The organism is Mobilicoccus caccae, assembly GCF_030161635.1.
In the GTDB taxonomy this organism is placed as follows: Bacteria; Actinomycetota; Actinomycetes; order Actinomycetales; family Dermatophilaceae; genus Mobilicoccus; species Mobilicoccus caccae.
Window position 1 is genome coordinate 1,885,202 of sequence record NZ_BSUO01000001.1, and the last position, 55,982, is coordinate 1,941,183.

General features: G+C 71.9%; 53 protein-coding genes, 8 pseudogenes and 3 riboswitches (2 of these 64 running past the window's edge). Of the genes and pseudogenes, 20 read left to right on the plus strand and 41 right to left on the minus strand.

Annotated features, from left to right (window positions below):
• From qcrA to QQK49_RS09135, 3 genes are all read left to right on the plus strand, one after another.
• Window positions 1-612, plus strand: partial view of a cytochrome bc1 complex Rieske iron-sulfur subunit gene (qcrA, locus tag QQK49_RS09125; RefSeq protein ID WP_284303637.1) — the 3' portion only. It extends 522 nt beyond the left edge of the window; only the last 612 of its 1,134 coding nucleotides appear in the window; its start codon lies off the left edge, out of view; the stop codon is at window positions 610-612.
• Complete coding sequence (qcrB, locus tag QQK49_RS09130; protein ID WP_284303638.1) at window positions 609-2,357, plus strand: cytochrome bc1 complex cytochrome b subunit; 1,749 nt, start codon at window positions 609-611, stop codon at window positions 2,355-2,357. The genes qcrA and qcrB overlap by 4 nt, the downstream gene beginning before the upstream one ends.
• An 89-nt stretch (window positions 2,358-2,446) precedes the next feature.
• Window positions 2,447-2,788 (plus strand): metallopeptidase family protein, encoded by a 342-nt coding sequence (locus QQK49_RS09135; protein WP_284303639.1) that lies wholly within the window; start codon window positions 2,447-2,449, stop codon window positions 2,786-2,788.
• Between the two features lie 4 nt (window positions 2,789-2,792).
• Here QQK49_RS09135 and QQK49_RS09140 read toward each other — a convergent pair whose 3' ends face one another.
• The 9 genes and pseudogenes from QQK49_RS09140 to QQK49_RS09180 form a co-directional block, all read right to left on the minus strand.
• Window positions 2,793-4,019, minus strand: coding sequence for a L,D-transpeptidase (locus tag QQK49_RS09140; RefSeq protein WP_284303640.1), 1,227 nt, complete (start codon window positions 4,017-4,019; stop codon window positions 2,793-2,795).
• Window positions 4,020-4,220: 201 nt separating this feature from the next.
• Window positions 4,221-4,664, minus strand: a complete 444-nt coding sequence (locus QQK49_RS09145) for a cytochrome c oxidase subunit 4 (protein ID WP_284303641.1) — start codon at window positions 4,662-4,664, stop codon at window positions 4,221-4,223.
• On the minus strand, window positions 4,633-6,399 hold the full coding sequence (ctaD, locus tag QQK49_RS09150; RefSeq protein ID WP_284303642.1) for an aa3-type cytochrome oxidase subunit I: 1,767 nt from the start codon (window positions 6,397-6,399) through the stop codon (window positions 4,633-4,635). Before ctaD ends, QQK49_RS09145 begins: the two co-directional genes overlap by 32 nt.
• Window positions 6,399-7,289, minus strand: a complete 891-nt coding sequence (gene ctaC, locus QQK49_RS09155) for an aa3-type cytochrome oxidase subunit II (protein ID WP_284303643.1) — start codon at window positions 7,287-7,289, stop codon at window positions 6,399-6,401. Before ctaC ends, ctaD begins: the two co-directional genes overlap by 1 nt.
• Window positions 7,290-7,488: 199 nt before the next feature.
• Window positions 7,489-8,217 carry a leucyl/phenylalanyl-tRNA--protein transferase gene (gene aat, locus QQK49_RS09160; protein ID WP_284303644.1) on the minus strand — a complete coding sequence of 243 codons (729 nt, stop codon included), beginning with the start codon at window positions 8,215-8,217 and terminating at the stop codon, window positions 7,489-7,491.
• Window positions 8,210-9,199, minus strand: coding sequence for a carbohydrate kinase family protein (locus QQK49_RS09165; protein ID WP_284303645.1), 990 nt, complete (start codon window positions 9,197-9,199; stop codon window positions 8,210-8,212). Before QQK49_RS09165 ends, aat begins: the two co-directional genes overlap by 8 nt.
• Window positions 9,200-9,337: 138 nt before the next feature.
• The gene (locus tag QQK49_RS09170; RefSeq protein ID WP_284303646.1) at window positions 9,338-9,697 is read right to left on the minus strand and encodes a HesB/IscA family protein; all 360 of its coding nucleotides are present in this window, start codon (window positions 9,695-9,697) and stop codon (window positions 9,338-9,340) included.
• 148 nt (window positions 9,698-9,845) lie between these two features.
• Window positions 9,846-11,015: a glycerate kinase family protein gene (locus tag QQK49_RS09175; RefSeq protein ID WP_284303647.1), complete on the minus strand. Its 1,170-nt coding sequence runs from the start codon at window positions 11,013-11,015 to the stop codon at window positions 9,846-9,848.
• A gap of 16 nt (window positions 11,016-11,031) precedes the next feature.
• A pseudogene (locus QQK49_RS09180) lies at window positions 11,032-12,419 on the minus strand (dipeptidase).
• A 220-nt stretch (window positions 12,420-12,639) separates the two neighbouring features.
• Between QQK49_RS09180 and QQK49_RS09185 the strand changes: the two are divergent.
• On the plus strand, window positions 12,640-13,104 hold the full coding sequence (locus QQK49_RS09185) for a DUF3043 domain-containing protein (RefSeq protein WP_284303648.1): 465 nt from the start codon (window positions 12,640-12,642) through the stop codon (window positions 13,102-13,104).
• A gap of 4 nt (window positions 13,105-13,108) precedes the next feature.
• On the opposite strand, the gene QQK49_RS09190 is transcribed toward QQK49_RS09185, so the two are convergent.
• The 8 genes and pseudogenes from QQK49_RS09190 to QQK49_RS09225 form a co-directional block, all read right to left on the minus strand.
• The gene (locus QQK49_RS09190; RefSeq protein ID WP_284303649.1) at window positions 13,109-13,327 is read right to left on the minus strand and encodes a hypothetical protein; all 219 of its coding nucleotides are present in this window, start codon (window positions 13,325-13,327) and stop codon (window positions 13,109-13,111) included.
• 40 nt (window positions 13,328-13,367) lie between these two features.
• Window positions 13,368-14,507: a uroporphyrinogen-III C-methyltransferase gene (cobA, locus tag QQK49_RS09195; RefSeq protein ID WP_284303650.1), complete on the minus strand. Its 1,140-nt coding sequence runs from the start codon at window positions 14,505-14,507 to the stop codon at window positions 13,368-13,370.
• Window positions 14,497-16,233 carry a nicotinate-nucleotide--dimethylbenzimidazole phosphoribosyltransferase gene (gene cobT, locus QQK49_RS09200; RefSeq protein ID WP_284303651.1) on the minus strand — a complete coding sequence of 579 codons (1,737 nt, stop codon included), beginning with the start codon at window positions 16,231-16,233 and terminating at the stop codon, window positions 14,497-14,499. The genes cobA and cobT overlap by 11 nt, the downstream gene beginning before the upstream one ends.
• Window positions 16,199-17,311, minus strand: coding sequence for an aminotransferase class I/II-fold pyridoxal phosphate-dependent enzyme (locus tag QQK49_RS09205; protein ID WP_284303652.1), 1,113 nt, complete (start codon window positions 17,309-17,311; stop codon window positions 16,199-16,201). The genes cobT and QQK49_RS09205 overlap by 35 nt, the downstream gene beginning before the upstream one ends.
• Entirely contained in the window at window positions 17,308-18,021 is a 714-nt protein-coding gene (locus QQK49_RS09210; protein WP_284303653.1) for a hypothetical protein, read from the minus strand. Before QQK49_RS09210 ends, QQK49_RS09205 begins: the two co-directional genes overlap by 4 nt.
• Window positions 17,997-18,686: pseudogene (locus QQK49_RS09215) on the minus strand (cobyrinic acid a,c-diamide synthase CobB); the annotation flags it as partial. The pseudogene QQK49_RS09215 and the gene QQK49_RS09210, both read right to left, overlap by 25 nt.
• A gap of 116 nt (window positions 18,687-18,802) precedes the next feature.
• A riboswitch (cobalamin riboswitch) is annotated at window positions 18,803-18,916 on the minus strand.
• Between the two features lie 33 nt (window positions 18,917-18,949).
• Window positions 18,950-19,744 (minus strand): YihY/virulence factor BrkB family protein, encoded by a 795-nt coding sequence (locus QQK49_RS09220; RefSeq protein WP_284303654.1) that lies wholly within the window; start codon window positions 19,742-19,744, stop codon window positions 18,950-18,952.
• 8 nt (window positions 19,745-19,752) lie between these two features.
• Window positions 19,753-20,163 (minus strand): YhjD/YihY/BrkB family envelope integrity protein, encoded by a 411-nt coding sequence (locus QQK49_RS09225; protein WP_284303655.1) that lies wholly within the window; start codon window positions 20,161-20,163, stop codon window positions 19,753-19,755.
• Between the two features lie 260 nt (window positions 20,164-20,423).
• On the opposite strand from QQK49_RS09225, the gene QQK49_RS09230 reads away from it, so the two are divergent.
• Complete coding sequence (locus tag QQK49_RS09230) at window positions 20,424-21,179, plus strand: thermonuclease family protein (RefSeq protein ID WP_284303656.1); 756 nt, start codon at window positions 20,424-20,426, stop codon at window positions 21,177-21,179.
• A gap of 13 nt (window positions 21,180-21,192) precedes the next feature.
• Here the strand turns inward: QQK49_RS09230 and cobO are convergent, their stop codons facing one another.
• Window positions 21,193-21,816 (minus strand): cob(I)yrinic acid a,c-diamide adenosyltransferase, encoded by a 624-nt coding sequence (gene cobO, locus QQK49_RS09235; protein ID WP_284303657.1) that lies wholly within the window; start codon window positions 21,814-21,816, stop codon window positions 21,193-21,195.
• A gap of 117 nt (window positions 21,817-21,933) precedes the next feature.
• On the opposite strand from cobO, the gene QQK49_RS09240 reads away from it, so the two are divergent.
• Entirely contained in the window at window positions 21,934-22,383 is a 450-nt protein-coding gene (locus QQK49_RS09240) for a hypothetical protein (RefSeq protein ID WP_284303658.1), read from the plus strand.
• 28 nt (window positions 22,384-22,411) lie between these two features.
• Here QQK49_RS09240 and QQK49_RS09245 read toward each other — a convergent pair whose 3' ends face one another.
• The 6 genes and pseudogenes from QQK49_RS09245 to cobN form a co-directional block, all read right to left on the minus strand.
• Window positions 22,412-22,774, minus strand: a complete 363-nt coding sequence (locus QQK49_RS09245) for a VOC family protein (RefSeq protein ID WP_284303659.1) — start codon at window positions 22,772-22,774, stop codon at window positions 22,412-22,414.
• 70 nt (window positions 22,775-22,844) lie between these two features.
• Complete coding sequence (mmuM, locus tag QQK49_RS09250) at window positions 22,845-23,744, minus strand: homocysteine S-methyltransferase (RefSeq protein WP_284303660.1); 900 nt, start codon at window positions 23,742-23,744, stop codon at window positions 22,845-22,847.
• A 50-nt stretch (window positions 23,745-23,794) separates the two neighbouring features.
• Window positions 23,795-24,646 carry a VWA domain-containing protein gene (locus QQK49_RS09255; RefSeq protein WP_284303661.1) on the minus strand — a complete coding sequence of 284 codons (852 nt, stop codon included), beginning with the start codon at window positions 24,644-24,646 and terminating at the stop codon, window positions 23,795-23,797.
• Window positions 24,647-25,037: 391 nt separating this feature from the next.
• Window positions 25,038-25,310: pseudogene (locus QQK49_RS22735) on the minus strand (magnesium chelatase); the annotation flags it as partial.
• A 137-nt stretch (window positions 25,311-25,447) separates the two neighbouring features.
• Window positions 25,448-25,984 (minus strand): annotated as a pseudogene (locus tag QQK49_RS09265) (magnesium chelatase ATPase subunit I); the annotation flags it as partial.
• Window positions 25,981-29,829, minus strand: a complete 3,849-nt coding sequence (gene cobN, locus QQK49_RS09270; protein ID WP_284303662.1) for a cobaltochelatase subunit CobN — start codon at window positions 29,827-29,829, stop codon at window positions 25,981-25,983. The pseudogene QQK49_RS09265 and the gene cobN, both read right to left, overlap by 4 nt.
• Window positions 29,830-29,860: 31 nt before the next feature.
• Window positions 29,861-29,984, minus strand: a riboswitch (cobalamin riboswitch).
• A gap of 147 nt (window positions 29,985-30,131) precedes the next feature.
• On the opposite strand from cobN, the gene QQK49_RS09275 reads away from it, so the two are divergent.
• A complete protein-coding gene (locus QQK49_RS09275; RefSeq protein ID WP_284303663.1) occupies window positions 30,132-30,521 on the plus strand; it encodes a VOC family protein in 390 nt (129 codons plus the stop codon).
• Between the two features lie 38 nt (window positions 30,522-30,559).
• Here QQK49_RS09275 and QQK49_RS09280 read toward each other — a convergent pair whose 3' ends face one another.
• A complete protein-coding gene (locus QQK49_RS09280; RefSeq protein WP_284303664.1) occupies window positions 30,560-31,069 on the minus strand; it encodes a TetR/AcrR family transcriptional regulator in 510 nt (169 codons plus the stop codon).
• 120 nt (window positions 31,070-31,189) lie between these two features.
• On the opposite strand from QQK49_RS09280, the gene QQK49_RS09285 reads away from it, so the two are divergent.
• The 7 genes from QQK49_RS09285 to QQK49_RS09315 are packed head-to-tail and all read left to right on the plus strand — an operon-like array spanning window position 31,190 to window position 36,800.
• Window positions 31,190-31,519, plus strand: coding sequence for a hypothetical protein (locus tag QQK49_RS09285; RefSeq protein WP_284303665.1), 330 nt, complete (start codon window positions 31,190-31,192; stop codon window positions 31,517-31,519).
• Window positions 31,516-32,220 carry an alpha/beta fold hydrolase gene (locus QQK49_RS09290; protein WP_284303666.1) on the plus strand — a complete coding sequence of 235 codons (705 nt, stop codon included), beginning with the start codon at window positions 31,516-31,518 and terminating at the stop codon, window positions 32,218-32,220. Before QQK49_RS09285 ends, QQK49_RS09290 begins: the two co-directional genes overlap by 4 nt.
• Window positions 32,221-32,277: 57 nt before the next feature.
• The gene (locus tag QQK49_RS09295) at window positions 32,278-33,660 is read left to right on the plus strand and encodes a hypothetical protein (protein ID WP_284303667.1); all 1,383 of its coding nucleotides are present in this window, start codon (window positions 32,278-32,280) and stop codon (window positions 33,658-33,660) included.
• The gene (locus tag QQK49_RS09300) at window positions 33,657-34,286 is read left to right on the plus strand and encodes a precorrin-8X methylmutase (RefSeq protein ID WP_284303668.1); all 630 of its coding nucleotides are present in this window, start codon (window positions 33,657-33,659) and stop codon (window positions 34,284-34,286) included. The genes QQK49_RS09295 and QQK49_RS09300 overlap by 4 nt, the downstream gene beginning before the upstream one ends.
• 8 nt (window positions 34,287-34,294) lie before the next feature.
• Window positions 34,295-35,884: a precorrin-2 C(20)-methyltransferase gene (locus tag QQK49_RS09305; RefSeq protein ID WP_284303669.1), complete on the plus strand. Its 1,590-nt coding sequence runs from the start codon at window positions 34,295-34,297 to the stop codon at window positions 35,882-35,884.
• 9 nt (window positions 35,885-35,893) lie between these two features.
• Complete coding sequence (locus tag QQK49_RS09310) at window positions 35,894-36,304, plus strand: RbsD/FucU family protein (RefSeq protein ID WP_284303670.1); 411 nt, start codon at window positions 35,894-35,896, stop codon at window positions 36,302-36,304.
• 13 nt (window positions 36,305-36,317) lie between these two features.
• The gene (locus tag QQK49_RS09315; RefSeq protein WP_284303671.1) at window positions 36,318-36,800 is read left to right on the plus strand and encodes a glutathione peroxidase; all 483 of its coding nucleotides are present in this window, start codon (window positions 36,318-36,320) and stop codon (window positions 36,798-36,800) included.
• Window positions 36,801-36,831: 31 nt separating this feature from the next.
• Here the strand turns inward: QQK49_RS09315 and cobM are convergent, their stop codons facing one another.
• The 4 genes and pseudogenes from cobM to cobI all read right to left on the minus strand — a co-directional run bounded on the left by cobM (window position 36,832) and on the right by cobI (window position 40,059).
• A complete protein-coding gene (gene cobM / locus QQK49_RS09320; RefSeq protein ID WP_284303672.1) occupies window positions 36,832-37,617 on the minus strand; it encodes a precorrin-4 C(11)-methyltransferase in 786 nt (261 codons plus the stop codon).
• A gap of 51 nt (window positions 37,618-37,668) precedes the next feature.
• Window positions 37,669-38,060 (minus strand): annotated as a pseudogene (locus QQK49_RS23240) (cobalamin biosynthesis protein).
• 29 nt (window positions 38,061-38,089) lie between these two features.
• Window positions 38,090-39,334, minus strand: coding sequence for a precorrin-6y C5,15-methyltransferase (decarboxylating) subunit CbiE (gene cbiE, locus QQK49_RS09335; protein WP_284303675.1), 1,245 nt, complete (start codon window positions 39,332-39,334; stop codon window positions 38,090-38,092).
• Window positions 39,331-40,059 carry a precorrin-2 C(20)-methyltransferase gene (gene cobI, locus QQK49_RS09340; RefSeq protein ID WP_284303676.1) on the minus strand — a complete coding sequence of 243 codons (729 nt, stop codon included), beginning with the start codon at window positions 40,057-40,059 and terminating at the stop codon, window positions 39,331-39,333. The genes cbiE and cobI overlap by 4 nt, the downstream gene beginning before the upstream one ends.
• Window positions 40,060-40,243: 184 nt before the next feature.
• On the opposite strand from cobI, the gene QQK49_RS09345 reads away from it, so the two are divergent.
• Window positions 40,244-40,972 (plus strand): PIG-L deacetylase family protein, encoded by a 729-nt coding sequence (locus QQK49_RS09345; RefSeq protein WP_284303677.1) that lies wholly within the window; start codon window positions 40,244-40,246, stop codon window positions 40,970-40,972.
• A 153-nt stretch (window positions 40,973-41,125) separates the two neighbouring features.
• On the opposite strand, the pseudogene QQK49_RS09350 reads toward QQK49_RS09345, so the two are convergent.
• Window positions 41,126-41,752, minus strand: a pseudogene (locus QQK49_RS09350) (cobalt-precorrin-6A reductase); the annotation flags it as partial.
• Between the two features lie 730 nt (window positions 41,753-42,482).
• Here QQK49_RS09350 and QQK49_RS09355 point away from each other — a divergent pair.
• Genes QQK49_RS09355 through QQK49_RS09370 form a run of 4 tightly spaced genes read left to right on the plus strand, consistent with a single transcriptional unit; the run spans window position 42,483 to window position 45,352 of the window.
• Window positions 42,483-43,589 carry a cobalt-precorrin-5B (C(1))-methyltransferase gene (locus QQK49_RS09355; RefSeq protein WP_284303678.1) on the plus strand — a complete coding sequence of 369 codons (1,107 nt, stop codon included), beginning with the start codon at window positions 42,483-42,485 and terminating at the stop codon, window positions 43,587-43,589.
• Window positions 43,590-43,591: 2 nt separating this feature from the next.
• The gene (locus tag QQK49_RS09360) at window positions 43,592-44,062 is read left to right on the plus strand and encodes a hypothetical protein (protein ID WP_284303679.1); all 471 of its coding nucleotides are present in this window, start codon (window positions 43,592-43,594) and stop codon (window positions 44,060-44,062) included.
• Between the two features lie 10 nt (window positions 44,063-44,072).
• Entirely contained in the window at window positions 44,073-44,714 is a 642-nt protein-coding gene (gene cbiT / locus QQK49_RS09365; RefSeq protein ID WP_284303680.1) for a precorrin-6Y C5,15-methyltransferase (decarboxylating) subunit CbiT, read from the plus strand.
• A complete protein-coding gene (locus QQK49_RS09370; protein ID WP_284303681.1) occupies window positions 44,711-45,352 on the plus strand; it encodes a GOLPH3/VPS74 family protein in 642 nt (213 codons plus the stop codon). The genes cbiT and QQK49_RS09370 overlap by 4 nt, the downstream gene beginning before the upstream one ends.
• A gap of 207 nt (window positions 45,353-45,559) precedes the next feature.
• On the opposite strand, the gene hisF is transcribed toward QQK49_RS09370, so the two are convergent.
• Entirely contained in the window at window positions 45,560-46,345 is a 786-nt protein-coding gene (gene hisF / locus QQK49_RS09375; RefSeq protein ID WP_284303682.1) for an imidazole glycerol phosphate synthase subunit HisF, read from the minus strand.
• A 128-nt stretch (window positions 46,346-46,473) separates the two neighbouring features.
• Here hisF and QQK49_RS09380 point away from each other — a divergent pair, with 128 nt between their 5' ends.
• Window positions 46,474-47,799, plus strand: coding sequence for an FUSC family protein (locus QQK49_RS09380; RefSeq protein WP_284303683.1), 1,326 nt, complete (start codon window positions 46,474-46,476; stop codon window positions 47,797-47,799).
• Here QQK49_RS09380 and QQK49_RS09385 read toward each other — a convergent pair.
• The 10 genes and pseudogenes from QQK49_RS09385 to QQK49_RS09430 all read right to left on the minus strand — a co-directional run.
• A complete protein-coding gene (locus QQK49_RS09385; protein ID WP_284303684.1) occupies window positions 47,796-48,386 on the minus strand; it encodes a PH domain-containing protein in 591 nt (196 codons plus the stop codon). The genes QQK49_RS09380 and QQK49_RS09385 overlap by 4 nt on opposite strands.
• Window positions 48,387-48,437: 51 nt before the next feature.
• Window positions 48,438-49,283, minus strand: coding sequence for an ATP phosphoribosyltransferase (hisG, locus tag QQK49_RS09390; protein ID WP_284303685.1), 846 nt, complete (start codon window positions 49,281-49,283; stop codon window positions 48,438-48,440).
• Between the two features lie 108 nt (window positions 49,284-49,391).
• Window positions 49,392-49,655 (minus strand): phosphoribosyl-ATP diphosphatase, encoded by a 264-nt coding sequence (locus QQK49_RS09395; RefSeq protein ID WP_284303686.1) that lies wholly within the window; start codon window positions 49,653-49,655, stop codon window positions 49,392-49,394.
• Between the two features lie 65 nt (window positions 49,656-49,720).
• The gene (gene ribH / locus QQK49_RS09400) at window positions 49,721-50,188 is read right to left on the minus strand and encodes a 6,7-dimethyl-8-ribityllumazine synthase (protein ID WP_284303687.1); all 468 of its coding nucleotides are present in this window, start codon (window positions 50,186-50,188) and stop codon (window positions 49,721-49,723) included.
• Window positions 50,185-51,522, minus strand: coding sequence for a 3,4-dihydroxy-2-butanone-4-phosphate synthase (gene ribB / locus QQK49_RS09405; RefSeq protein ID WP_284303688.1), 1,338 nt, complete (start codon window positions 51,520-51,522; stop codon window positions 50,185-50,187). The genes ribH and ribB overlap by 4 nt, the downstream gene beginning before the upstream one ends.
• Window positions 51,519-52,202: a nicotinamide riboside transporter PnuC gene (pnuC, locus tag QQK49_RS09410; RefSeq protein ID WP_284305864.1), complete on the minus strand. Its 684-nt coding sequence runs from the start codon at window positions 52,200-52,202 to the stop codon at window positions 51,519-51,521. The genes ribB and pnuC overlap by 4 nt, the downstream gene beginning before the upstream one ends.
• Window positions 52,199-52,855 carry a riboflavin synthase gene (locus QQK49_RS09415; RefSeq protein WP_284305865.1) on the minus strand — a complete coding sequence of 219 codons (657 nt, stop codon included), beginning with the start codon at window positions 52,853-52,855 and terminating at the stop codon, window positions 52,199-52,201. The genes pnuC and QQK49_RS09415 overlap by 4 nt, the downstream gene beginning before the upstream one ends.
• Window positions 52,856-52,967: 112 nt before the next feature.
• A pseudogene (ribD, locus tag QQK49_RS09420) lies at window positions 52,968-53,960 on the minus strand (bifunctional diaminohydroxyphosphoribosylaminopyrimidine deaminase/5-amino-6-(5-phosphoribosylamino)uracil reductase RibD); the annotation flags it as partial.
• 99 nt (window positions 53,961-54,059) lie between these two features.
• Window positions 54,060-54,202, minus strand: a riboswitch (FMN riboswitch).
• Between the two features lie 44 nt (window positions 54,203-54,246).
• Window positions 54,247-54,905: pseudogene (gene rpe / locus QQK49_RS09425) on the minus strand (ribulose-phosphate 3-epimerase).
• A 135-nt stretch (window positions 54,906-55,040) separates the two neighbouring features.
• Window positions 55,041-55,982, minus strand: the 3' portion of a protein-coding gene (locus tag QQK49_RS09430; protein WP_284303689.1) for a methyl-accepting chemotaxis protein. The gene runs 621 nt beyond the window's last position; 942 of the gene's 1,563 nt are visible here — the last part of the coding sequence; the start codon falls outside the window, past its right edge; the stop codon is at window positions 55,041-55,043.

The following is a 55,982-nucleotide window of genomic DNA, read 5'->3' on the forward strand; positions in this document are numbered from 1 at the left end:
GTCCTCGGCGCCACCGCGCTCGGCATCTTCGCGCTCCCGCCGCTCCTGCCGGTCATCGGTGGCCTCGGCCCCCTTCCCGGTCGCGAGATGCACCACACCTTCTGGCAAACCGGCATGCGCCTCATGCGCGACCCGCAGATGACACCAATCCGCGCGGACGAGGTCAAGCTCGGATCGGTGTTCCACATCCTCCCCGAGGGCATCGACTCCCCGCCGCAGCACGCACAGGAGGGCCAGGAGTTCCAGCACGACGAGGACCTCAACTTCATCCAGCGCAAGGCCAAGGCCGCCGTGCTGCTCATGCGTCTGGACCCGGCCTCCTTCAAGAGCCAGAAGGCCCGCGACTGGGGGTATGAGGGCATCGTCGCCTACAACAAGATCTGCACCCACGCCGGATGCCCGGTCGGCCTGTACGAGCAGCAGACGCACCACCTGCTGTGCCCGTGCCACCAGTCGACCTTCGACGTGACGCAGGACTGCAAGGTGATCTTCGGCCCGGCCAAGCGGCCGCTGCCGCAGCTGAAGATCGCCGTCGATGACGAGGGGTACCTCGTGGCGGCTCAGCCGTTCATGGAGCCCGTCGGACCGAGCTTCTGGAGCCGTGAGCGATGAGCACTCAAGCAACTGGCCGCGCCGCCGACCGCCTGCGCGCACAGGATCAGCCCACCACCGACGCTCCGAGAGGTGGTCGTGGCGGCCGCGGGGGTGCGCTGGCCTCCTGGTTCGACGACCGCACCGGGCTGGCCAAGCCGATGCGCTACCTGATGAACAAGGTCTTCCCGGACCACTGGTCGTTCATGCTGGGCGAAGTCGCGATGTACTCGATGATCGTCGCCCTGCTCACGGGTGTCGCCCTCACCCTGTGGTTCGTCCCCTCGCTGCAGCACGTCACCTACGACGGGCCGTACGCGCCCCTCAACGGCGTCGGCATGAGCGAGGCCTACGCGACCGCTCTGCGGATCTCCTTCGAGATCCCCGGCGGTCTGCTCATCCGCCAGGTCCACCACTGGGCCGCGCTGTTCTTCGTCGCGGCCGTCGGCCTGCACATGGCCCGCGTGTTCTTCACCGGCGCCTTCCGCAAGCCGCGTGAGATCAACTGGGTCATCGGCACGGTCCTGCTGCTGCTGGCCATGATCGAGGGCTTCGCCGGCTACTCCCTCCCCGACGACCTGCTCTCGGGCACGGGCCTGCGGGTGATGGAGGGCTTCGTCCAGTCGACGCCGGTGCTCGGCTCGATCATCAGCTACTTCATGTTCGACGGCGCGTTCCCGGGCGAGGTCATCATCGCCCGCCTCTACATGGCGCACATCCTGCTCGTCCCGGCGCTGCTCATCGGCCTGTTCACGGCGCACCTGGTGTTCGTCGTCGTGCACAAGCACACGCAGTTCCCCGGGCCGGGCCGCACCAACGAGAACGTCGTCGGCTACCGCGTGATGCCGGTGTACGCCGCCAAGGCCGGCGGGTTCTTCTTCATCGTCTTCGGCATCATCACGCTCATCTCGGCGCTGGTGACGATCAACCCGATCTGGGCCTACGGTCCGTACGACCCCTCCCCGGTCACCGCCGGCGTGCAGCCCGACTGGTACATGGGCTTCGCCGACGGCGCGCTGCGTCTGCTTCCGGGGTGGATGGAGTTCGTCCTGTTCGGCTGGACGTTCAGTCTCAACGTGGCGCTGGGATCGATCGTCCTGCTGCCCTTGGTGTTCACTCTCGTGGGCGCCTACCCGTTCCTCGAGGCCTGGGTGACCGGCGACAAGCGCGAGCACCACCTGCTCGACCGTCCGCGCAACCGCCCGACCCGGACCGGAATCGGCGTGGCCGCTCTCATCGCCTACCTGGTGATGTTCTTCGCCGCCGGCAATGACATCATGGCGATCAAGATCGGGCTGTCGATCAACGACATCACCTACCTGCTGCGGTTCCTGTTCTTCGCCGGCCCGATCCTCGGGTTCTTCATCACCAAGCGCATCTGCCTGTCGCTGCAGCGTGCCGACCGCGACCTGGTGTTGCACGGCAAGGAGACCGGACGCATCGTCCGTACCGCCGACGGTGAGTTCCGTGAGGTCCACGAGCCGCTCGACGACTACGCCCGCTGGTCGCTGGTGCAGCACGAGTCGCCGGAGCCGCTGCAGCTCACCTCGGGCTCTGACGAGCGTGGGGTGGCCTCCCCCACCGCGCGCAACGAGAAGCGTCGCGCGGCGTGGTCGCGGTTCTACTTCAAGGACAGGATCGCTCCGCCCACCCCCGCAGAACTGGCCGAGGCGCACGCGCACCACGACCACGCCGCGGACCAGGCGCTGCTCGCCAAGGAAGATATCGACCACAAGGAGATCGAGAGCGGCAGCGATCGCCACTGATCCTCCTGCACCCCATGAGTCGGGGCCGACCGCTTCTGCGGTCGGCCCCGACTCATGTCCTGGCTCCCCCGTGCGTCACCATGGGCCCCATGCAGATGTCGCCCGACCGATTCGACGAGCTCGTCGCGGACGCTCTCGACCAGGTACCGCAGGAGCTGCTCGACATGCTCGACAACGTCGTCTTCCTCGTCGAGGACGAGGCGCCGGACGGGCAGGACCTGTTGGGGCTCTACGAAGGCGTGCCGAGGACAGAACGGACGTGGGGCGACATGGGCCTGCCCGACCGGATCTTCATCTACCGCGGGCCGACGCTACGAATGTGCCACACGCCCGAGGAGGTCGCGGACGAGGTGGCGATCACCGTCGTGCACGAGATCGCCCATCACTTCGGCATCGACGACGAGCGCCTCCACGCACTCGGGTGGGGCTGAGGGGTCAGCTCGAGGCGACCGCGCTGCGCTCGCGCCATTCCTTGGCGTCGAAGAGCCAGACCGACATCCCGTCACCGGGCTTCATCTTGCGGGCCGATCCGGTGAACTCGATGACGTCCCCGATGATGCTCGCCCGGAACATCTCCCCGGCGGCGGCCGTGCTCATGTTGACGCAGCCGTGACTGACGTTGCGGCGCCCCTGGGCCCACACCGACCACGGGGCCGCATGGAGGAACTCACCGGTGTTCGTCACCCGCATCGCGTACTTGACCTCGGTGCGGTAGTAGTTGGGGTCGTCCTCACCGACACCGAGCGTGCCGGCGTCCATGACGTAGTCGGCGTGCTTCTCGGTGATGATCTTGGTGCCGGAGCGGGTCTCCCACTCGTCGGTGGCCTTACCGGCACTGATGGGGTAGCTCGCGACCTTCTTGCCGTTCTCACGCACCGTCATCACGTGGTTGGCCAGGTCGACCGTGCTGACGCGGGAACGCTTGGCGATGTCGAACGTGGCGCCCTTGTTCTCGGCGATCCACTTGCCGTCGCCGGTCTGGACGCCTGTGAGCGGCGCGTTGACGTTGATCTTGGTGCCGGGCTTCCAGTAGCTGTCGGGCCGCCACATGAGCTGACGCTCGTCGAGCCACCCCCACGAGCCCTTCTGGGCCGGGGTGACCTTGATGGACAACCGCTTCTCGACGTCGGCGCGCATCTGCGGCGTCTTGACAGCGCTGTCGAAGGTGACCATGACCGGCATCCCGACACCGACCGTCGCCCCGTCGGGGGTGACCCGGTAGGTGGCGGTGACCTTGGGCTTGATGGTCGTGAAGGACCGCTCCTCCTGCGTCACCTTGCCCGCGGAGTTCTTGGCACTCGCCCGCCACGTGTACGAGGCATCCGGTACCAGACGCGTGTCGGGGGCCACCTGCCACATGCCGTCGACGATCTTGCCGCCAAGAGGCTTCTTGTCAGGACCGATCAGGCGCACGGAGACCAGCTCGCCACCCTGGACGGCGACCTTGAGAGCCTCGTCGGGCTTGACGGGCGTCTGCGCGTCCTTGAGGGAGAACTGCAGGGCCGCATCCGGCACGGTCGGCGAAGGACTCTGCGCCGTATCGCCGGCCTCGCCGGAGACCACGGGCAGACTCGTGTTGCATCCCGCCGTCGCCACCAGCGCACCCAGCGCCAGCGGCACGCCCACATGGCGCACACGAACCCTCACACCGCGAACCAGCACCCTACTCGTCCTCCCACTGAGCCGACCGGCTCGTGACCCCTGCTCGACCATCCCTCGCACCCGTCGCGGGCGCTGCCCCCTCGAACCATGGTGGCCGATTTTTCGCATACTGGCCAGCTAGCACGTGTTTTCGAGGCGACATAGTTACGCGAACCCCGGTCTGCGTGACCGGAGTTCGCGTAACGAGATGGGGGCGGGAGCTCAGAGTGTCATGTCCTGACGGAAGTACTCGAAGGTCCACCCGATGATGGCGAGGACGCCGACGATGACACCGACGAGGAACACCCACAGGCCCAGGCGCAGACCCAGGAAGACCAGGATCGCCGCGACCGCGAGGGGCAGGGGCCACCAGGAGTGCGGGCTGAAGAATCCGTACTCGCCCTCCTGCTGGTACTGCTCACCACGCGGGTCGTCGGCCGGATCGGCGTCCAGCCGGCGCATCGTGGCCCTCAGGTACATCCCCACCATGGCGCTCATGAGGCCCAGGAGCGTCATGGCGACGACACCGACCGGCTCCACGCCACCGGGAGTGGCGAAGTGCGTCCACAGCCCGTAGACGATCGCTACAGGGACGAAGAAGAAGAAGCCTGCGTTGAAGAGGCCGGAGGCTTCCTCATCGAACGTTCCCCTCCCGCACGTCGTCACCGTGCTTCTTGTCGTCGAGATCCGGTTCGCCGTACAGCTCGTCGAGCACACCCTTGTCGGGAGTCGGGCTGTCGAACGCCGCCACCTCGGGGTGGTTGAGGTCGAACACCGGGCGCTCGGAGCGGATACGGGGCAGCGAGTTGAAGTTGTGCCGCGGCGGCGGGCAGGACGTCGCCCACTCCAGCGAGGAGCCGTAACCCCACGGGTCGTCGACCGTGACCTTGGGCGCGTGGCGGTGGGTCTTCCACACGTTCCAGAAGAACGGGAGCATCGAGACGGCCAATAGCACCGAACCGACCGTCGAGATGACGTTGAACAGGACGACGCCGTCCTCGACCAGGTAGTCGCCGTAACGACGCGGCATGTTCTGCATACCGAGGACGTGCTGGATGAGGAACGTGGTGTGGAAGCCGATGAACAGCAGCCAGAAGTGCCACTTGCCGAGCCGCTCGTCGAGCATCTTGCCGGTGAGCTTGGGCCACCAGAAGTAGTACCCGGCGAACATCGCGAACACGACCGTGCCGAAGACCGTGTAGTGGAAGTGCGCGACGACGAAGTAGGTGTCGGAGAGGTGGAAGTCCAGCGCGGGGCTCGCGAGGACGACACCGGTGAGGCCACCGAAGAGGAAGGTGACCAGGAAGCCCAGCGCCCAGATCATCGGCGTCTCGAAGGTGAGCGATCCGCCCCACATCGTGCCGATCCAGTTGAAGAACTTCACACCCGTCGGGACGGCGATGAGCATCGTCATGATCGAGAAGAACGGGAGCAGCACCTGTCCGGTGACGTACATGTGGTGCGCCCACACCGTCACCGAGAGGGCGGCGATCGCGATGGTCGCGAAGATGATGCCCTTGTAGCCGAAGATCGGCTTGCGGGAGAAGACCGGGAAGATCTCGCTGACGATGCCGAAGAACGGCAGCGCGATGATGTAGACCTCCGGGTGCCCGAAGAACCAGAACAGGTGCTGGTAGAGGATCGGACCGCCGTTGGCCGGGTCGTAGATGTGCATCCCGAAGAGTCGGTCACCGGCGAGGGCGAACCACGCCGAGGTGAGGACCGGGAACGCCATGAGGACCAGGATCGAGGTCACCAGGACCGTCCACGTGAACACCGGCATGCGGAACATCGTCATACCCGGCGCGCGCATGCACACGATCGTGGTGATGAAGTTGACCGCACCCATGATCGTGCCGAAGCCGGTGGCCGCGAAGCCGAGGATCCAGAGGTCGGCACCCAGGCTCGGGGTGAACGTGGAGTTGGCCAGCGGGACGTAGGCGAACCATCCGAAGGAGGCCGCGCCACCCGGCACGAGGAAGCCGGCGACGGCGACGATGCCACCGAAGAGGTAGAGCCAGTACGCCAGCATGTTCAGGCGAGGGAAGGCGACGTCGGGCGCGCCGATCTGCAACGGCAGCAAGGCGTTCGCGAAGCCCGAGAACAGCGGGGTCGCGAACAGCAGCAGCATGATCGAGCCGTGCATGGTGAACATCGCGTTGAACTGCTCGAGGTTCTGCAGCACCTGCAGACCGGGCGCGGTGAGCTCGGCGCGGATGATCAGGGCCAGGACTCCACCGATGGCGAAGAACACCATCGAGGTGATGAAGTACAGGTTTCCGATCACCTTGTGGTCGGTGGTGGTGATCACCTTGACGAACTGGCGCCCCAGCGAGGTCTGTCCGTCACTCGGCGGTTCGTGGTGTGCGGCGTCCTGAGGACGCGAGACGACCGAAGCCATCAGTTGCCACCTCCTTGAGGCTGGTACTGCTGCTCCCCTGGCTCACCGGGAACCAGGTGCTGGCGGCTGAGGGAGTTGTCGAGCATGCCCGTCTGTCCCCGGGCCTTGAGGGCAGCCATCTGCTGGTCGAACTCCTGCTGGGAGACGACCTTGACGTTGAACAACATCGTGGCGTGGTAGGCGCCGCACAGTTCGGCGCACTTGCCCTGGAAGGTGCCCTGCTGCTTGGTGTGGATCTGCAGCTTGTTGACCTTGCCCGGGACCATGTCGAGCTTCTGCTGGAAGGCCGGCACCCAGAAGGAGTGGATGACGTCGCGTGCCGTGAGCTGGAACTCGACGCGCGAGTTCTCGGGCAGGTACAGGGTCGGCAGCGTCTCCTCGACCCCGGGCTTGCCGGTGAGCTCGGCCTGCACGCCGGACTCCCACACCTGGGCGTCGACGTAGTTGAAGTCCCAGCTCCACTGCTTGCCGACGACGTTGACCGTGACGTCGGGCTGCTGCGAGGTGTCGAGCAGGATGGCCTCGTCACGGGCCGTGAAGAAGAAGATGACGCCCACCATCATCACGGGGATGATCGTGTAGAGGATCTCGATGGGGACGTTGTACCGCAGCTGCGGGGGCAGTCCCACGTCGTCCTTGCGGCGCCGGTAGCGCACCATGCACCAGATCGTCAGGCCCCAGACGAGGAACCCGACGCCGAGCGCCGCGATCCACATCCCGACCCACAGGGCGGTCACACGGTCGGCACCGGTCGAGGCGCCCTCGGGCAACCAGCCCCGCCGGGCCGCGTCGGAGCATCCGCTGAGGGCAAGGGTCGCGAGTGCCGCCAAACCGCCGAGCGCGAGGCGTGATCGCCGTGCGCGCCGTGGTGAGTCATCGTGCCGAGGCAAGGTGCACCTTCCGATTCGGTTCTGACGCCCCGCCGAGATGACGGGCGCAGGGCCCCTCCCGATATTTCCCGAGGGTATCGAGCGGGGTCGTGGACGTCGCCAGCATAGACCAGCCAGGTAGCCGATCGGCGTGCGGCAGGCCCGCTGTCTGACTGTCGTCGAATCGAATCAGACCAGGCGCCCGCCTGCCGGGAGGCGCTCAGGGCGTGTCGGTCCGGGCGCCCGACCGCTGCCACGCCTCGAGCAGCGCGGTCGGCATCGGCGCCTCCAACGCCCGCGAGAGCCGCCGCAGGTAGTCGGCCTGCGGGATGTCGACGATGCCCAGGGAGGCCAGGTGGGGCGTCGACCACTGGGTGTCGACGAACCGGCGCCGGTCGCGGTCGGCGAACATCACGTCCGCCAGCCTCACGAGCGCCACCTTGGAGGCGTCGGGGACGCGGTGGAACATCGACTCACCGGCGAAGAACCCGCCGATGGCCACGCCGTACAGGCCGCCGACGAGCTCACCGTCGCGCCACACCTCGACCGAGTGGGCCCACCCCAGCTCGTGCAGGCGGTGGTAGGCGGCGGCCACGCCGGAGGTGATCCATCGCCCGTCCCGCGCGGGGTCGGCGCAACCCGCGACGACGCCCGCGAAGTCGACGTCCAGCGTCACCTCGAAGTGTCGGACCGCCTTGCGCAGCGAGCGTGAGACGTGCAGACCGTCGGGCAGGAGCACCCCGCGCGGGTCGGGAGACCACCACACCAGCGGCCCGCTGCCGTGCCGGCCGACACCCATGGGGAAGACGCCGGCGCGATAGGCGGCCAGCAGAGTGCCCGGTTCGAGATCCGCGCCGACCCCGACCACGTCCTCGCCCCAGGCGCGTCGGGCGTCGAAGGTGTGCCGGCTGGGCGGCGGCTCGACGGGCCGGGAGCGGTCCTCAGACACGGCCTTCGGGCAGATGCGCCGCGATGACCTCGGCGTCCACCTCGCCGTAGGCGTCCGCCAGGCGGTCGCGCAGTCCGTGCAGGTCGTCCGCGTACTCCTGGGGACCGACGGGGCTCTCGACGACGTGCGTGGCCATGACGGCTCCGAGCTGCGCGCAGTGCTTCATGCCCATTCCTCGCACGATGCCCACGAGGAACCCGGCCCGGAAGGCGTCGCCGACACCGGTCGGGTCGGCCACGCGCCGTGCGGCGACGACATCGACCGAGATCGGTTCCTCGCCCTGGGTGACGACGGTACATCCGTCCCCACCGCGGGTGATGACCCGCGTCGTGACGCGGGAGGCGATCTCCTCGGCGCTCCAGCCGGTCTTCTGGATGGCCAGGTGCGACTCGTACTCGTTGGTGAACAGGTAGGTGGCGCCGTCGATGAGCCGGCGGATGGACTGACCGTCCATGAACGCCATCTGCTGGCTGGGGTCGGCCGCGAAGGGGATGCCCCGGTCACGGCACTCGTCGGTGTGGCGCAGCATCGCCTCCGGGTCGTCCGGGCCGATGAGCACCAGGTCGAGGTCGCCGACCCGCTCGATGACCGGACCGAACTCCATGTCACGCGCCTCAGACATCGCGCCGGGGTAGAACGTGGCGATCTGGGCCTGGTCGTCGTCGGTGGTGCACACGAAGCGCGCGGTGTGCGCGGTCTCGGAGATGTGGACCGAGGCGCAGTCCACGCCGTGACGCTCAAGCCAGGAGCGGTAATCCGCGAAGTCGGCGCCGGCCGACCCGACCAGGACGGGACGCTCCCCGAGCAGGGACATCCCGAAGCAGATGTTGGCCCCCACTCCCCCTCGACGGATCTCGAGATCGGAGGCGAGGAAGGAGAGGGACACCTTCTCCAACTGCTCGGCGAGGAGGGAGTCGGCGAACCGCCCCCGGAAGGTCATGAGGTGGTCGGTCGCGATAGACCCGGCAACAGCGATAGGCACGGACCGAATCTACCGGCCGGGCCCGATGATCTCCGCGTCGGCACCCCGGGTCGGGACCGTCGTTCGGGGTGGGGCATGCGAACAGGGCCGCCCCGACCTCGTCGGGACGACCCTGCCTCGCGTGTACGTGGTCGCGGCTCAGCTGAAGGAGTCGCCGCAGGCGCAAGAGCTACCGGCGTTCGGGTTGTCGATCGTGAAGCCCTGCTTCTCGATGGTGTCCGCGAAGTCGATGGTGGCGCCCTCGAGGTACGGCGCGCTCATGCGGTCGACGACCACTCCGACCCCGTCGAAGTCACGCACGGCGTCGCCGTCGAGCGTGCGCTCGTCGAAGTACAGCTGGTAGATGAGTCCGGAGCAGCCACCGGGCTGCACACCGACCCGCAGTCGCAGGTCGTCACGGCCCTCCTGCTGCAGCAGGCTCTTGACCTTGGACGCGGCCACGTCGGTCAGCAGGACACCGTGCGCCGCCTCGGTGATCTGGTCGTTCTGCACAGTCATGATGCTCCCTTGTCTTCGATGGGGGGCCGCCGCTTGGGTGAGCGGATCGACGACCCACGGTGAGGCCACCCTTCACAACACCGTAGCGCCCGTGGATCTTCCCGTCGACGCCCCCGCCCCCCGCGATCGGCGTGTCAGGGGGCAGGTGTCAGGGGGACCAGGTCCCGGCCACCCGGGCGGCGCGTTCGGTGAGCGAGCCGACCGGGTCGGCCATCATCGCCTCGGTCTGCCCGGGGCGTTCGGCCACCGCGTAGACGCCGGTCACGCCGAGCGCCATGGTCTCGCGACGTCCGACGGTGACCTCACCGGCGAGGACGACCGTCGGCAGCCCCCGCGCGGAGGCGAGCCGCGCCACTCCGGCGACCACGCCGCCCCGCAGCGAGGTCCAGTCGAAGCAGCCCTCCCCGGTGAGGACGAGGTCGTGGCGATCCAGTAGGGCCTCCATGTCCCAGGCCTCCTCGACGATCTCGACGGCACTGCGGATGTGACCGCCAAGCGCGAGCAGCGCGTAGCCGAGGCCACCACCGGCTCCGGCGCCCGGCTCGCGGTCGAGGCGGCGGGGCAGTCCGGTGAACAGGTCCTGGGTCGGTGGGCTGGTGCGGGAAACGACCTCGTGGAACCGCCCCAGCGCCCGCTCGAGCGCCTGGGACTGTTCGACGGAGGCGCCCCGCTCGGGTGAATCGAGGGCCGAGGTGCCGTCGAAGCCGAGCAGGGGACATGTCTCGTCGGTGGCGACGATCACCTCGACGCCGGCGAGCAGGTCCTGGGCCTCGGCGAGTCCGGTGAGCGCGTCCTCGGCCATCTCGTGCAGGGCTCCCCCGCCGCGGGCGAGGCGGGCCGGGTCGCCGACCCCGAGCGCGCACAGGAGTCCGGCTCCCCCGTCGTTGGCGGCCGAGTCGCCGACGGCCAGGACGACGCGGTGCGCCCCTTCCTCCAGCGCGGCGCGGATGAGCTGCCCCACGCCGAACGAGCTGGTCATGAGGGGGTTGCGCTCGTCGGCACCCAGCAGGTGCAGACCGCACGCCTGCGCCGCCTCGGCGTAGGCCGTGCGGATGATCGTCGACCCGGAGGTCTCGTCGACCAGCAGCAGGGAGGCGGGCACGTCGCGCCCGAGCGGGTCGCTGACGGTCGTCGCCACCGACACCCCGCCGACGGCCGTGGCGAGCACCGACAGGAATCCGGGGCCGCCCGCGGACAGCGGTGCGAGCGTGAGCTCGTCGTCCGGGGCCCGCAGTCGCCACCCCTTGGCCATCGCCTCCGCCGCCTGGACGGCGGTGAGGATCCCCGGGAACGATTCGGGGCAGATCAGGACGCGCACGTGCTCTCCCGCCGGGTCAGGACGCCGGAGCGACGTCGTCGAGACGGCCGAGCTGGTCGAGCAGGAGCGCCTCGGCGAGGCAGACCTTCTCGAACTCCGCCAGGTGCAGGCTCTCGTCGGGCCCGTGCGCCCGGGTGTCGGGGTCCTCGACACCCGTGATGAGGATCGCCGCATCGGGGAACGTCTCGGCGAACTCCGAGATGAAGGGGATGGAGGCACCGAGCCCGACGACGGTGGGGTCGGTCTGCCACGCGGCCTCCAGCGCGGCGTTCGCGGCCGCGACGACCGGTCCCTGCGTCGACGCCGTGAAGCCGGCGCCGGCGTCCTCGAGCTCGACCTCCACGTGGACACCCCACGGCGCGTGGGATTCCAGGTGGACCTTGAGTGCCTCGAAGGCCTGGTGGGGGTCCTGCTCCGGGGCGATCCGGACCGAGACCTTGGCCCGGCAGGAGGGTGAGAGCAGGTTCGCGGCGACGTCCACGGCAGGGGCGTCGATGCCGACCACCGTGATGGCGGGCTTGGTCCACAGTCGCGAGGCCAGCGAGCCGGTCCCGATGAGGTCGACGCCGTCGAGGATGCCGGAGTCGGTGCGCAGCGTGTCCTCGGGGTAGTCGACGCCGAGGTCGTCGGTGGCGGTCAGCCCCTCGACCGCCACGTCACCGGCGTCGGTGTGCAGCGTCGCGAGCAGGCGGCACATGGCCGTGATCCCGTCGGGGACCGGGCCGCCGAAGAGGCCGGAGTGCAGGCCGTGATCCAGGGCGCGCGTGGTGACGGTGAACCGCACGTTGCCGCGCAGCGTGGTCGTGAGCGAGGGGGTGCCGATCGCCCAGTTGGCCGAGTCGGCGATGACGATGGCGTCGCACTCGAGCCGGTCGGCGTAGCGGGAGAGCAGCGCGGGCAGCGACTCGCTGCCGACCTCCTCCTCGCCCTCGACGAAGAACCGGATGGACACCGGAGGCGTGCCGTCCTGCGCGCGCAGGGCGGCGACGTGGGCCATGACACCGGCCTTGTCGTCGGCGGTGCCGCGGCCGTAGAGGCGCCCGTCGCGCTCGGTGGGCTCGAACGGCGGTGACTGCCAGTCGGAGTCGGGCCCGGGCGGCTGGACGTCGTGGTGGGCGTAGAGCAGGACCGTCGGCGCACCGGGAGGTCCGTCGATGCGGCCGATGATCGCCGGGTGCCCCTCCCCTCACGGACGACCTCGACCTCGGCGCCGGCCCCGGCCAGGAGCTCGGCGACCTTCTCGGCGCTGCGCGTGACGTGCGCGGCGTCGAAGGAGGACAAGGACACCGACGGGATGCGGACCAGATCCTCCAGATCGGCGCGGACCGTGGGCATCAGCTCGCGGATCCGACCCCGGAGATGGTCGACGCGGTCGGACGGCAGCGACGTCTGCGGCTCAGTCATCGCACCAGCCTAACGATCGATTGGAGTCGAGCGGGGTGGTCACGGATAAGGTGAGGCTCGTGTTCGGACGGAAGAAGAAGGAAGGCGAGCCCACTCGCACCGGGTCGACCGCGGCATCGGCCGCGTCGATGACCGAGGCGAGCTCGCCGGTGCGCCCGGGGGCCAAGAATCGGCCCACCCCTCGCGACGTGAGGCGGAGGCGGCGCGGCGGCGACCCATCGTGCCCGCCGACCGCGAGGCGGCCAAACGCGACTCCCGCCAGCGCGAACGTGCCGAACGCAGCAAGTACCGCGAGGCGATGTACCGCGGTGAGGAATGGGCGCTCGGCCCGCGGGACAAGGGCGCCCAGCGCCGGTTCATCCGCGACATCGTCGACGCCCGCTGGAACATCGGTGAGTTCCTGCTGCCGATCATGATCGTCGCCCTGCCGATCAGCCTGTTGCCCTACGGCTGGGCCTACACACTCGGGTTCGCGGTTCTCTACGGCATGCTCTTCGTCACGATCCTCGACGTCGTGCTGCTGGTGCGGCGCGTCAAGAAGGCCGTGCTGGCCAAGTTCGGCGAGGAGCCCCAACGCGGCACGGGCTGGTACGTGTTCTCGCGGTCGGTGCAACTCCGTGCGGGCCGGGTGCCCCGACCGCAGGTCACGCGCGGCGGGCAACCGATCCCCACGCGACCGGCCTGAGCGGTCAGCCGGCCGCCAGGCTCATCGGTCCGTAGACCTCCCGCTCACCCTCCAGGAGGGTGACCTGCTCGACGCCGGCGTCGGCGAGGTCGGCCCACCCCTCGGACAACCAGGCCTCGGCCTCGCCCTGGCTCGGAAAACCCGAGCCGGGGACGACGTCGCCACCCACCGGGGTACCGTCCGAGCTCTCGCACCGCCAGGTCCATGCGTTCGACGAAGTCATGTCGGCGACCCTAGGCCAACATCGATCCCGCCGCGAGGCATCATCCCTGCGCGAAGCGGGCCACGTCGCCGATGACCGTGACGGCCGGCGCGGTGACCTCCGGCGGCGCGCCCTCGGCGAGGCTCGCGAGGGTGGCGGTGTACACGCGTTGACTGGGCAGTGCGGCGTCCATCACCGACGCGACCGGCGTCTGTGCGGGGCGGCCCGACTCGAGCAGCGCTCGCGCGATGCGGGGCAGGGTCTCCACACCCATGAGCACGACCACGGTGACTCCGCTGCGTCCCAGGGCGGCCCAGTCGACGGTGCTGCGAGGATCTTCCGGCGCCGCATGTCCCGACACGACCGCGAACCCCTGGACCAGACCGCGGTGTGTGACGGGGATGCCGGCGAGCTCCGGCGCCGAGACCGCGGAGGTCACCCCGGGCACGACCTCGACCGGCACACCGGCCTCGACGCACGCGATCTGCTCCTCCATGCCGCGGCCGAAGACGAACGGATCGCCGCCCTTGAGCCGGACGACGCGCTTGCCGGCCGTCGCGCGATCGACCAGGACGGCGTTGATCCGCTCCTGGCTCGTGGAGCGGCCGCGGGGGATCTTGGAGACGTCGACGACCTCGACCTCCGGCCCCAGCTCCTCCAGGAGCGCCAGCGGGGCGAGCCGGTCGACGACGACGACGTCGGCGTTCAGGACCGCCTCGCGCCCGGCGACGGTGATGAGGCCGGGTGAGCCGGGTCCGCCGCCGACGAGGACGACCGATCCCCCACCGACAGAGCCCGATCCACCGACAGAGCCTGATCCACCACCGGCGTCGGCGTCGCCACCGGCCCGGCGTGAGGCGGGGCGTGCCATCGGCAGCACGCCCGCCTCGGCGGAGTCGAGCAGGACGCGGGCGTCGAGCTCGGAATCACCGCTCGCGGCGGCGACGACGCTCATCCCGTCGAGGTCGTCCGCTCGGTAGTCGCGGTCGTGCCACGTGATGAGCCCGCGCTCGACCAGGTCCTGCACGGCGATCTCGAGGGTGGTCGCGACGAGGCTCACCCGGGCCCCGGCGCGCAGGAGTTCGCTCACCGGGCCGATGGCCTCGACGCCGCCGCCGACGACGAGGGCGTCGCGCTCGCGCAGGAGGACCTCGACGGATCGACGATCCCGGCCACCCGGTGCGGTGTGCTCAGTCCTCACGTTCGGTGACTCCGGCGCTCTCGAAGGTGGCTCCCTCGGCCAGCACGTGGGCCGCCGCCTGCAGCAGCGGCACGGCGCAGACCGCCCCGCTGCCCTCCCCGAGACGCATGCCGAGGTCGAGCAGCGGGCGGAGTCCGAGGTGTTCGGTGGCGCGCCGGCAGCCGGGCTCGGCGGAGTGGTGCCCCGCGAACCAGTAGTCGACGGCGGCGGTGGCGATCGCGGCGGCGACCACGGCGGCGGACAGGGCGATGACCCCGTCGAGCACGATGGGGGTGCGTTGCGCCGCCGCACCGAGGAGGAATCCGACGAGGCCGGCGTGCTCGAAACCGCCGACGGCGGCCAGGGTCACGAGCGGGTCAGCCTCGCTCACGCCGTGACGCTCCAGCGCGCTGCGGACGACCTCGGTCTTGTGGGCGAGCATGGCGTCGTCGATGCCCGTGCCGCGGCCGGTGACCTCCTCGGGCGAGCACCCGGTCATCGCGGCGAGCAGGGCCGCCGAGGCCGTCGTGTTGGCGAGGCCGAGGTCGCCGGTGACGAGGAGGCGGTTGCCCTGGGCGACGAGGTCGCGGGCGACGTCGATCCCGGCCTCGACGGCCAGGCGGCACTGCTCGGGGGTCATCGCGGGCTCGACCGCCATGTCGGCGGTCCCCCGGGCGACCTTGCGGACCAGTACGCCCGGCCGGTCGGGTAGGTCGCCCTTGACACCCATGTCGACGACCGCGACCTCCACGCCGACGCTGCGGGCGATCACGCTCGTCATGGCGCCGCCGTCCATGACCGCGTGGGCCATCTGCATCGTGACCTCCTGCGGCCACGCGGTGACACCCTGGGCATGGACGCCGTGGTCGCCGCAGAAGACGGCGAGGGCGACCGGCTCGGGGATCGGCGGCGGGCAGGTTCCGCTGATCCCCGCCAGGCGCACCGAGACGTCCTCGAGCTCACCGAGCGACCCGGCGGGCTTGGTGAGGATCGCCTGACGGGCCAGCGCGTCGGCGCGGGCGGCCTGGTCGACGGGCGCGATCGCGGCCACCGTCTCCTCGATGAGTGACATGGGTTCTCCTCCTGGGAGCCGTCGGGCACCCCACGTGTCGTGATGGACCGCCCAGGCGAGCGGGCGTCGGCGTGCCCACCCGCTCAGCGCGAGCTCGGGGGCGGGCGGGAACTCCTCGACATGGCCGATGCAGAGGAAGGCGACGATCTGCAGATGGGCCGGCAGGCCGAGTTCGGCGCGCAGTTCGTCCGGGTCGAAGAAGCTCACCCATCCGACGCCGAGGCCCTCGGCGCGGGCGGCCAGCCACAGGTTCTGCACCGCGCAGGCCACGGAGAACGGCGCGGTGCGCGGGTCGGCGTGGCGCCCGAGGGTGTAGGGGCCGCCGCGGGTCGGGTCGCAGGTGACGACGATGTTGAGCGGGGTGGCCAGGATGGCCTCGACCTTGAGCCCGTCGAAGCGTCGGGCGCGCGGGGTGGGCAGGCCCGCGGCGAACCGCTCCCGTTGCCGGGTCGCCAAGGCGCGCACGCGGGTGCGCACCTCGAGGTCGGTGAGCAGGACGAAGTCCCAGGGCTGGGACAGCCCGACGCTCGGGGCCTGGTGGGCCGCACCGAGGACACGCAGGAGCACGTCGTCGTCGATCGGCTCCATCGTGAACCCGGTGCGGATGTCGCGCCGGTTCGCGACGACCCGGGCGAGCGCCTCACGCTCGGGGGCTGCCATGGGTGGGGTCGTCATAGGTGCTCCGTTCTCGGGTGCTCGATCGTGCGCAGGATCGCGGCGAGGGCGTCGAGCAGATGGTCGGTCGGGCCGGCGTCGCGGACCGCGAACCGCAGCCAGGTGGGTCCGAGCCCGGGAAAGGTGTCCGCGCGCCGGACCGCGATTCCCTGCTCGCGCAGGCGGAGTCGCAGTTCCGGCGCCCGCGGGTGGGAGGCCAGGACGAAGGGACCGGCCGGGGGCCGACCACGGCGAAACCGAGGCCGGTCAGCCCGTCGACGAGCCGGGGGCGGTTCTGCGCGATGCGCCTCGAGACGTCCGCGACGTGGGCCACACCCTCGGCCGTGGCCACCGCCTCGACGGCGGTCGAGGCCAGGTGGTTGACCGACCAGTGCGGCTGCACGCGGGCGCACGCCTCGATGACATCGGGGTCACCCACGAGGAATCCCGCACGCAGCCCGGCGAGTCCGAAGGTCTTGGTGAGGCTTCGCACGACGACGACCCCCTCACCGGCCCCCGCGTGCCGCAGCAGCGTGTCCTGTTCGCGGGGCACGACGTCGAGGAACGCCTCGTCGACGACGAGCACGCGTCCCGGGCGCCGCAACCGCAGCAGGTCGGCGGCCGGGTGCAGCACCGAGGTCGGGTTGGTGGGGTTGCCGAGGACGACGAGGTCGGCACCCGGGTGGGCGGCGTCGAACTCCGCGGCGTCGAGCACGAACCGGGGCGCGCGCAGCACGTGCCATCCGGGGTCGAGCCCGGCGGCACGCAACGCGGTGTCCGGCTCGGTGAACTGCGGGTGCACGACGACGGGGCGACGCCAGGCGCGCGCGCGGGCCAGGAGGTGGAAGGCCTCCGCGGCGCCGTTGGTCAGCAGGATCCGGTCTCCCGGGACGCCGAGGTGGCCGGCCAGGTGGGCGGTCGCGGCGCTCGGGTCCGGGTAGGCGCTGAGGTCGCCCAGCGCCGCCGTGATCGCCGCCCGCACGAACTCCGGAGGCGCCGGCACCGACACGTTGACGGCGAAATCGAGCATCCCCCGGGCCTCCACGTCGCCGTGGTGCTCGAGCAGTCGGGGGTCGAGGGAGCCGGGGTCGGTCGTCATCGCAGCTCCCCCGCGCCGACCGCCGCGGCGAACGACGCGGCCACCCGCGGAGCTCCCGCCCAGTGCAGGTGCAGGTAAGAGGCGTGGACCCGCCCCTGCACCCAGCCCTCACGATGGGGAGTGCCGTCGCGGTCGTGCCAGCCCCAGGCCGTCCGGCCGTCGGCGAGGTCGGAGGTGTGGGTGGTGTCGGTCGTCTCGGTGGGGTCGGGTTCGACCACGGTGCGGTGGAACTCGTGGCCCGTGACCCGTTCACCCTCGCGTCCGAGCACGCTGTCGGCGAGGGCCACGGCGCCGCGATAGCCGAGGGTGAGTCGGCCCGTCATCCGGGCGCTGATCGGGAGCACGCCGCACATCGGGTGGCCGTCGAGGCTCCGGGCCAGGTAGAGCATCCCCGCGCACTCCCCCGAGATCACGCCACCCTCGCCGGCGAACCGCGCGATCTGGTGCCGCAACCCGGCGTTGGCCGACAGCGCGGCGGCGTGGACCTCCGGAAATCCGCCGCCCAGGACGATGCCGTCGACGCCCGTCGGCAGGGAGCCGGTGAGCGGGTCGAACGTGACGACCTCGATGCCGGCCGCCTCGAGCAGCTCGACGTTCTCGGCGTAGGAGAACGTGAAGGCCTCTCCCCGGCGACCGCGACCCGCCTGGCGCGTGCCTGCGCACCGCCACCGGTCCAGCCCGCCGCGGCGAGTTCGGCCGCCGGATCCCACGGCGTCTCCTCGAGATCCGGCGCCGTCCTCGCGAGGTCGAGCACGGCGTCCAGGTCGACGTGCTCGCCCACGAGCTCGCCCAGGGCGGCGACGGCGGCCATGGCCTCGGGAGTCCGTTCGGCGGCCGGCACCAGGCCGAGGTGGCGGCTCGGGACGACGACGTCGGGGCGCCGCGGCAGGACTCCGAGGACGGGGACCCCGGTCACCGCGACGCCGTCGCGTGCCTCACGTTCGTGTCTGGGCGAGGCGACGTTGTTGAGGATCACCCCGCCGATGCGGACGCCGGCGTCGAAGGTCGCGAACCCGTGGACGAGGGCGCCGACGCTGCGGGAGGTCGAGGCGCAGTCGACGACGAGGACGACAGGCGCGCGGGTCAGTTCGGCGACGTGGGCGCTGCTCGCGAACCCCTCGCGGCCGAGGGCGCCGTCGAACAGACCCATGACGCCCTCGATGACGGCGACGTCCGCGGGCGCCGGGGTCATCGCGCCGTGGAGCAGCAGCGGGACGATGCGTTCGACGCCCTGCATGTGGGGGTCGAGATTGCGGCCGCGTCGACCCGAGGCGGCGCCGTGATACCCCGGATCGATGTAGTCGGGGCCGACCTTGTGTGGGCTCACCTGGAGCCCCCGCGCACGCAGCGCCGCCAGCAGGCCGGTGGTCACCATCGTCTTGCCGCTGCCCGAGGACGGGGCCGCGAGCAGGACCCTGGGCAGGGCGAGGCGACCGGTGAGGGGTCGGGGATTCGACACGAGCGGCCTCTCTTCCGGGATCCGCGTCCCGGAACAGCACTCGGCCGACCGGAGTTCCTGGCTCCCACGCCTGGGGCGTGGTCACAGTGGCGGGACCGCACCGGTGTCGCACCGGTTTCCTCCGACCTGTCGGCCGACGACAGGTGATGCCGGTCGGGTGGCCGGCGAGCGCGAGCCTATCAGCGCGCCTGCGGCTCCGACGCGGTGTGCTCCGGGGTCGTGTCCGGGGTCTCATCGGCCTCGGTCTCGTGGCCGACCGTGGTGGTCACCGGTTTGTCCGCGATGTGCGCGACCGGGTCGAAGCGCGAGGTCACCGACTCTGGCAGCGCCCGGCGCAGACCCTCGCGCAGACGCAGGATCCGGGTGTCGGCGCTCTCCTGCGGCTCGGTGGCGCGACGGCGACGATGCTCGGTGGCGTACTGGCCGTCGTGGTCGAAGGTGACCTCGACGTTCTGGAACCCCTTGAGGCTCTGCGCCCGCGCGAGGCGGGCGTAGGCGAGCCGGTCGGCCTCGGTGAGGTCCACCCGGTCGGTCATGGGGGTGAGCAGCGATCGGGGGTAGAGACGGCGGGCGTAGACGATGTTGGTCTCGAGGCAGAACACGAGGGCGATCGCGGCGAGGTACAGCCAGGCGAGGAGGCCGAGGACGACCGCGAACACGCCGTTGGTCACCGACGCCCGGGCCACCACCGTCGTCACGAAGGCGTTGCCCCCGCTCTGCAACCCCTGCCAGGCCAGGGCCGCGAGCAGGGCGCCGGGCACGAGCTCCCTGATCTGCGGCGGCTTGGCCGTGCCGAGGCGGGAGATGACGACGAAGAAGATCGCCGACAGCACGAACGACCCCACGAAGAGGAACACCGCGGAGGTCGCCGAGAACCACGGCACCCGGTTGCCGAGGATCGACCCGATCTGGGAGATCACCGTGGTCGCCACGACGAACAGGCCGAGGGCCCCGAGCAGACCCAGGCTCCGCAACCGGCTCGTCAGGGGTTGGGACGCTCGTTGCGCCGGATGCCCCAGACGACGTTCATCGCGTTCTGGATGGCCTGGGCGACGCCGAGCGATCCGAACACGGCCGTGACGACGGCGACCGTGACCGCCGTCCCGCTCCCCCGCAGCCCGGCCGTCTCGATCTCCTGGCCGATGACCGGGATCTGCCGCGCCGCCGATTCGAGGATGTCCTCGCGCAGGCCCGCGTCGTTCTCCAGGGCGAAACCGAGGATGGTGGAGAACAACAGGAACAGCGGGAACAGGGAGATGAAGGCGTAGAACGCGATGAGGGCCGCGAGGTAGAAGCCCTGGTCGTCGAGGAACTTGTAGACGACGCCCAGAGGCGCCCCCAGAAGCCGGTTCCGGCGCTGTACGGCATCGAGTCGGCCGACGAGTCCGCGCATCACGCTCCACCTCCCACCTGCGGGCGATCATCCCACGCTGGTCCGCGGGTGCGCGGTGCGACACGTTCGCGACCACCCGCCGGCCCGCGAGGTGATCGGGCGTGGTCGGGACCAAAGGCACGACCTCAATCGGATCTGGTTGTGATGAAACATGATTCGCTGTCCGCACGATGTGAGGGGTGGTCGGGTGAGGGGCAACTCCTCCGCTCGGTCCGGACACGGCCGACGAGGGACGTGCACCTACTGGGACGGAGCGGGACATGCTGGGGACGACGACGATGACGCGGGTCGGACGGATCGGGGCCGGGGCGCTCGCGGCCGGGGCCCTGGTGGCGGGGTCGGCGGTGCCCGGGGCGGAGGCGATCGCTCCGGCGGCCTCGACCGCGGCCGGCGACGTGCGCACCACGGTCGCCTACGTCGTGGACGGCGACACGATCCACGCGCGCATCGGCGGCAAGGTCGAGAAGATCCGGGTCATCGGCGTGGACACTCCGGAACTCGCCAAGCGGCAGTGCTACGCCACGCAGGCCAAGGCCGCGACGACGCAGTTGGTGTACCGCAAGACCGTCGTCCTGCGCGCCGACCGCACCCAACCGAACCGCGACGTGCACGGACGCCTGCTGCGCCACGTGATCCTCACCGACGGCACCAAACTCGGTCAGCGCCTCATCTCCAACGGTTTCGGTCGGGAGCTGACCGTCGGCAAGCCGTACATCGGTCAGCCGACCTACCGCAAGGACCAGGCGAGGGCCAAGGCCAAGAAGCGCGGGCTGTGGAAGGCCTGCGGCTCCCCCGCTCCCGTCCTCACCCGGCCGAAGCCAGCGCCCAAGCCCGCACCGAAGCCGGTGGCGGGCTGCACGATCAAGGGCAACATCGCGAACGACGGCGAGAAGATCTACCACAAGCCCGGACAGCGCTACTACAACGCCACCAAGATCGACCGCAGCAAGGGCGAGCGCATGTTCTGCTCGGAGGCCGAGGCTCGGCGCGCCGGATGGCGTCCCGCGAAGGTGTGACCGCTGGACGCGCTCACCACTCGATGCCGCGCTGCCCCTTCTGACCGGCGTCCATGGGGTGCTTGATCTTGGTCATCTCGGTGACGAGGTCGGCAGCCTCGATGAGCTTGTCGTGGGCGGGGCGGCCGGTGATGACGACGTGCTGCTTGCCCGGGCGGTTCGCGAGGGTGTCCACGACGTCGTCGATGTCGATCCAGCCCCACTTCAGGGGGTAGTTGAACTCGTCGAGCACGTAGAGGTCGTGCCGCTCGTCGGCGAGGCGCCGCTTGATCTCCGCCCAGCCCTCGCGGGCGTCGGCGGCGTGCTGCTCCTCGGTGTCCTCACCCTGGCTCGAGCGGGTCCAACTCCACCCCGAGCCCATCTTGTGCCACTCGACCGGCCCGCCCTCACCGGTCTGCTCGTGCAGTTCACCCAGGCGGGTGAGAACGGACTCCTCACCGACCTTCCACTTGGCGGACTTGACGAACTGGAACACCCCGATGTCCCAGCCCTGGTTCCAGCCGCGCAGGGCCAGACCGAACGCCGCGGTCGACTTCCCCTTGCCGGCCCCCGTGTGCACCGCGAGGATCGCGCGGTTGCGGCGTTGACGGGTGGTCAGTCCGTCGTTCGGCACGACCTCGGGTTGTCCCTGGGGCATGAAGGCTCCTTCGTCCGTGGTGGGTGTCCTGCGCACGCTACCGGCTCCCGTCGAGGGCACGCGAGCACCCGACATCGCGGCATGGGGTTGTCAGTGGCCGCGGCTACGGTCGCCGACATGGACCGAGAACTGTGGAGCCGCATCACCGACACCATCACGATGTCCCGCGAGCACGATCGGGTGACGTCCCGAGAGGCGTTCCGGTCGGTGTGGGACGACACCCCACCCACCGAGCACGTGCTGCGCTGCGTCATCGCGCACTACGCCGCCGACTGCGAGGACGCGCCGGAGCACGAACGGGCTTGGGACGAGAGCGCCTTGCGGGAGTTCGAGCTCGCGCCGGAGGAAGGGTGGGCCGAGGTCGGGATCGCCGATCCGACCGGGATGCTGCCCTCCCTGCACCTCAACCTGGCCGACGTGGCGCATCGGTGTGGCGACGTCGATGTCGCGCGCACCCACCTGGTGCTCGCGACCGAGCACCTCCAGCGCCTCCCCGACGACGCCTACGGCGCCACCGTCCGCACCGGGGTCGAGGGGGTGCGGGAGCGGATCGGATCCGCCGGGTGAGCCGCGGGCGTCGGGCGGGCTCGGCGCCTCACAGTCCGTCGGTGAACCGCAGGTAGTGGCCGTCGGGGTCGTAGAGGCGGACGTCGCTGAGCCCCCAGGGCCGTCGCTGCAGGTCGGTGTCCAGCACCACACCGGCATCGACGAAGCGGTCCCGCAGCGCGGCGACGTCCTCGACCTCGATGACGATCTCCGTGCCCACCGGGTGCGGTCGGGCTCCCGGGGCGACGGGCTCGGACTCGATCGCGCCGATCCGCACCGACCCCAGACCCAGGTAGGCGTACGGGGGTGGGCCCTCGTCGCGTGTCAGCAGCTCGAACCCCAGCGATCGGTAGAAGGCGACCGTCCGGTCCAGGTCCGCCGGAAAGATCTCGATGCGCAGGGCCGCGTCCATGCCGTCCATCCTGCTGATGCGGCCTCCCGAAGTCCACGGGTCGGGACTCGGGCCCGGGGCGCCGTCGGCGCTAGGACCGGCGTCGGACCTGCGCCGCGATCTCGGCGAGCTGATCGGGGCCGACGCGGCAACAGCCGCCGACGAGGCGGGCGCCCGCCTCGATCCAGCTCGGGACGAGGTCGGCGAGTCCTCGCCCCGGTCCGACCCAGGTGCGGGCCTGGGCGTCCCAGCCCTCACCGCTGTTGGGATAGACGACGACAGGCAGGCCGGTGACCTCGCGGGCGGCCTCGATGGCCGCGAGCACGTCGTCCGGCGCGCAGCAGTTGACGCCGACCGCGACGATCTCGGCCACCCCGGCCGCCACGGCGAACGCCTCGGTCAGGGGTTGTCCGGCGCGGGTGGCCTCGCCGTCGATCGTGTAGCTGAGCCACGCCTGCCGCCCGCTGCCCCGCACGAGGTCGACCAGCGCAGCCGCCTCGTCGAGGTCGGGGATCGTCTCGATCGCCAGCAGGTCGGCGCCGCAGTCGGCGAGCACCTCGACGCGACGGGCGTGCCAGTCGCGCAGCTCACCGGTCGTGCGCCCGTACCGGCCGCGGTACTCCGACCCGTCGGCCAGTGACGCGCCGTACGGCCCGACGGACGCCGCGACGGCCACCTTCTGCTCCGGTGACGCGACGTCGACGGCCTGACGGGCCAGGTCGATGGAGAGCCGCAGCAGCCGGGTCGTCTCCGCCGCGTCGATCCCGGCGGCGGCGAATCCGGTGAAGGAGGCCTGGTAACTCGCGGTGGTGACGATCTGCGCACCCGCGCGGACGAACGCCGCGTGCGCCGACACGACCGCCTCCGGATCGTCCCGCAGCAGGCGCGCCGACCACAACGCATCCGACAGGTCGTGCCCGGCGCTCTCGAGCTGCGTGGACAGGCCACCGTCGAGCACGGTGACCTCGTTCGGGGCCGCGAAGTCGAGCATGGGGGTGTGGTGATCACGAGGCATCCCTCATGATGACGCCTCCGCGCCGCTCACCCGACCATCCAGGCGCACGTAGGCAGTCGTGGTACTGGTGCTTCAGGCCGTGCGTCGCACCGGGGTGAGGGTGCCGCCGAGGTCGGCGAGGTCGACGTACTCCGCACGCAGGTGACCGGCGAGATCTCTGGCCAGGCCCAGTCGGAACCCGGCCCTGGCGGACTCGCAGTCGACGACGACGCTGCCGATCGCGCCGGTGCGGGCGGCGTCGGCGGCGATCCCCTCGCCACGCGGTGGGCCCGCGGCAGGGCCGTGCGGCCGCCCGCACTGGCCCGGCCGTCGGTGAGGACCACGAGGAGGGCTCGCCGATGGGGATCGCGCACCCGCTCGCGCCTGATGACGTCATAGGCGCTGGTCAGGCCCTCGGCCAGCGGGGTCCGACCGCCCGTGGGCACGTCGGCGAGCAGACGCTGCGCCAACTCCACACTGCTCGTGGGCGGCAGCACGACGCGCGCCTGCTTCTTGGCGAACGTCACCACCGCCACCTTGTCCCGCCGTTGGTAGGCATCCATGAGCAACGAGACGCACGCCGTCTTCACCTGACGGATGCGCTCGGCCGCGCCCATCGACCCCGAGGTGTCCACGGCGAAGACGACGAGGTTGCCCTCCTTGCCGCGCCGCACACTCCGGCGCAGGTCCTGCGCACCGACGTCCACGCCGGGCACGGCGTCTCCACCTTCGCCTCGCCCGGTCCCCCGGGTCGCGGCGGCGAGCACCGTCGAGGTGAGCGCCAACCCCCGGCCGCGGGGGTCCTCCGGATGCACCGCGCGCACGTGGCGACCCGTGGCGACGTCGGCCGACGACCGTCGACCCGCCACCCCGGCCCCCGCGTGCGGCAGGGCGAACAACCGCGTGCGGTAGGGGAGTCCGGTCGCGTGCCGCTCGTCCCCGCCGGCGCCGGTCGCGCAGGTCCGGACTCGGGCGTGTCCGGCGTGTCGCTCGCGTCCTCGCCCGGCCCCTGCGCCTCGTCGCGATTCGACTCCGGCGGTCGGGGCGGGGGTCCTGCTCGACCGGGTTCCCGCTCCCCTCACCGTCGTCCGGCGACTCGTCGGTCGGCTCCTCCTGGCCGGCGCTCTCGTCGTCGGGATCGTCGTCCGGTCCGTCATCGGGTGCGGGCGGGTCGTCGTCCGGGCCGTCCGGATCGTCGTCGGGCTGCTCGGGGACGTGCTCGTCGAGGATCTCCTCGAGCTCGTCACCGCTGTGGTCGTCGAAGGGGTTGCGGCGGCGCCGGTGCGGCAGCGCGAGCCGGGCGGCGACGCGCACGTCGAGATCGGTCACCTCGGTGCGTCCGCACCAGGCCGCGTGCGCGCACGCCGTGCGGGCCGTGACGAGGTCGCCCCGCATGCCGTCGACGTCGAACTGCGCACAGATCGTGGAGATCCGGCGCACCGAGTCGTCCGTGAGCACGACCTGCGGCAGCAGGTCCTCGGCGCGGGCGATGCGGGCGGCGAGGTCGCGTTGTTCACGCTCGTACCGGTCCACGAACGCCGCCGGGTCGGCTTCGTAGGCCATCCGTCGCCGCACGACCTCGACGCGCACGTCGACCTCGCGGCTCGCCGCCACGTCGGCGGCGAGCCCGAACCGGTCGAGGAGCTGCGGCCGCAACTCCCCTCCTCGGGGTTCATCGTGCCGACGAGGACGAATCGTGCCGCGTGCGAGACCGAGACGCCCTCGCGTTCGATGCGCGCCCGGCCCATGGCGGCCGAGTCGAGCAGCGTGTCGACGAGGTGGTCGGGCAGCAGATTGACCTCGTCGACGTAGAGGATCCCGCGGTGCGCCTGGGCGAGCAGTCCCGGGTCGAACTCGACCCGGGAACGCGCCAGCAGGTCGTCGAGGTGCAGCGATCCGACGACCCGGTCCTCACTCGCCCCCACCGGGAGTTCGACGAGCCGCACCGGCCGGGTGCTCCCCGACTCGCGGTCCGGGGTGTGATCGGCGCGTTCCCGATCGGGGCAGTCCGGGTCGGGATCGGCCGGATCGCAGGCGAACCGGCACCCGTCCACCACGGCCACCGGCGGCAGCACCGCAGCCAGCGCCCGCACCATCGTCGACTTGGCGGTGCCCTTCTCGCCCCGCACGAGCACCCCGCCGATCCCCGGCGACACCGCGGCCAGGCACAGCGCGAGGCCCATGTCGTCCATGCCGACCACCGCGGAGAACGGGAAGGTCGGCGACCCGGTGCTCATGCCCCGACCTCGTCCTCGTCGTCCTCGCCCTCGAGGTCGCCCTCGGAATCCAGGTAGGCCTGCCGGAGTTCGGAGAGCACCTCCGGGTCGGGCTCGGCCCACATCTTGCGATCGACGGCCTCCAACAGCCGCTCGGCCATCCCGTGCAGCGCCCAGGGGTTGGACGTGGCGAGGAAGTCGCGGTTGACCGGATCGAGCACGTACTCGCGGGTGAGCCTGTCGTACATCCAGTCGTCGATCACGCCCGTGGTGGCGTCGTAACCGAACAGGTAGTCGACGGTGGCGGCCATCTCGAACGCGCCCTTGTACCCGTGTTCGCGCATCGCCTCCATCCACTTGGGGTTGACCACGCGGGCGCGGAACACCCGCGAGGTCTCCTCGAGCAGCGTTCGGGTGGCGACGATCTCGGGACGCGTCGAGTCGCCGATGTACGCCTCGGGGTCGGCGCCCGTCAGCGCACGCACGGCCGCGACCATCCCGCCGTGGTACTGGAAGTAGTCGTCGGAGTCGGCGATGTCGTGCTCGCGGGTGTCGACGTTCTTGGCCGCGACGCGGATGCGCTTGTAGGTGCGTTCCATGGTCTCCCGCGCGGGCACGCCGTCGAGGTCACGCCCGTAGGCGTACCCGCCCCACACGCCGTACACCTCGGCGAGGTCGGCGTCGGTGCGCCAGTCACGGCTGTCGATGAGCTGCAGCAGACCCGCGCCGTACGTGCCCGGCTTGGAGCCGAACACGCGTGTGCGGGCGGAGCGCTCGTCGACGCCCGCGGCCTTGTCGGCCTCGACGTGGGCGCGCACGAAGTTCTCGGAGTCGGACTCCTCCTGCCTCGCGGCCAGCTCGACGGCGTCGTCCAGCAGGGCCGTGGCGTGCGGGAACGCGTCGCGGAAGAACCCCGAGATGCGCAGGGTGACGTCGATGCGCGGACGCCCCAGCTCGGAGACCGGGATGGCCTCGAGCCCGCCGACCCGCCGCGACGCGTCGTCCCACACCGGCCGGATCCCCATGAGCGCGAGGGCCTCGGCGATGTCGTCCCCGGCGGTGCGCATGGCCGAGGTGCCCCACAGCGACAGACCGACGTTGGCCGGTGGCTCGCCGTGGTCCTTGGTGTACCGCTCGACGAGGGAGTCGGCGAGGGCGCGGCCGGTCTCCCACGCCAGGCGGCTCGGGATGGCGCGCGGGTCGACGGAGTAGAAGTTGCGCCCGGTCGGCAGCACGTTGATGAGGCCCCGCAGCGGAGAGCCCGACGGGCCGGGCGGGACGAACCCGCCGTCGAGGGCGTGCAGCAGACGGTCGATCTCGTCGGTGGTCGCCGACAGGCGCGGCACGATCTCCGTGGCCGCGAAGGTGAGGACGGCGGCGACCTTCTCCGGGTCGAGGGCGTCGCCCACACCGGCCTCGCCACGCACCCCGGCGGCCACGAGTTCGCGGCTGCGAGAAGCCACCTCGGCGACGGCGTCGGGAGCCCAGTCCGCCGCCTCCATCGCCTCGACCAGACCGCGCGCGGCCGCCTCGACGTCGTCGGTGGCCTGGCGGGCCTTGTCGCCCTCGTCGAGTCCGAGGGCCTCGCGCAGGCCGGGCAGGGCGTACTCCCCACCCCAGATCTGCGCGGCCTGGAGCATCGCCAGCACGAGGTTGACCCGCGCCTCCCCCGTCGGAGCCTGCCCGAGCACGTGCAGACCACCGCGGATCTGGACGTCCTTGATCTCGCACAGCCACCCGTCGACGTGGAGGATGAAGTCGTCGAAGAAGTCCTCCTCGGGGCGTTCGGTGAGCCCGAGGTCCTTGTCCAGGCGCGCCGCCTGGATCAGGGTCCAGATCTGCTGGCGCACCGCCGGCGCCTTGGCCGGGTCCATGACCGAGACCTGCGCGTACTCGTCGAGCAGTTGCTCGAGTTTGGCGATGTCGCCGTAGGAGTCGGCCCGCGTCATCGGCGGCACGAGGTGGTCGACGAGCGTGGCGTGCGCGCGACGCTTGGCCTGGGTGCCCTCGCCGGGGTCGTTGACGAGGAAGGGGTAGATCAGCGGCAGGTTGCCGAGCACCGCGTCGGGGCCGCACGTGGCCGCCATCGCCGTGGACTTGCCGGGCAGCCACTCGAGGTTGCCGTGCTTGCCCAGGTGGACCACGGCGTGCGCGCCGAATCCGCCGTCCTCGACGTCGGCCTCGAGCCAGCGGTAGGCCGCGAGGTAGTGGTGGCTGGGCGCCATGTCGGGGTCGTGGTAGATGGCGATGGGGTTCTCGCCGAACCCGCGCGGCGGCTGGATCATGACGACGACGTTGCCCGCCTGCACCCCGGCGAGGATGAGGGAGGTCTCGTCCGCGCCGCCGCGGCGGCGGCTCGTGTGGGCGTCGACGTAGAGCTCGCCGGGCGCCGGTCCCCAGGCCTCCTCGACGAGGTCGCGCAGGTCGGGTGCCAGGCCCGCGTACCACTGCTCGTACAGCCGGGCCGGCACCCGCAGCGGGTTGGAGGCGAGCTGCTCCTCGGTGAGCCAGGCCTGGTCGTACCCGCCCGTGGCGATGAGGGCGTGGATGAGGTCGTCGCCGTCGCCGGACTCCACACCGGGCAGCGAGCCCTCGCCCGCGAGCGGGCCGATGTCGTACCCGGCGTCGGCAAGTCGCCGCAGCAGGGTGACGGCGCTGGCGGGGGTGTCGAGCCCGACGGCGTTGCCGATGCGCGCGTGCTTGGTGGGGTAGGCCGACAGGACGATCGCGAGTCGACGCTGCTCGACCGGGGTGGAACGCAGGCGGCCGTAGGAGACGGCGATGCCGGCGACCCGTGCGGAGCGCTCGGGGTCGGCGACGTACCGCGGGAGCCCGTCGGCGTCGACCTCCTTGAAGCTGAACGGCACCGAGATGAGCCGGCCGTCGAACTCCGGCACCGCGACCTGGGTGGCGCAGTCGAGCGGGGTGACGCCGTCGTCGTTGTCGAGCCACTCCTGCCGGGTCGAGCCGAGCACGAGCCCCTGGATGATCGGCACGTCGAGGGCGGCGAGCGCACCCGCGTCCCAGGCGTCCTCGCTGCCTCCGGCCTGTGCGGCCGAGGGCACCGTGCCGCCTGCGGCCAAAACCGTGGTGATCACGGCGTCGGCCCCCGCGAGCACGGCCATGAGGTCGGCGTCCGGTTCACGCAGCGAGGTCACGAAGATCGGCAGCGGCACGCCGCCCGCAGCGTCGATCGCCTCGCACAGCGTGTGCACGAACGCGGTGTTGCCGCTCATATGGTGGGCGCGGTAGAAGAGCACGGCGATCGTGGGTCGGGAGTCGGCGGCGGACTTCTCGGCCCGCGCGGCCCAGGCGCGGCAGTCGCTCTCTCCGCACGTCGGACGTTCCGCGCCTGGACGCTCGAGGCAGGCACCGGTGCATCCGAGGGACCCCCACGCCGGCGCCGCCTGGGGTGCGGTGAACCCGTGGCCGGTGAGCAGGACGGTGTCGGAGAGGAAGGCGCCGAGTTCGGCGAGGTTGGCGGCGCCGCCGTGGGCGAGGTAGGCGTGGGCCTGGGTGGCCACGCCCATCGGCACGGTGGAGTGCGCCATCAGCTCGGCGTCGGGCGCCTGTTCGCCGGTGAGGACGACGACGGGGCGGGTCTGGTCGGGGGCCAGCAGCAGGTCGAGGCCCTCCTCCCACGCACGGCGGCCACCGAGGAGGCGCACGACGACGAGGTCGACCCCCTCCAGGAGCACCTCGAGGCGGCGGGCGAGCGCGGGCCGGTCGTCGTCGGGTGCGTCGCCGGCGACGGCGAGCCCCAGCCGGTCGAGCTTGGCGGGGTTGGCGTGACGCCACGCGACGGGTCCGTCGGCGGCGCGCGCGGAGAGCAGATCGGTGTCGGAGGTCGACAGCAGAAGGAACACGGGTGGGCCTCTCTCGGGGTTTCCTCGCCCCGGGGGTCTGTCGCAGGACCGGAGTTCCTGACTCCCCCACCCGCACAGCGCGGTTGGGGACACAGTGGCGGGACCGCGCCGGCCTCTCACCGGCTTCCTCCACTACGTCCTGCGACCTCGAATCGCCCGGCCCTCTCGGGACCGGCCGGCGGGCCCGATCCGAGCCCGATCGGAGCCTAACAGCGCCCTCCGACAGGGCGTCGCTCTCAGCGTGCGCGGACCCCGTCCGGCAGCCATGGCCCCGCCTGGGGGTGCGTCGCTACCATCACGACATGCGTCTCTCCGTCGTCTCGATCCCCGTCCTCGACCAGGACCGCGCTCTGCGGTTCTACCGCGACCACCTGGGTTTCGGCGTCCACACCGACTCCCCCGTCGACGACGCGGGCAACCGCTGGATCGCGCTCGTCGCCCCCGAAGGGACCAAGGACGTCCACCTGCTGCTCGAGCCCGCCGACGACGACACCGCCGTCCTCATGGCCAGACGCCACGAACAGGGGATCCCGACCACCGTCTTCGGCTGCGACGACATCGACCGCGACTACGAGCTGCTGCGCGCCGCCCAGGTCGTGTTCACGATGGAACCCACGGAGATGCCCTACGGCGGCACCGACGCCGTGTTCGAGGACTCCGAGGGCAACCTCATCTGCCTGCACCAGGACTGAGCGACGCCGGCCGGCACTGCAGCGGGACACCCGCCCGTTCAGGGCGCCCACGCCTCGTCGAGCACCGCCATTGCCTCCTCAGTCGTGAGGTCGCCGATGAGGACTCGGGAGGCCAGCCCGTCGGCCAGGGCGACCAGCATCCGCGCGCGCCTGCGGGCACCGGCGTCTCCGCCGGCCACCCCGGCCTCGGCGAGGAGCCGTGTCACCTCGTCCTCCTGACCGCGCTTGGCCTCCGCGAGGATCGAGGCGATCTCCGGATCACCGACCGACGCGGAGACGTACGCGAGCCAGATCGTCGTCCCCACCCGCTGAGCGTCGGTGCGCGGGATGACGTGATCCACCGCGTACCGCGCCGCCGGGCCGGGCGCCGATCCTTCGGCCGCATAGGTCCCCTCCGCGGCGGTGATCATCGCCCGCGCGCTCGCCCGCACGAGCTCACTGCGGCTGGCGAAGTAGTGCTGGATCCGACCGACCGAGACACCCGCAGCCGCAGCGACCCGGCGCATCGTCACGGCCTCGATCCCCGCCTCGGCGATGAGCGCCCACACCCCCGGATGATCTCGGCGCGGCGCTCGGCGTGATCGACCTGCTTCGGCATGGATCCCACCATAGCAGTACGGTCGTATCGCATCATGTTACGATACGACCGTACTGAAAGGGGTGAGGCCATGCCCGCCACTCGAGTTCCCGGTCCGCCGGCCCGTCGTCCCCTCCACACCCGCGTACTCCGCTGGGCACGACCGCTCGCGATCCTGGTGATCCTCGGGCTCGCCGCGGCCACGCTCGCACGCATCGTCTGGCCCGATCCCTCGGTGGGGCACTGGCGGTCGTCCGACGGGCGTCACGCCTACGTGCAGGCCTACGACCGGGCGATGGGGCTCCTGCCCGGCCCGACGCTCACCCGGGACATCCCCACCTCGCTGGGCTCGGTCCGCGCCTACGGGTGGACCTCCCCGAGCACCGGGAGCGGACCCCCGTCGTCCTCCTGCCGGGCATGATGTCCGGAACCCCTCAGTGGGCCGAGCAGGTGGCCGACATCGCCGCGCGGCGGGACGTCTACACCTTCGACGCCCTCGGCGACACCGGGCTCTCGCCCCAGACGGTCCCCATGACCCGCTATGAGGATCAGGCGGTCTGGGTGGAGGAGACCCTCGGCGGCCTCGGACTGGCCCGTGCGCACGTCGTCGGCCACTCCTTCGGCGGTGCGACGGGCATGATCCACGCGCAGCGGCACCCCGAGCGGGTCGCCACCCTCACCCTGCTGGAGCCGGCCTTCACGCTCGACTACCCACCACCGTCGATCTTCTTCTGGGCCACCGTGGCCACCCTCCCGGTGCCGGGGTCGTGGCGCGACCGGGCGCTGGCGGAGATCGGGGGCGTGGAGCCCGAGGAGGTCGCGGCGGACGAGCCGGTCGGACGGATGATCGCGCTGGGGTCCGAGCACTTCTCCGGCGCGCTCCCCACGCCTTCGCCCCGCGACGACGCGACCCTGCGCGCGCTGCCCATGCCCGTGTACGTCGGTATCGCCGAGCGCAGCTCCCTCGCCGGCGGCCAGGAGGCGGCGCAGCGGGCTCGCCTCATCCCCCGGGCGAGGGTCGAGACGTGGCCGGACACCACCCACTCCCTGCCGTTCCAGACCGGACCCGCCCTCGTCGAGCGACTGGACGCGTGGTGGTCGGAGTCCGAGACGGGCCGGTAGCCCCGGGTCGGGCCGTCCCGCGAACGGGTGTCGGGGGATGCCGCTAGGCTCGCGCCCATGTCCACCACACCCCCGGGCTCCCCCGTGCGTGTCGGGGGTGACCGTTGCCCCGGCGCGCTGCGCCTGCACGAGGCCGCCGACGGGTATCTCGCGCGGATCCGTGTCCCCGGAGGGCTGCTGACCTCCGACCAGGTCATCGCGCTCGCCGATGCGGCGTCGACCCTCGGTGACGGGCAGCTCAGCCTCACCGCCCGCGGCAACCTCGAGATCCGCGGGCTGGACGCCGCCGACGGCGACCGTCTCTCCCGCCTCCTCGACTCGGCCGGACTGCTCCCCTCGGCCACCCACGAGCGCATCCGCAACATCGTGGCCAGCCCCGCGGCGGGACTCGACGGATCGGGCGTCTCCGGCAGCCTCGTCGACGCCGTCCGGGCCCTCGACCGCCTCCTGTGCGACACCGCGCGCGCGGCCGACCTGTCCGGGCGGTTCCTCTTCGGCCTCGACGACGGACGCGGTGACGTGCTCGCGCTCCAGCCCGATGTGGCCGCGCAGTGGGTCTCGACCGATCACGTCGAGGTCTCCCTCGGCCGCACCCCGGTCCTGGTGCTGCCGGCCGAGGCGATGCTCGCCGCGCTCACCGTCGCAGCCGTGGCCTTTCTCAACGCCCGCGACGCGGTGCGCGAGACCGCTTGGCGGATCACCGAACTCGTCAATCCGACCGCGACGGTGGCGGCGATCGTCGGGGCGCTGAGGGCTTCCTTCCCCCAGGCCCGACCCGTGACCGGATCCCCCGTGTCCGCCCCCGTCGAGACCCACCCGGTGACGCCGGCACCGGGCCCGCTGGGCGCCGACGCCGTCGCGCTCCCCCTGCTGCTGGGAACCGCACCGGCGACCACCTGGCTCACCCTCGCCTCGATCGCGGCGAGCGCCGACGGCCTGGTCCGCACCACCCCCGGGCGCAGCGTCGTCATCGCGGGCCTCACCGCCGACGCGCGGCGCGAACTCCTCGATCAGGCGGGCGAACTCGGCCTCATCACCCACGCCGGCGATCCCGCCCTCGGGGTGAGCGCCTGCACCGGCCTGCCCGGATGCGCGTCGTCGGCCCGGGACGTGCGTGGCGACGTCCTGGACGCGCTGGCCACGGTCGTCCGCGACGGGCACACCCGGGCGCCGGCACGTCTGCCAGTCCACGTCAGCGGGTGCGAGCGGCGCTGCGGCCACCCCCGCAGCCCCCACCGTGAGGCCGTGGCGATTCCCGCCGAACACCCCGATGCGCGGCCCTACGCGACCACGCCGGCCGACGGGGACTCCGCCGCCGGAGCGCCGTTGGGCGACGGGCACGACGTCCTCGTCGATCTCATCGGCGCCCGGCCCGCCGAACACCCGCGACACCTCGACCGTCCCGACAGCCCCGAACTCCCCCAAGGAACCCAGCCTTGACGCACGACTACATCACCGACGGCGCCGAGATCTACCGGCAGTCGTTCGCGACGATCCGGGCCGAATCCGACCTCGACCGGTTCTCCGTCGACGAGGAGCGGGTCGCCGTCCGGATGATCCACTCCAGTGGATCGGTCGACCTCGCGGGAGACATCGTGTTCTCCTCCGGCGCCTGTTCCGCCGCGATGCAGGCCCTCGCGGGCGGCGCGCCGATCCTCGTCGACACGAACATGGTGGCCAGCGGCATCACCCGCAAGCGACTGCCCGCGGACAACGACGTCGTCTGTCTGCTCACCGACCCGGCCGTCGCCGAGCTGGCGGCCCGGATCGGCAACACCCGCACGGCCGCGGCCGTCGAACTCTGGGGTGAGCGCATCGACGGCGCCGTCATCGCCGTCGGCAACGCCCCCACCGCACTGTTCCACCTGCTCGAGATCCTCCGGGACGCCCCGTGGCGACCCGCCGCCGTCCTCGGGATGCCCGTCGGATTCATCGGTGCGGCGGAGTCCAAGGAGGCGCTGATCGAGAACGACCTCGGGCTGGAGTACATCACCGTCCGAGGCCGCCGCGGCGGCTCGGCGATCACCTGCGGCGCCCTCAACGCCCTCACCCTGCCGACCGAATGACCCTGCCGATGAACGACGTCCACTCCGGCGCCCCCGACCCGAACGCCGGACACCTCACCGGCGTCGGCGTGGGACCCGGCGACCCCATGCTGCTGACGCTCGCCGCCGTCGAGGCCATCCGCACCGCCGACGTCGTCGCCTACCACCAGGCCCCCGGCGGCTCGTCGGTCGCCCGCTCGATCGCGCAGGCGCACCTGCGGGAGGACCACGTCGAGGAGGTCCTCGAGTACCCGGTCACCACCGGCCAGACGGACCACCCCGGTGGGTACCGCGCCGCCATCGACGAGTTCTACGACGAGGCCGCGGCGCGGCTCGCGGCGCATCTCGACGCCGGGCGGGACGTGGCGATCCTCGCCGAGGGCGACCCGTTCATGTACAGCTCGTTCCAGCACATGCACGAACGCCTCGCGCACCGGTACCCCACGACGGTGGTCCCCGGGATCAGTTCTGTCACCGCGTGTTCCACCGCCCTCGACCGGCCGTTGGTCGAAGGCGAGGAGGTGCTGACGATCCTGCCGGGCACCCTCGGTGAGGAGACGCTGACGCAGCACCTCGCCCACACCGACGCCGCCGTCGTCATGAAGCTCGGCCGCACCTTCGGCAAGGTCCGCCGGGCGCTGGAGGCCTCCGGCCGCCTCGACGCGGCCTGGTACGCCGAGCGCGTCAGCCACGAGCAGGAGGTGGTCCGCCCCCTCCACGAGGTCGACCCCGACTCCGTGCCGTACTTCTCCCTCGCCGTCGTCCCGAGCGCGGTCGGGGCCGCCGAGTGGATGCCGGACGCCGCGCGCCCGGAGTCGGCCGTCGACGGGTACGTCGAGGTCGTCGGCCTGGGCCCCGCCGGGGCCCAGTGGCGCACGCCCGAGGTCGATGCGGCCCTGCGCCGGGCCACCGACATCGTCGGCTACACGACCTACGTGCGTCGGGTCCCCGACCGCCCCGGCCTCGTCAAGCACGACAGCGACAACAAGGTGGAGTCCGAACGCGCCGAGTTCGCCCTCGATCTGGCGATGCGGGGCCGTCGCGTCGTCGTCGTCAGCTCGGGAGATCCCGGCGTGTTCGCCATGGCCACGGCGGTGCTCGAGGTGGCCGGTGAGGAGCGGTACGCCGGGGTGCCCGTGCGGGTCCTGCCCGGGATGACCGCCTCGCACGCCGTCGCCTCCGTCGTCGGTGCGCCGCTCGGCCACGACTTCGCCACGATCTCGCTGTCCGACCGGCTCAAGCCGTTCGACGTCGTCCGCGCCCGGGTCAAGGCGGCCGCCGAGGCCGACCTCGTCATCGCCATGTACAACCCGGCGAGCACGGAGCGCCGCACGCAGGTGGCCGCCATCCGCGAGGAGTTGCTGCAGGTCAGGGCACCGGAGACCCCCGTGGTCGTCGCCCGCGCCGTCGGAGACCCCGACGGGGAGCGGGTGAGCGTGACAACGCTGGCCGACCTCGATCCCGAGGTGGTCGACATGCGCACCATGCTCATCGTCGGCTCCAGCCGGACCCGCGTCGTCCGCCGCAACGGCGGACCCCGATCCGTCGGCGCCCACCCGGGCGGTCCCGACGGTGGCGAACTCGTGGTGTGGACCCCACGCCGCTATCCCGACGACTGAGGAGCATCCGTGCTGCGTCACATCCCCCCGGCCCTGTCGCCGGACCTGGTCAAGGCCCTCATGGAGATGGGTGAGGGCGACGAGATCGTCCTCGCCGAGGCCGGCCTGCCCGCGCACAGCATCCACCACCAGGTGATCCGCGCCGACGGCGTCCCGCTGACGACGCTGCTCGAGGCCGTCCTGCACCTCATGCCGCTGGACCACGACGCCGACGCGCAGGTCGTGCTCGTCGCGCCCGAGTCCGGCGAGCGGCACCCGCGCTGGGAGGCCTACGAGCGGATCTGGGGCGGTGAGGTCTCCGCCGAGTGCCTCCCCCGCCCCGCGTTCTACGAGAACCTCGTGGGCGCAGCGGTCGTCGTCGTCACCGGCGAGACGGCACGCGATTCCAGTGTCGTCCTTCGCAAGGGTGTCCTCACCTGAGACACTGAAGGGCATGACGACCCTCACCGACTTCTCGGCGAGGACCCTCAGCGGCGAGATGCGCCACCTGTCGGACTTCGCCGGACAGGTCGTGCTCGTCGTCAACGTGGCGAGCAGATGCGGGTTCACGCCGCAGTACCTCGCGCTGGAGGATCTCTGGCAACGCCGCCGGCATCAGGGGTTCGCGGTCCTCGGGTTTCCGTGCAATCAGTTCGCCCGGCAGGAGCCGGGCACCGACGCGCAGATCCGCGACTTCTGCGTCACGGTCTACGACGTCACCTTTCCGGTGTTCGCCAAGGTCGACGTCAACGGCCGTGACGCGCATCCGCTGTGGCAGTGGATGCGTCGCAGCAGACGGGGACGATTCGGCGACCGCGTCAAGTGGAACTTCACCAAGTTCCTCATCGGCGCCGACGGCCTCGTCATCGACCGGTACGCGCCCATCGTGCGCCCCGAGTCCATCGAGGCCGACATCGTCACCGCCCTGCGGGGCTGAGCCGCGCGGCGCGCAGTCGCCCTTCGGTCGCTCAGCTGTGCTCGCCCACCGGCGCCGGCAGCGGTGTGTCCCGGCGCTCGGCGGCGCAGGCGGCCGAGTACAGGTGGGAGTCGGCGAAGTCGCCGGCCTCGAGCACACGGCCCACGAACAGTAGGGCGGTCCGCCGGATGCCTCGCTCGCGCACCGTCGTCGCGAGCTCTGACAGCCGACAGCGCGCGACGATCTCGTCCGGACGGCCGGCCATCGCGACCACGGCGGCGGGGCAGTCCGCTCCGTAGTGGGGCACGAGGACCTCGACGACGTCCTCGACGAGATTGGTGGCCAGGTGGAGCACGAGCAGGGCTCCGGTGCGGGCGAGTTCGTGCAGTTCCTCCCCCGCTGGCATGGCGGTGGCGTTGCGGCTGGCGCGCGTGAGGACGACGGTCTGCCCGACCGTGGGCACGGTGAGTTCCTGGCCCAGCGCCGCCGCGGCGGCCGCGAAGGCGGGCACCCCGGGCGTGAGCGAGTACGGGACACCGGCCGCCTCCAGGCGGCGGATCTGCTCGGAGACCGCCGAGAACACGGACAGGTCGCCGGACTGCAGCCGGGCCACGTCCTCCCCGCGCTCGTGGGCGGCGAGGAGTTCGGCGGTGATGGCGTCGAGGTCGAGACCCGCGGTGTCGACGAGCCGCGCGCCGGGCGGGCAGTGCTCGAGGATCTCCGCCGGCACCAGCGAACCGGCGTACAGGCACACGGGACTCGCCTCGATGAGGCGGAGGGCACGCACGGTGATGAGGTCGGGCGCGCCGGGGCCGGCTCCGATGAAGTGGACGGTCACGCTTGCTCCTTGATCGTGGACTGAACGCCTCGGCCGAGCGGCGCAGCGATCCTATCGCCGCGCCCCGGGTGCCGGACGGTCGCCGTCGGTGGCGGTGACGCGACCGATCGCGACCGTCGATCCGGGCCGGACGTGCTTGGGGACGACGAGTTCGGCCCCCTCGGCGAGGACGGCCGCCTCCGCCACGCTGGGCGTCCCGACCGCCTCGGCGGCATCGGGACTCAGGCCTGCGCTCGGGACCTCGAGGGCGCGCAGGACCTCGGCGGGGTGGGTGCGTAGCGGCACCCCCACTCGGCGGCGAGGGCGAGGAGTCCGGGCTCGGCGGCCTTGGCCTCCACCGAGACGAACGCCGCCACCGACTCCGCTGACAGACCGTGCTCGGCCAGGACCGCGAGCAGATGGGCGCGCAGATCGACGCTCGGGGTGCCGCGGCGACACCCCATGCCGACGACCAACCGCCCGGCGGTCTCCGTCACCTGCCGAGCCCGTCGGCCAGAAGCGCCGCGGCGCCGAGATCGATGGCGGCACCAGGGGATTCGGCGTCCGGGGAGTCGGCGCAGCGATCGGCCAGCAGGAGGTAGCGCCCGGTCGGTGCCCACGTGCCACACGGCACCCGGCGCAGGTCGACGGGGCCGGGCAGGGGGATCATGCGGCAGGCGAAGTCCGCGTCGTGGGCGGTGCGGGCCAGGCACGCTTCGGCGAGATGGACGCCGGCCTCGTCGGTGACCACCGCCAGGGTGCGCACCGTGTCCCAGGTGCCGGCGACGGCGTCGAGGATCTCCGACAACCACTCCCCAGCTGCCGACACGCACACGAGGTCGGGTTCGTCGGCCAGCGGCATCCCCTGCGATCCCTGCACACCCCCCGAGGGCGCGAAGCGGCCGACCGCGGCGCCCCGTTCCGCCGCCGCGGCGGCCACGAGATCGGTGTCCTCGCCCAGCACCGCGACCAGGTCTCCCGGGCCGGCGCCGAACGCCCCCATGACCAGGGCGGAGACGGGATCGGCGCGCAGCTCCGCGGCCCGCACGTGACGTCCGCGATCGCCGAGACGCCACGGCATCCCGGGCCCGCTCCACGGCGACGTGGGCGAGGCCTGCGCATCGGCCGTGGCGAGGGCGACGACGACGTTCGGTTCGAGGATGTCGGCCGGGTCGAGGGCGAGGGCCTCCTCGAGCGTGAACCGGCGCACCCGCTCGTCGTGCTCGCCGAGGTGTTCGAGCAGCACGAGCTCGCGGGGCCACGGGCCGAGGGCGGCGGCGATCTCGCGCAGTCCGGAGCCGACGTCGGTCATGACGGCGACGAGGTCGTTGGCCCGGATGACGTTGAGCGCCCGCCGCAGGTCGCGGCCGTGGGCCGAGACGATCTGGCCGTCCTCCCACGGCATCCCGAGCCGGCCGAAGGCGAGTGCGCACGCCGAGGGTCCCGGCTCGACGACGAGGTCCAGGCCGGCGGCCCGCAGCCGTCGCACGATGCCGAAGAACCCGGGATCGCCGCTGGCCACGACGACGGCGCGCCGCGAGCCGCGCTGTACGAGGGCCTCGATCGCCGGGTCGAGACGACCGAGGACGACGCGTACCTCCTCGGCCACCCCCAGGGCGTCGAGGTGGCGGCGACCGCCGACGACGAGGTCCGCCGCCGCGATCACCTCGCGCGCGGAGGCCGGGAGGGGCGCGGCGTCGCCGATGTACCCGTAGACGTGGACGGGGACCTCGCTCATGCCCGGGCTGCGGGCACGATGACGGTGGTGAGGTCGTCGCCGCGCCCTCCGGGGGCCAGCGAGGCGAGCGGGGTGATCGTCTCGTCGTCGTGACCGACGTGCTTGCCGAGGACGGCCCCGGCCAACCGGCCGCGCCGCGTGAGTTCGCCGTGCATCGCCGACAGGAACCGCCCACCCTTGTAGGCCACGACCGTGTCGGAGTGCTCGAGGGCGTCGGTGAAGGTCGCGAGCCCGGCCGTGGCGGGCACGAGCGTGAGCGACTCGGTGCCCTCGACGAGCGGCGTGCGACTCGCCGCGGCGAGCGCCTGCATCGCGGTGATGCCGGGGACGATCTCGACGCTCACGTCGGTGGACTCCGCGACGCTGCGCGCGAGGTGGGCGAACATCGAGTAGACGCTCGGGTCGCCCAGAGTGGCGTAGGCGACCGTGCGGGCACCCTGGGCGAACGCCTCGCGGCTCACCTGCGCGGCGCGCTCCCAGTCGGCCTCGCGGTCGCCGGGGGCGGAGCCGGCCTCGCCGCCCTCGACCTCGACGCGGCGGATCGTGGCGTCACCCGTCAGGTGCGCGCGGACGGCCAGCTCGGCCCGACCCGGCCCGGCATCGGCGGGTACAGGCGCCGGGACGAGCACGACGTCGGCCTCCCGCAGGACCCGAACGGCCTTGCAGGTGAGCAGCTCTGGGTCTCCGGGGCCCACCCCGACCCCGATCAGCCGGCGCTCTTCCATGGGTCCTCCTGCAGTGGCTGGCAGCGTCGATCGTGCCCATCCTGCCTTGCTCGGAGGGCCGCGCCGGACACCGGGACCCCGAGTCCCGACGGCGCGCCGCGCGGGTCGTCCGACCGAGAGGTCCGGCGTCGTTAGGCTGGCCGCGACCGGACCGTCTGGCCCGGTGATCCGCGAGGAGGCACAGATGAGCTCGACGCCCACCCTTCCCGCTCTCCCCGACGACTGGCAACGCGCGCTCGTGGTCGTCGCCCACCCGGACGACATCGAGTACGGCCTGGCCGCTGCCGTCGCCAGGTGGACCGACGACGGCCGCACGGTCACCTACCTGCTCGCCACCCGCGGTGAGGCGGGCATCGACACGATGGACCCCACCGAGGCCGCGGTGTTGCGGGCCCAGGAGGAACGCGACGGCGCGGCCGAGGTCGGCGTCGAGATCGTCGAGTTCCTCGACCACTCCGACGGGGTCGTCGAGTACGGCCTGCCGTTGCGCCGCGACATCGCGCGCATCATCCGCGCCCGGCGGCCCGACGCCCTCTTCTGCCTGACGCACCGGGAACGGTTCGCCGGCGGAGGCACCAACCAGGCGGATCACCGGGTGGTCGGTCAGGCCGCGATGGACGCCGCGCGCGACGCGGGCAACCGGTGGATCTTCCCCGAGCTCAACGCCGACGACGAGCCCTGGGGCGGAGCGCGATTCATCGCCTACGCCTCCTCGCCGGAGCCGACGCACGCCGTCGGCGTGGACGGTCACGTCGAGGCCGCCGTCTCCTCCCTGGAGGCCCACGCCCGCTACCTCGAGGCGCTCGGGCCCGACTACCCCTCGCCGCGGGACCTGCTCACCGGCATCCTCACCCAGGGCGGGCGGCTGTCGGGCACGGAGTACGGCGTCGGCTTCGAGGTCTTCGACCTCTGAGGCGCCGCAGCCGGATTCGGCGCGATCCGACTCAGGCTCGTCGGCGGGCGGCGGCCCAGTCGACGGCGGCCTCCGGATCGGGGACGCAGTGCAACCCCTGCGGGAGCGGGGGCGACGGACGACGACGACGGGCAGCCCGAGTTCACGCGCGGCCCACATCTTGGCCACCGTCGCTCCCCCACCGCTGTTCTTGGTGACGACGCAGTCGATGCGCCGGCTCGTCATGAGCTCGATCTCCTCGGGCACGACGAACGGCCCCTTGCGCAGGAGGATCTCGTGGCGGGCGGGCAGCGGCGGTTCGGGCGCGTCGACGCTGCGCAGCAGGCACCAGGCCCGCACGTCGGCGAAGGCGTGCGCCTCCTGACGTCCGGTGGTGACGAAGAGGCGGGTGCCGATCTCGTCGGCCTTCCGCGCGGCCTCGGCGACCGTGTCGACCTCGTGCCACCGATCGCCGGGTCGCGGCTTCCACGCGGGCCGGTCCACCCGTACGAGCGGAGTTCCGGTCACCTCACAGGCCTTGGCGGCGTTGTGCGTCATCTCCGCGGCGAACGGGTGCGTGGCGTCGATGACGAGGTCGACCCGCTCGGCGAACAGGTGCGCCATGAGCCCGTTGACACCACCGAACCCACCGACGCGGACCACCCCGGGGAGCTCTTCGGGCGACTCCACACGCCCGGCGAGCGAACTCGTCGGCTCGACACCGGGCAGCGTCGCGAGATCTGCTGCGAGACGACGTCCCTCGGCGGTACCACCGAGCAGGAGGATGCGGGTCGGAGCCATGCCGCCAGTGTGGCAGGCAGGCGCCTCCAGACCCGGCACGTGATGTCGACCCCACGCCTGCCGGGGGCAGTGCACGGGGCCACCGAACGGCCCAGCGGGAGTGAGGCCTCGTCCGTTCGCGAGCGGAGCGAGCCTGAACGGGCAGAACCACCAGACACCGCGGCGCAGCCGCGTCCATGCAGTTGGAGGGCACACGGGGGCGGGAGGCCCCCGTGCGGGCGGTGCTCCCGATATCGGAGCTCGGCGACACGAAAGTGCGCTGGTGCTCCTCCTATTGCAGGAGCACCGCCGCACTATCGGGCGCCGGATGACCACCCGGCCCCGGCCGAGCCGGCTTCCGCGGCGCAGGCGCGTCCGTTCGCGAGCGAAGCGAGCCTGAACGGGCGGAACCACCGGACGCCGCGGCGTAGCCCCGCCCGTTCGCGAGCGGAGCGAGCCTGAACGGGCGGAACCACCAGACGCCGCGGCGGAAGCCGCGTCCGGGCAGTTCCGGGGGCACACGGGGGAGGGAGCCCCCGTGCGGGCAGTTCCGGGGGCACACGGGGGCGGAGCCCCGTCCGTTCGCGAGCGAAGCGAGCCTGAACGGGCGGAACCACCGGACGCCGTGGCGTAGCCGCGTCCATGCAGTTCGGGGGCACACGGGGGCGGAGCCCCCGTGCGGTGGCACCATGGCGATGTGAGTGAGGCGAGGGACCGGCAGGGTGGACAGGCGCATGCGCATGCCGAACCCGTGGGGGGACGGGAGGCGCAGCTCGACCACACGGGTCTGCGGCCTGGGTGGACGACCGGGGCCTGTGCCACGGCCGCTGCGACCTCGGCCGCGGCCGCCCTGTTCACGGGTGAGTTCCTCGATCCCGTCACGATCACTCTGCCCAAGGGCCACACCCCCGCGTTCGCGCTCACCACCGAGGCGTCCGGCACCGATGCGCGCGGGCCGTGGGCCACGGCCGCGATCACCAAGGACGCCGGCGACGACCCCGACGTCACCCACCTGGCGGTCATCGAGGTCACCGTGCGCCCGGGCGAACCCGGCTCCGGGGTCACCTTCGTCGCCGGATCAGGGGTCGGCACCGTGACGCTGCCCGGGCTCCCCCTGGCCGTCGGCGAACCGGCGATCAACCCCGTCCCCCGTCGCCTCATCACCGAGCACGTCACCGCCGTCGCCGAATCCCACCACCGGGCAGCCGATCTCGAGGTCGAGGTGGGCGTGGTCGACGGAGAACGGATCGCCACCGAGACGTGGAACCCGCGGCTGGGCATCCTCGGTGGGCTGTCCATCCTCGGCACGACCGGCATCGTCGTCCCCTACTCGTGCGCGGCCTGGATCGACTCCATCCACCGTGGCATCGACGTCGCGCGCGCCCTCGGCCACACCCACGTCGCCGGGTGCACCGGATCCACCTCCGAGAGGGTGGTCATGGCCGAGTACGAGCTGCCGATGACGAGCCTGCTCGACATGGGCGACTTCGTCGGCGCCGTCCTCAAGCATCTGCGCCGCCACCCGGTCGACCGGCTGACGATCTGCGGCGGATTCGCCAAGCTGTCCAAGCTCGCGGCCGGCCACCTCGACCTGCACTCCGGGCGCTCCAGCGTCGACCTGCACCACCTGGCGACGCTCGCCACCGGCGCAGGCGCGAACGCCGAACTCGCAGAGCGCATCCGCGGCGCCAACACCGGCCTGGAGGCGCTGACCCTCTCGCAGGAGGCGGGCATCCAGCTCGGGGACGCCGTCGCCACGGCCGCCGCCGCCGAGGCCACCGCCGTGCTGCGAGGCGCGCCAGTCGTCGTCGACGTGATCTGCATCGATCGCGGCGGCACGATCGTCGGGCGGGCGTAGCCGTGACCGACCACATCGCCCCCTGGCGCGTCCTCCTGGGCCTGACCCTCCCCTGGCTGCTGTGGCTCCTGGCCACCGCGGCCTTGACCGAGGCCGCACCCGGCATCGACCCGATGCGACACCTGGGGGACACGGCGCTCGCCGGCCTCGTCGTCTCGCCTCTGCTCACCGCGCCGGTCGCCCTCTGGATCGTCCGCCGGGGCCGCGACCGGCGCCGACCGTGGTACGCCGAGAACCGTTGGACCTTCGGCGGATTCCTCACGGCCGTCGCGATGTGCGTCGCGTTCGTCGCGGCCCTCGTCGCCGGTCCGGTCCTCTTCCTCCTCCGGGGCGGAAGCGAGCCGATCGCCCTGGTCGAACCGATGGCCGGTCTCCTGCTCTCCACGATCCTCACGGCGTTGCCCGTGTGGTTCATGGTCGCCGGCCTGCTCATCGGCCCGGGCCGGTCCGGCGCCACCGCCTCGGCGATCTAGGCTGACGGGCATGCCGCCCGAGGACCTCACCGACGACCGACGCGCGACCGACGAGCCCCCCGCGACCGACGAGGGACAGCGCGAGTTCGGCCTCACCCCCGGCCTGCCGGACGACGCGTACGACCACGACGGCCAGATCACCAAGCGCGAGGTGCGGGCCGTCACCCTCGCTCTGCTCGCGCCCCGGCCCGGAGAACTGCTCTGGGACGTCGGTGGCGGGTCGGGCAGCATCGCCATCGAATGGATGCGTGCCCACCCCAGTTGCCGCGCCATCACCGTGGAGTCCCACCCCGAGCGGGCCCACCGCATCGAGGCGAACGCCCGGCGCCTCGGCGTCCCCACGCTGCGGGTCGAACGCGGACGCGCCCCCGCCGCACTCGAGTCGCTGCCGACCCCCGACGCCGTCTTCGTCGGCGGCGGCCTCACCGCCGACGGACTGATCGAGTACTGCCTGCAGGCATTGCGTCCCGGAGGCCGGTTCGTCGCCAACGCCGTCACCCTCGAGACCGAGGCGATGCTGCTCGAGGCCCACCGCCGCCACGGTGGTGAGCTGACCCGAGTCGCCGTCGAACGCACCTGCCCCGTGGGCGGTTTCACGGCGTGGACACCGGCCCGTGCCATCACCACCTGGTCTGCGACGATCGGTGGATGAGTCACGCCCTGGTCGATGAGATGTTGCTCCTCGGTTCGACCGAGCCGGGCCGCCACGCCCTGCGTGACCTCCCCACTCTCGTCGCCGGTGCCGCGCTCGCCGACCTCGCCGAGCGGGGGCGTCTGGACTGCCCGGGACGCACCGTCAAGGTGCTCGACGCCACCCCCACGTGGCACCCCGTCCTCGACGATCTCCTCGGACGCATCTCCGCCACCCGCCGGGGGCGCACGCCGTGGCGGTGGGTCTTCGACTCCGCCCGCCCGACCACCCAGGCCGAACGCGAATACCTCGTCTCGACCGGCACGCTCGGCAGCGAGGAGGACGTCGTCCTCGGGATGCTGCCGCGCCGACGTCACCCCGTGATCGACACCGCCGCCCAGCAGAGCGTCGTCGACCGGGTGCGCGACGTCGTCCTCGCCGCCGACGCCTCGGCCGCCGCCGACGCGACCGACGCCGACACCCGGATGCTCGTCTCCCTTCTCGGCACGGCCTACCACTCACGCCGCACCGCCGCGGCGCTCTTCCCCGAGCTCGACGCCCGGACCCTGCGCGCCCGGCTCAAGGCCGCGGCGCGCCCGCACTGGGCCGTCGCCGGGACGGCCCACGCGGTGCGACTGGTCAACGCCGCCCAGGCCTGACACGGCGCTCCCGGCGCTCGGTTTGCCAAGTCTTTACGAGCTCATGACCACCCCTGACCCTCTGGCCGTATCGCCCGCGGGTGCCCGGCTCGTAACCTGGCAGTGGCCTTCTCAAGCCTCCCCCGGCTGTAGGAAGACCCAGCGGCCCCGGTCCCCCCACCGGGGCCGCCGTCATGTCCGGGCCCGTGTCCTGCGCGCGGGGGCAGTTCAGCGGACGGTGATCCCGTCCTGCGCGAGGGCCTTCTTGACGTCGGCGATGGTCATCTCCCCGAAGTGGAAGACGCTCGCCGCGAGTACCGCGTCGGCCCCCGCACGCACGGCGGGCGCGAAGTGGTCGACGGCCCCGGCGCCGCCGCTGGCGATGAGCGGGATGTCGACGCGCTGCCGCACCTCCGAGATGAGGTCGACGTCGAACCCGGCCTTGGTGCCGTCGGCGTCCATCGAGTTGAGCAGGATCTCCCCCGCGCCCCGGCGAGCCGCCTCGGCGCACCACTCGAGGGCGTCGATGCCCGTGCCACGTCGCCCGCCGTGGGTCGTGACCTCGAATCCGCTCTCGGGGCGCGGGTGGGAGTCGCCCGGCTCCTCACGCCAGCGACGCACGTCGGCCGACAGGACCAGGACCTGCGCCCCGAAGCGCGCCGCGACCTCGTCGATGAGGTCGGGACGGGCGATGGCGGCGGTGTTGACCCCCACCTTGTCGGCGCCGGCCCGCAGCAGCCGATCCACGTCCTCGACGGTGCGCACCCCGCCACCGACCGTGAGCGGGATGAACACCTGCTCGGCGGTGCGGGCCACGACGTCGTAGGTCGTCCGGCGGTCGCCGCTGCTCGCCGTCACATCGAGGAAGGTCAGCTCGTCGGCACCCTGGGCGTCGTACCTCTTGGCGAGTTCGACGGGATCGCCCGCATCGCGCAGGTTCTCGAAGTTGACGCCCTTGACGACGCGCCCGGCGTCGACGTCCAGACACGGGATGACACGGGTGGCGAGGCTCACCGCGCCAGTCTAGGAGACCGCCGACAGCGTCGTCCCGACACCGCGGCGGGGGTGCGCAGGTCCCTGTTGTCGGCGATCCCGGCGAGCTGCGCGGGCCCGGCGGGCGGCGGCCACCTATCGTGAGAAGCGTGCATGTGCGCTATACGGACGAGCTGGCCGAGGCCTTCACGAGGCGAGCCGCGGCCGCGCGGCGTCGGAGTCGAACCTCGGTCCACCACCGGTGGGGCCGGCTCAAGGCGCGCACGTTCTTCCTCGCCCAGATCGCCATCTCGGCGGCGCTGGCCTGGTTCATCGCCCGCGACGTGCTCGGCCACCCCCAACCCTTCTTCGCGCCGGTGGCCGCCGTCGTCGCCCTCGGCCTGTCCTTCGGGCAACGCCTCGAACGCGCGATCCAGATCGTGTTCGGCGTCGCCGTCGGCGTGGGGGTGGGCGACCTCGTCGTGGCCCAACTGGGTAGCGGCTACTGGCAGTTGGCCGTCATCGTCTTCACGGCGATGGCGATCACCACCTTCCTCGACGGCGGGGTCCTGACGACGACCCAGGCCGGCGTGCAGTCGGCGATCGTCACCATCCTCGTGGCCGCGCCCGACCAGGCCGTGTCGCGCTGGATCGACGCCGTCGTCGGCGGTGCGGTGGCGCTGGCCGCCGCGACGATCACGCCCGCGGCGCCGCTGCGCCGACCACGTCAGCACACCTCCGAGATCGTCGCGGAGATGTCGCGACTGTTCGGCGAGACCGCCGAGGCCCTGGCCTCCGAGGACCTCGACCGGTGCGAACGCACCCTGGAACGGGCCCGGCGCACCGAGCACTCCCTCAACACCCTCGAATCGCTCGCCGACGACGGCCTCTCGGTCATCCGGTCCTCACCCTTCCGGCGCCGGCAACTGCCCGCGGTGCAGGAGATCGCCGACCTGCTCGAACCCCTCGACCGCGCCCTGCGCAACCTGCGCGTGCTCGTGCGGCGCGGCACGATCGCGGTCCGTCAGGGCGAACGGGTCCCCCGCAGCTACCTGCAGATGGTGCGCGACCTGGCCGCCGTGTCCGCCGAGATGGCCGCCGACCTCTCCGAACGCCGCATCCCCGAGGCCCGCCGCCTGGCGCTCTACCAGCTCGCCGAGGAGACGACCTACGTCGATCCCCGGCCGACGCTGTCCTCGGAGGTCATCCGCGCCCAGGTGCGTTCGATCATCCTCGACCTGCTCATGGTCAGCGGCCTGACGTTCGAGGAGGCCCTCACCGGCATCCCGTCCTCCTACAGCCTGCACGGCGAACCCGACGAGGTCCTCGGTGACGTCGACCTCGATGACCTCGATGACGTGGACCGGACCCTGGAGTCCGACGACGACCCGCCCCCTCGCCACGAACCGCGCGGATCGTCGACGCCCGGTGAGGTCTCCGACAGGACCACACGCAGGAACGAGACGGACCGAGGCCGGGGCTCAGCCGACGTCTAGCGGAAGTCGTCCGGACCGTCGGTGGTCGTGTCGGCGCCCGCGTCGGTCGGGTCGGCCTGCGGCTCAGGGGTGCCGGGAGGCGGAGTCGCGTCGCGGTCGGCCGGTGCGGCCGGGTGGTCCAGGTCGGGCTCGTGCCCGGCGTGGTAGTCGATGAGTGCCGCGAGCCGCCCGGCCTCGCTGCGGCCGTACTCACCGTCGGCCTTCTGGATGGCCATGAGCGGCACGGTGTCGGCGTCCCACGTGTCCAGGTAGGCCCAGGGCGACCCGCCCCCGAACTGCAGACGCACGATGTCGCCCCAGGCCAGGCGGCGGGTGACGAGGATGTTGCGCACCACGAGACCCTCGGGGCTCGGCACGGCCCGGATGATGGCGAAGCGCCAGAGGAACGCGGCGATCGCGGCCCCGAGGAGGAACAGCATGATGCGGTCGGAGATCGCCCAGTCGTCCTTCTGCAACGCCTGTCCGGGCACGAACACGGCGGAGATCGTGAACACGAGCAGCACCAGCACGGCCATGACCACGGGGACCACCCGCCCACGGCGGGGTCGGATCACCGCGTAAGGACTACGTCGACGCTCGCTCGCCATGGTGTGCAGTCTGCTCCTGTTCCGGTCGCCCCGCGACCACGATGACCCGCCTCAGAGACGGCAGGCGGCGATGTCGGTGACGAGGATGCCCCGGGCGCCGAGCCCGTACAGCTCGTCCATGATCCGGTTCATGCCCTTGCGCGGCACCATCGCACGCACGGCGACGTAACCCTCGTGGTGCAGCGGCGACACCGTCGGCGACTCCAGGCCCGGGGTGATCTTGGTGGCCCGGTCGATGAGCTCCACGCGGATGTCGTAATCCATCATCACGTACGTGCGCGCGGTGATGACGCCCGACAGACGCCGCTTGAGCACCTCGAGCCGGTCCTCCTGCGTGGGCTGGGGACGGGCGACGAGCACACCCTCGCTGACGAGGATCGGCTCCCCGAAGGTGACCAGGCCCTGGTTGCGCAGAGTGGTGCCCGTCTCGACGACGTCGGCGATGACATCGGCCACCCCGAGGGTGATCGACGTCTCGACGGCACCGTCCAGGCGCACGACCTCGGCCTCGATGCTGCGCTCGGCGAGGTGGGCGCGCACCAGGCCCGCGTAGGACGTCGCGATGCGCTTGCCGGCGAGGTCGGCGGCGGACTCGGCGACACCGGGGACCGAGGCGAAGCGGAACGTCGAGCGGGCGAAGCCCAGCCGGAGCACCTCGCTCGCGTTGGCGCCGGAGTCCAACAGCAGGTCACGGCCGGTGATGCCGGCATCCAGCGTGCCCGATCCGACGTACACCGCGATGTCGCGCGGACGGAGGTAGAAGAACTCGATGTCGTTGTCGGCGTCGACGAGGACGAGCTCCTTGGAGTCGCGCCGGACGGTGTAGCCGGCCTCCTTGAGCATGACGACGGCCATTTCGGACAGGGACCCCTTGTTGGGGACGGCGACGCGCAGCATGGGACATCTCCTGTGGGACGAGGACTCGGCGGGCGAGGACGAGGACGGTCGGGGCTCGGCGGGCACGGCGCGAGGCGCGGTGCGCATCGCCGATCCACCCGGCCGCCCTCACAGATGCTGGTAGACGTCCTCCAGCGTGATTCCCTGGGCCACCATCAGCACCAGTGTGTGGTACAGCAACTGGCTGATCTCCTCGGCCGATCGGTCGTCGCCCTCGTGTTCGGCCGCCATCCACACCTCGGCGGCCTCCTCGACGACCTTCTTGCCGATGAAGTGCACCCCGGCGTCGAGCTCGGTGACGGTACGGGAGCCTTCGGGCCGGTTGGCAGCCTTGTCGAGGATCTCCGCGTACATCTGCTCAAAGGTCTTCACGGCGGGAGCCTATCGGCAGACCTCGCCACGCCCGACCACGGGTTCGCATGGCGAACCGGCGCTCCTCAGCGCAGGTCGGCCAGCGTCCGCGCCGTGGCGAGCGCGGCGGTCGCCGCCTCGTGCCCCTTGGACTCACTGCTGCCGGCCAGACCGGCCCGGTCGAGCGCCTGCTGCTCGTCGTCGCAGGTCAGCACACCGAAGCCGATCGGCGTCCCGGTCTCCAACGCCACCTGGGTGAGTCCCCAGGTGGCCGCCTGACACACGTAGTCGAAGTGGGGAGTCCCGCCACGGATGACGACGCCGAGCGCGACGACCGCGTCGTACTCGGCGGCCAGCGCCCGTGCCACGACGGGCAGTTCGAAGCTGCCGGGGACGCGGACGAGCGTCGTCTGCGCACACCCCGCCTCGCTGAGCGTCTGCTGCGCGCCCGCGACGAGTCCGTCCATGACCTGGGTGTGCCAGGACGCGGCGACGATCGCGACGCGCAGCCCGCTCCCGTCGACGGTGATCTCGGGAGATCCTGATCCACTCATGACAGCTCCTTGCGCTGGTCGTTCTCGATGGGGCCCGGGCGCACGACGGCAGGGTCGACGTCGAGGTCGTCCTCGGTGATCGCGTGCCGCATCCGGTCTGCCTTGGTGCGCAGGTAGCGCAGGTTGTCGGGGTTGACCCCCGCGTGCAACGGCCGCGTCGTCACGTCGGTGAACCCGGCGTCCACGAGGCTCTCGGACTTCTCCGGGTTGTTGGTGAGCACCACGATGTTCTCCGCGCCGAGATCACGCAGGATGGCCGCCGCCGCGCCGTACTCCCGGGCGTCGATGGGCAGGCCGAGGCGGGTCTGGGCCTCGACGGTGTCGGCGCCCGCGTCCTGCAGTTCGTAGGCCGACAGCTTGGCGAGCAGCCCGATGCCGCGCCCCTCGTGGCCGCGCAGGTAGACGATGACGCCGCCCTCGCCGCCCACGATGGAGCGCGCGGCCCGGAACTGGGGGCCGCAGTCGCACCGGCGCGAGCCGAGCGCGTCACCGGTGAGGCACTCGGAGTGGATCCTCGTCAGCACCGTGCCGTCGGGGCGTCCACCGCGCAGGCCCTCGGGGCTGACCAGCGCCACGTGCTCGGCGCCGGTGAGCAGGTCGAGGTAGCCGAGCATGGTGAACTCCCCGTCCTCGGTGGGGAGCCGGGTCGTGGCCGTGCGGACCACCCGGTCGTGTCGGGCCCGGTGTTCGGCGAGGTCGGCGATCGTCACGACGGGCAACCCGTGCTCGGCGCCGAGCTCGATCACCGCGGGCGCGCGCATCATCGTGCCGTCGTCGTTGACGAGTTCGGCGATCGCTCCCACCGGCGCGAGGCCCGCCAGCCGGCACAGGTCGACGGTGGCCTCGGTGTGCCCGCGCCGCGCGAGCACCCCACCGGGGCGCGCCCGCAGCGGGACGACGTGGCCGGGGCGGATGAGGTCGGCCGCCGTGCTTTCCGGGTCGCCCAGCGCCCGGATCGTCGTCGCCCGATCGGCGGCGCTGATGCCCGTGGTCACCCCGACCCGGGCGTCGCAGGTGACGGTGTAGGCCGTGCGCAGCGAGTCCTGGTTGTCCTCGACCATGAGCGGCAGGTCGAGCCGGTCGGCCCACTCCGCAGGCATCGGCGCGCACACGTACCCCGAGCCGTGCCGGATCATCCAGGCCGTCCAGGCGTCGGTGAGCGTCTCGGCGGCGACGACGACGTCGCCCTCGTTCTCGCGGTCGGCGTCGTCGAGGACGAGGACCGGGCGCCCCTCACGCAACGCCGCCAGGGCGTCCTCGATCGGTGCGAACGGCGGTGTGACAGCGGCCGTCGGGATGTGGGGGACGTCGTGGGACTCGTCGCCGGAGGTCATGTCGATGCTCCTTCTCTCATCGCCGCACGCTTCCACACGACGAATCCGTACACCACCAGAGCGCCGTAGACCGCGTACAGCACCGCGGAGGGGTAGTAGTCCGAGACCCACAGCAGGGGGATCCCCACGAGGTCGACCGCGATCCAGGCCAGCCAGAAGTCGGTCCAGCCGCGGGCCATGGCGTAGGTGGCCAGGATCGACCCGACGAAGATCCAGGCGTCGGCCCAGTAGTACCAGCGGGGCGCGGGCCATCCGGCGCCGACGGAGGCGAACACCGCCTGCGCGACGACGACGCCCACCAGCGCTGCCGCGAGGTACCCGATCCGCTCCGACGTCGTGGCCCAGCGCGGGGTGATCGCCGGCTCGTCCGCGGCCCGGCCCCGACGCACGGTGTTCCAGCGCCACCAGCCGTACAGGCTCGTGATGACGAAGAAGACCTGACGGAAGGCCTGGCCGTAGAGCGGATGGCGGCCGTCGGGCAACGCGAACGCCGCACCGATGAACACCGTGAACAGCAGGACGTTGCCGATGATGCCCACCGGCCAGGCCCACACACGACGACGCAGACCGCCGACGGCCGAGGCAAACCCGAAGAGGTTGCCGACGATCTCCCGCCAGTAGAGGGGATAGCCGCCGATCTCGATCGAGGCGTCGAACAGACGCAGCAGGGTCTCGGTCACGCGCGGTGCTCCCGCCCGGGGTCGAGGTCGCCGTCGGAGAGCGGCTCGCAGGCCGCCTCGGGCGCGCCGGCCACGATCAGACGCTCGACGTACTTGGCGATGACGTCGACCTCGAGGTTGACGACGTCGCCCTGCCTCAGGGCGCCCAAGGTGGTGAGCTCGAGCGTGGTGGGGATGAGGCTGACGGTGAACGTCGCATCGGTCACCGAGACCACGGTGAGCGAGACACCGTCGACGGTGATCGAGCCCTTCTCGACCACGTACCGCGACAGCGCCGGCGGCAGGTCGAACTCGAGGACCTCCCACCGCTCGCCCGGCACGCGTGAGCGCAGGGTGGCTGTCCCGTCGACGTGCCCCTGGACGATGTGACCCCCGAAGCGCCCGTCGGCCCGCATCGCGCGTTCGAGGTTGACCCGCGAACCCGGTTCGACGGCGGCGAGACTGCTGCGCTCCAGGGTCTCGGCCATGACGTCGACGGAGAATCCCGCCGCGTCGTGCTCGACGACGGTGAGGCAGACGCCGTTGACGGCGATGGACGCGCCGTGCGTGGCGTCGGAGACGACCAGGGGGCCCTCGATGCGCAGGACGGCCGAGTCGCCCTGCCGCTGCACGGAGTCGATCCGGCCGAGCTCTTCCACGATTCCGGTGAACATCAGGACCTTCCTCGGTCTGTCTGGGGGTCGTCGTCGGTCTGGGGGCTTCGGGTGAGGCGTCGGGCGGGTCGGCGGTGCCGGCCACGGGACGGGCCACGATGCGCACGTCGTCACCCACCTGCCGGACGTCGGTGAGGCGGAGGCGCACGGCGTCGTCGATGGTGGCGACGCCGAAATCGGCGAGCACGGCCGGGCCGGCGCCGAGCAGGGCCGGAGCGAGGTAGGCGACGACCTCGTCGATCAGACCCGCCCGCCAGAACGCGGCGGCGAGGGTGGCCCCGCCCTCGAGCAGGACGTGCCGCACGTGCTCGCCCGCGAGGGCGTCCAGCGCCGCGCGGGGGTCGCGGGTCGGCAGGAACAGCGTGGGCGCGGAGTCGTCACGCAGGCGGGCGGAGGCGGGGAGTTGCTCGCACCGCTGCCCCATGACGACGCGCAGCGGCTGCCGGGCCACCGGGGTCCCGTCGTCGCCGCGCACGGTGAGCGAGGGGTCGTCGGCCAGCGCCGTGCCGGTGCCGACGAGGATCGCGCCGACGCGGGAGCGCAGGTCGTGCACGTCGCGGCGGGCCTTTCTCCCGGTGATCCACCGGCTCGTGGAGTCGGCGGCGGCGATCCGCCCGTCCAGCGTGGAGGCGACCTTCCACGTGACGAAGGGACGCCCGTGGCCGATCGCGTGCAGCCACTCGCGGTTGAGCAGCGCGGCCTCTTCTCCGAGCAGGCCGACATCGACGGCGATCCCCGCATCGCGGAGACGTTCGATTCCGCCGTCCGCGGCGGGGTTGGGGTCCGGGCACGCCACGACGACCCGACTCACGCCCGTCCGGATCAACGCCTTGGAGCAGGCCGGGGTGCGCCCCACGTGGTCGCACGGTTCGAGGGTGACGTAGCAGGCCCCGCCGCGCGCCCGCTCGCCCGCCGCAGCGAGCGCGACGGCCTCGGCGTGATCGGTCCCCGCGCCCTCGTGGTGGCCCTCGCCGACGACCCGTCCGCCGGTGTCGAGGATCACCGCACCGACACGGGGATTGGGATCGGCCACCGGGCCGCGGGCGGCCAACGTCAGGGCGCGCCGCATCAGCAGCACGTCGCGCATCGCCGATCCGGCGCCCATGTCGGCCTCCTACCCACTCTCGTTCCGGGGTCGGAGCATGGGAGGCGAACAGTGCCCGGGACGCCGCAGCCACGAGGGCGCGCGGACATCCCGACGCAACACGTGCGCCTCCCATCCGGACTTTCACCGTCGGTCCTGGAGTTCCACCAGATCAACCGGCCCGGTCCTCCCGAAGGACGACGCGGACGCGGGTCGCGGACTGTCACCGCCGGCTCGGAATTACACCGACCCCGGAGCACGTGCCGACCAGTATGCCATCGCCGCAGCGTCTCGGGCGCCCTCGGTCTCAGCCGCGACGGTGGCCCGTGACCAGGGCGCGCAGGCCGTCGATGTTGGCAGCGGCGTCCTCGGCGTTGTAGACGGCCGATCCCGCCACGAAAACGTCGGCACCGGCGTCGGCGCACTGCTCGATCGTGGCGGCGGAGACTCCCCGTCGACCTGGATCCAGATCTCGCCGCCGTACCGACGCACGGACTCCCGCACGGCCCGCACCTTAGGCATCATGTCGGCCATGAACGCCTGACCGCCGAACCCCGGCTCGACGGTCATGACGAGCACCATGTCGAGCTCGGGAAGCAGCTCCTCGTACGGCTCCCACGGGGTTCCCGGCTTGAGTGCCATGCTCGCCCGCGCACCCGCGGAGCGCAGGGCCCTCGCCAGCGTGACGGGATCCTGCGCGGCCTCGATGTGGAAGGTCACCGACTTGGCGCCCGCCTCGGCGTACGGCGGCGCCCACCGGTCGGGGTCCTCGATCATCAGGTGGCAGTCGATGGGCACCGGACTGACCTCGATCAGCGACTCCACGACGGGCAGGCCGAGGGTGAGGTTGGGCACGAAGTGGGCGTCCATGACGTCGACGTGGGCCCAGTCGGCGTTGCCGATCGCGTCGAGTTCGCTCTGGAGGTTGGCGAAGTCGGCGGAGAGGATGCTCGGGGAGATCTGCACGTCCGCAGGCTATCGCGAGGCACGGGCACCCCCGAGGCGCGGTGCGGGGCCTCTCGCCCCCGACACACGCAGAAACCCGGCTCGGACCGCCTCCGCAGTGGAGACGGTCCGAGCCGGGTCTTCTGTGCGCCCGGGTCAGCTCTGCTCGAGCACGCTGCGGGTCACCGCGTTCTGCTCGGTCAGCACGCCGGAGATGATGTTCTGCGCGTCGTTGATGCGCTCGACGGTCTCGGCCACCTGCTGCAGCGCCGAGACGACGCTGCCGGCGTCGGACTGGATCGCCGTGACGCGGGCGTCGACCTCCTCGGTCGCCTTCGCGGTCTCGCGCGCCAGATCCTTCACCTCGTTGGCGACGACGGCGAAGCCCTTGCCGGCGTCACCGGCGCGGGCGGCCTCGATGGTCGCGTTGAGGGCCAGCAGGTTGGTCTGCTCGGCGATGCTCGTGATGACCTTGACCACGTTGCCGATCTCGACACTGCTCGTGTTGAGGCGGGCGACGATGCCGCTGGCGTCCTGCGTGAGCTTCTGCGCGTCGTTGGCGACGTCGGAGGCCTCGAGCACGTTCTTCTCGACCTCGGTGATCGAGCTCATCAGCTCCTCACCGGCGTGCCGGGTGCGCGCCGTCGCGCGGTGACGCTCGATCGCGCTGGAGAGCAGGCGGGCCGTGTTGCGCAGCGCGTTCTCGCGGTCGGCGGACAGGATGATCTCGCGCAGCGCGAAGAAGTCGATGGTGCCGACGACCTTGCCGGCCACGACGATCGGCATCGACACACCGGACTTGACGCCCGCACGCTGAGCAGCCGGTGCGCGCACACAGTCGGTGACCAGGCCGATGTCGGGCTCGAAGACGAGGTCCCGCGTCGACCAGGTACGACCGGCCAGACCCACGCCCTCGGCGAACGTCGCCGTGCGCGTGACCGACTTGAACTCCTCGCCGGCGTCGCCGGACTCCTGGGCGTTCTTGAGGACGCGGTCACCGTCGTCGATGGTCCAGTACGAGCCGTAGACCCAGCCGAGCTCGCTGCGGACGGTCTCCAGGGCGACCCGGACGGCCTCGTCCTCGGAGTGCGCGGCGTT

Excerpts from the sequence above, each read along its gene's own strand:
- QQK49_RS09295 (WP_284303667.1), top strand. The coding sequence starts at position 32,278 with ATGTCCACCACACCCCCGGGCTCCCCCGTGCGTGTCGGGGGTGACCGT.
- QQK49_RS09305 (WP_284303669.1), top strand. The coding sequence starts at position 34,295 with ATGAACGACGTCCACTCCGGCGCCCCCGACCCGAACGCCGGACACCTC.
- QQK49_RS09285 (WP_284303665.1), top strand. The coding sequence starts at position 31,190 with ATGCCCGCCACTCGAGTTCCCGGTCCGCCGGCCCGTCGTCCCCTCCAC.
- cobT (WP_284303651.1), bottom strand. The coding sequence starts at position 16,233 with ATGACGACCCCACCCATGGCAGCCCCCGAGCGTGAGGCGCTCGCCCGG.
- QQK49_RS09290 (WP_284303666.1), top strand. The coding sequence starts at position 31,516 with ATGATGTCCGGAACCCCTCAGTGGGCCGAGCAGGTGGCCGACATCGCC.
- QQK49_RS09170 (WP_284303646.1), bottom strand. The coding sequence starts at position 9,697 with ATGACTGTGCAGAACGACCAGATCACCGAGGCGGCGCACGGTGTCCTG.
- QQK49_RS09225 (WP_284303655.1), bottom strand. The coding sequence starts at position 20,163 with ATGCGCGGACTCGTCGGCCGACTCGATGCCGTACAGCGCCGGAACCGG.
- cobI (WP_284303676.1), bottom strand. The coding sequence starts at position 40,059 with ATGGAAGAGCGCCGGCTGATCGGGGTCGGGGTGGGCCCCGGAGACCCA.
- QQK49_RS09240 (WP_284303658.1), top strand. The coding sequence starts at position 21,934 with ATGGACCGAGAACTGTGGAGCCGCATCACCGACACCATCACGATGTCC.
- QQK49_RS09370 (WP_284303681.1), top strand. The coding sequence starts at position 44,711 with ATGAGTCACGCCCTGGTCGATGAGATGTTGCTCCTCGGTTCGACCGAG.
- QQK49_RS09190 (WP_284303649.1), bottom strand. The coding sequence starts at position 13,327 with ATGACTTCGTCGAACGCATGGACCTGGCGGTGCGAGAGCTCGGACGGT.
- QQK49_RS09415 (WP_284305865.1), bottom strand. The coding sequence starts at position 52,855 with ATGTTCACCGGAATCGTGGAAGAGCTCGGCCGGATCGACTCCGTGCAG.
- QQK49_RS09245 (WP_284303659.1), bottom strand. The coding sequence starts at position 22,774 with ATGGACGCGGCCCTGCGCATCGAGATCTTTCCGGCGGACCTGGACCGG.
- QQK49_RS09275 (WP_284303663.1), top strand. The coding sequence starts at position 30,132 with ATGCGTCTCTCCGTCGTCTCGATCCCCGTCCTCGACCAGGACCGCGCT.
- QQK49_RS09315 (WP_284303671.1), top strand. The coding sequence starts at position 36,318 with ATGACGACCCTCACCGACTTCTCGGCGAGGACCCTCAGCGGCGAGATG.
- QQK49_RS09345 (WP_284303677.1), top strand. The coding sequence starts at position 40,244 with ATGAGCTCGACGCCCACCCTTCCCGCTCTCCCCGACGACTGGCAACGC.
- ctaD (WP_284303642.1), bottom strand. The coding sequence starts at position 6,399 with ATGGCTTCGGTCGTCTCGCGTCCTCAGGACGCCGCACACCACGAACCG.
- hisG (WP_284303685.1), bottom strand. The coding sequence starts at position 49,283 with ATGCTGCGCGTCGCCGTCCCCAACAAGGGGTCCCTGTCCGAAATGGCC.
- mmuM (WP_284303660.1), bottom strand. The coding sequence starts at position 23,744 with ATGCTCGACTTCGCGGCCCCGAACGAGGTCACCGTGCTCGACGGTGGC.
- cbiE (WP_284303675.1), bottom strand. The coding sequence starts at position 39,334 with ATGAGCGAGGTCCCCGTCCACGTCTACGGGTACATCGGCGACGCCGCG.
- QQK49_RS09205 (WP_284303652.1), bottom strand. The coding sequence starts at position 17,311 with ATGACGACCGACCCCGGCTCCCTCGACCCCCGACTGCTCGAGCACCAC.
- qcrB (WP_284303638.1), top strand. The coding sequence starts at position 609 with ATGAGCACTCAAGCAACTGGCCGCGCCGCCGACCGCCTGCGCGCACAG.
- cbiT (WP_284303680.1), top strand. The coding sequence starts at position 44,073 with ATGCCGCCCGAGGACCTCACCGACGACCGACGCGCGACCGACGAGCCC.
- QQK49_RS09135 (WP_284303639.1), top strand. The coding sequence starts at position 2,447 with ATGCAGATGTCGCCCGACCGATTCGACGAGCTCGTCGCGGACGCTCTC.
- ribH (WP_284303687.1), bottom strand. The coding sequence starts at position 50,188 with ATGAGTGGATCAGGATCTCCCGAGATCACCGTCGACGGGAGCGGGCTG.
- QQK49_RS09385 (WP_284303684.1), bottom strand. The coding sequence starts at position 48,386 with ATGGCGAGCGAGCGTCGACGTAGTCCTTACGCGGTGATCCGACCCCGC.
- cobO (WP_284303657.1), bottom strand. The coding sequence starts at position 21,816 with ATGCCCCAGGGACAACCCGAGGTCGTGCCGAACGACGGACTGACCACC.
- QQK49_RS09230 (WP_284303656.1), top strand. The coding sequence starts at position 20,424 with ATGCTGGGGACGACGACGATGACGCGGGTCGGACGGATCGGGGCCGGG.
- ribB (WP_284303688.1), bottom strand. The coding sequence starts at position 51,522 with ATGACCTCCGGCGACGAGTCCCACGACGTCCCCCACATCCCGACGGCC.